This window comes from Coprococcus sp. HCN-4056, from assembly GCF_037892645.1.
GTDB lineage: Bacteria > Bacillota > Clostridia > Lachnospirales > Lachnospiraceae > Coprococcus > Coprococcus ammoniilyticus.
The window spans coordinates 519042-576712 of record NZ_JBBKBL010000001.1 but is presented as its reverse complement, the minus strand read 5'-3'; the positions used below and the strand labels follow the sequence as shown (position 1 = coordinate 576712).

The window sequence follows — 57671 nt, the reverse complement described above, 5'->3', positions numbered from 1 at the left end:
ATCGCGAAGTTGTTGCTTTCGATCTTCTTCTGGGCCTTCTCTACGAAGTTCGAGATTGTCTTATGCTGGATCTCTTCGCCCTCCGGTATCTTCAATGTATCATAAAGGCTCATAACTCTCTCAGAACCAAACAATCTCATCAGATCATCTTCCAGAGACAGGTAGAACTTGGATTCACCCGGATCTCCCTGACGACCGGAACGTCCACGGAGCTGATTATCGATTCGTCTGGACTCATGACGTTCTGTACCAATGATACGAAGTCCGCCAAGTTCAGCAACGCCCTCGCCAAGCTTAATATCCGTACCACGACCAGCCATGTTCGTTGCGATCGTAACTGCATTCTTCTGACCTGCTTCTGCAACGATCTCTGCCTCAAGCTCATGGAACTTTGCATTTAATACCTTATGTGGAATTTTTTTCTTGCTGAGCATGTGGCTGAGTTCCTCAGATGCATCAATATTGATCGTACCAACCAGAACAGGCTGTCCTTTTCTGTAACTCTCATTGATCTGCTCAACAATAGCGTTTAATTTCTCTTTCTTTGTCTTGAAGATAGAATCCGGATGGTCAATTCTCTGTACCGGAAGGTTGGTTGGGATCTCTACAACATCCATGCCATAGATCTCTCTGAATTCTTCTTCCTCTGTACTTGCTGTACCTGTCATACCTGCTTTCTTCTCAAACATATTAAAGAAGTTCTGGAATGTGATCGTAGCAAGTGTCTTGGACTCTCTCTTAACCTTTACATTTTCCTTTGCTTCGATCGCCTGATGCAGTCCGTCTGAGAAACGACGGCCCGGCATGATACGTCCTGTAAATTCATCAACGATCAAAACCTCGTCATCCTTTACAACATAATCACGGTCACGGAACATCAGGTTATGTGCACGAAGTGCAAGAATTATGTTATGCTGGATCTCGATATTCTCAGGATCGGACAGGTTCTCGATATGGAAGAACTGCTCTACTTCCTTCACACCGTTTGCTGTCAGCATAACATATTTGTCTTTTTCATTTACAAGAAAATCTCCGTCTTCCTCAATTGCTGTATTCATCAGCATATCCATCTTGGAGATCTCACCATCACCTTCACCACGCTTCATACGTCTTGCAAGGTAATCGCACATCTTATAAAGCTCTGTCGATTTGCCGCTCTGTCCTGAAATGATCAGAGGTGTTCTCGCCTCATCGATCAATACAGAGTCGACCTCGTCGATTACACAATAATGAAGTCCTCTTAACACAAGTTTTTCTTTATAGATAACCATGTTATCTCTTAAGTAATCGAAACCGAGTTCATTATTTGTTACATAAGTAATGTCACATGCATATGCGTCACGTCTTTCATCATTTGTAGATGAATTCAAAATAATACCAACTGTAAGTCCAAGGAACTCATGAACCTTACCCATCCATTCAGCATCACGCTTTGCCAGATAATCGTTGACTGTTACGACCTGAACACCTTTGCCTTCCAGTGCGTTTAAGTATACAGGAAGTGTAGACACAAGGGTCTTACCTTCACCGGTTCTCATCTCGGCGATACGTCCCTGATGTAATACAACACCACCGATCAACTGTACTCTATAATGCTTGATGCCAAGCACTCTGTATGCAGCCTCTCTTACAACTGCAAATGCTTCTACCAGCAGATCATCAAGCGTTTCCCCATTTGCAAGTCTCTCTTTGAATTCTGCTGTCTTTGCTCTTAATTCCTCATCGGACAATGCCTGCATGTCAGAATCAAGTGCTTCTATCTTGTCCACAATAGGAGCGATCTTCTTCAGTTCTTTCTCACTATGTGTGCCAAATACTTTTTCAAATAATCCCATTCTATTATTCTCCTAACTGTTTTCTTGGTTTCATATCCAAATCTTATTACTCAGGGTACATAATACCATCATATGAAATTTATATCAAGAATGAATCTGAAAAGCTTTGGTAAAGCATTTATGAAATACTGATGAATAATCAACATTCATTCTTTAAATCTGACCACAAAAAAAGAGCCGCCAGCGTTAATTGTCTGGCGACCCTTCTTTTTATCCGAAAATCTCAGGCAGACATTCTTCAGACTATAGCTTCTGAAAATATCTGTCCCTGCGCAGCAGGTACGAGATTAAAATTCTGGTTCGATCAATCCGTATGTATTACCCTTTCTCTTGTAGACAACATTTACTTCTTCTGTCTCTGCATTTCTAAATACATAGAAGTTATGTCCAAGCAGATCCATCTGGATGCATGCATCTTCCGGATACATAGGCTTTACTGCAAATCTCTTGCTTCTAACGATCTTAATCTCGTCATCTTCATCTGTTTCTTCTTCTACAAATGAATTCTGGAGATATGCTGCATTCTGCTCCTTGTCGATCAATTTCTTCTTATGCTTGTTCACCTGTCTCTCGATTACTTCTAGCACAAGATCGATCGATACATACATATCATCACTTACCTGTTCTGCACGAATGATATGTCCTTTCATAGGGATCGTAACTTCTATCTTCTGTCTGTCTTTCTCTACACTAAATGTAACCTGTGCAACAGCATCTTCTGCGAAATATTTCTCAAGCTTGGACAGCTTGTCATATACTGCATTCTTTAAACCTTCAGTAACATCGATGTTTTTTCCACTAATTATGTAATTCATGTTGCCCAACTCCTTCTTTTTCGGGTGTCCCCGAATTGATAGTCTTATTATAACATAAACCGCCATTTTTTCAAGTCATTTTAAACAAAAGGAAACCGTTTGCTTTTCATTTTTTAGTCAAATTAACAATTAATTTATATAATTTATGAAAACTACACAAATGCATATGTATCTTTTTTCTATCTCCCATATTTTCTTAATTTACAGTCTTGTATTCATCGAATGCAAAAAGAAAGCCGGTACATACCGTGAGAAACAAGAACCTGTTCACTCACCATGTACCGGCTTTTCTTCTATTCTGTTTATCCTTTATTGTCCAAGTAGTCTGACTGCCTTGATCGGAGTTCTGTAATTATATACAGATGTCTTGATTCCTGTTGCTTCTGTACTTGCATGTACGATCATGCCGCCACCTGTATAGATTCCAACATGTCCGATATCTCCGTCTGTTCCGTAGAATAACAGATCACCCGGTTCCAGCTCTGAAAGACTTACTTCTGTTCCGTAATAAGACTGAGCAGTTGCGGAATGTGGAAGTGAAATTCCAAAGTGTGCATATACGGATAATGTAAATCCTGAACAGTCAGCACCATTTGTAAGGCTTGTACCGCCATATACATAAGGATTACCAACAAACTGTAATGCATAATTTGCAAGATCTACACCAGTTGAACCACTGGATGGTACCGGATCCTCAGAAGGTGCTTCTGTAGGAGCTTCCGTCGGTGCCTCAGTTGGTGCTTCCGTAGGGGCTTCTGTTGGTGTCTCAGTTGGTGCTTCTGTAGGAGTCTCAGTCGAAGCTTCCGTAGGGGTTTCTGTTGCCTGCTGCTCTTCCTCCTGCTGCTTCTGCTGTTCTTCCTGCTGTCTTCTCAATTCTTCCTCTTCTGCTGCTCTTGCAGCTTCAGCCTCTTCTACCGAGATAGCCTTTACTGTATTATATGAAATTTCAACATAATCCGAACTTACATAACCGGCAGTCTCATCATCAACCTTTACTTCTGTCCAGCCATCTGCCTGACCGATTACTGAATATGATTCTCCACCAGGGATCATTGTAAGACATTCACTGTCTGCATCTGCCTCGGCACGTACATTCAAGGTTTCTGTTGTAACAGTTGCCAACTTGCTGCAATGTTCTTCTGCATAAGCACCTGCATCATCACCATATACAAGGAAATCGTTCTTTATGTATCCTTCACAGCTACCAGATGCAACCTTTGTCCATGTATCACCTTTTTCCTTTACAAGGGCAATACCATTTGCTCCAAGTGTTCCGACCAGTTCACCGTCTGCACTTGCTGTAGCACGGATATTAACCTCATCCGTTACAGTTGTAAGACACTTTCCTTCAAACTGTGGATACTTACAGGTTTTCTCTGCCGCTCCCGTTTCTGTTTCCTCTGTCGCAGCTTCTGTTGTTTTTTCTTCTTTCTTGGTACTCTTTTTTGATGTCTTCTTTGTCTCAGTCTTTGCTGTTTCTGTCTTAACTGTTTCAGAAGAAGCATCCGTCGGTGTACTTCCATCTCCGGCTGAAGCCGTTTCAAGCTGAACAGATTCTACATATCTGTCAAGCGCTGATGAGAGTCCGATCGTTGAATCATCATATATGTTATTTGCTTTGATCACGCCAAATGCCGTTGTAGCTGCCAGACTGACTGTTACTACCGCAACGGATATCTTTCTGGTTCCTTTGGACATCTTATTACCTCCCTGACATGGAAATGCCATGTCATCAAACATTTGTTACGAAATTGTTACATTTCTGGTTCATTATAACAACAATTCAAATGCTTGTCAACATGGCATTCCCGTGTTTTTGCTTGTTTTTCAGTGTTTTTTAAAAATTAAGATTTATTACATTTGTTACAAACTTAAGAAACAACTACTCCATCTTTGGCTTTTACTGTAACGATGGCACCTGTTTTTAATATCTGGGTCGCATTCTTTGCTCCGATGATAACCGGAACATCACGACTGAGGCCTACAATCGCAGCATGTGAATTTTTCCCATCCTTTTCACACACGATCGCAGATGCAGTCTTTAACTGTTCCATGATATTATTGCTGGTCTCTTTCATTACAATAATATCTCCCGGATTGTAATTTTTCTGAAGATCTTCTTCTGTTTCCGCTACACATAAAGGAGCACATACCGACTTCTCGTTTACAGAAGTACCTTTTACAAGGATATGTCCAACAACATGTACCTTGATCAGGTTGGTTGTTCCGGCAACACCAAGTGGAACGCCGGCAGTGATAACAACGATCTCTCCATCCTTGATGTAATGATTTCTCTTCGCAGCTTCTACAGAATGCTCAAACAGATCATCCGTATTATTCTCCTCTGCGATCAGAAGCGGCTGAACACCCCATGACAGATTTAACTGACGACATACCTTTTCAACCGGTGAACATCCGATGATCGGACATTTCGGTCTGTATTTAGAAATCATGCGGGCTGTTTTTCCTGATTTTGTTACGGTTACGATCGCTGCTGCGCCAAGACCGATTGCTGTTGTACAGGTTGCATGGGAGATTGCACTGGTGATATCCGGATTCTGGATATTTCCTCTCTCATAAAAACGTTTTGTATAATCAATATCTTCTTCTGCACGTTCTGCGATCTTAATCATGGTATGGAGTGCTTCTACCGGATACTTGCCTGCGGCTGTCTCACCGGAAAGCATGATCGCGCTGGTTCCATCATAGATTGCATTTGCAACGTCTGTTGCCTCTGCTCTTGTCGGTCTTGGGTTCTTGATCATGGAATCAAGCATCTGGGTTGCTGTTACAACCTGCTTGTCTGCATTGTAAACCTTCTTGATGATCATTTTCTGGATTACAGGAACATCCTCTAACGGAATCTCTACACCCATATCGCCACGTGCTACCATGATACCATCTGATACACGAATGATCTCGTCGATATTTTCCACGCCCTGCATATTCTCGATCTTGGAAATAATATTTATATTATCACAGCCATGCTCATCTAAAATCTTACGGATCTCCAATACATCATCTGCCGTTCTTACAAAGGACGCTGCAATAAAATCAAAGTCATTCTCAATACCAAATATGATATCTGCACGATCCTGCTCACTGATGTATGGCATGGACAGATTTACGCGTGGTACATTTACGCCCTTGTGATTGGATACCGGACCGCCATTTACTACACGACAGACGATCTTATTCTCGGATACCTGCTCTACCGTCATCTCGATCAGACCGTCATCGATCAGTATCGTATTTCCCGGTTTTACATCATTTACAAGATTCTTATATGTGATTGAAACCATCTTCTCATCACCTTCAACCTCATCGGTTGTAAGTGTAAATGTCTGCCCCGGCTTCAGTTCAATCTTTCCATTTTTGAAATCTTTTACACGGATCTCCGGTCCCTTTGTATCCAGCAGTGTTGCAACCGGAAGGTTCAGCTCTGTTCTGAACTTCATGATACGTTCCATGTTCCGTTTATGCTGTGCATGATCTCCATGTGAAAAGTTGAATCGGGCAACATTCATTCCCTCGATCATAAGCTTTCTCAAAATATCATCATCATCTGTTGATGGTCCTAATGTACATATAATTTTAGTTTTACGCATAATGCCTCCTAATTTGTTGTTTTTATACTAAGAAACTATTATCAGTCTCCATAATACTCTTCATCCGGCACATGATCTTCCTGTTCTCCCGCTTTTGTTTCCGGTTTCTCCGGTATCCGTAGGATCTCATCTGCATATAATTTGACTGCTGCGATCAGATAGACAAATGTTATGATCACACACAGAATATACAAAAATACAAATTGTCCCTTTAATACAAATCCTGCGATCAGGATCGCCGCTATAAACCACGGGGTTCTGATAAGTGTGGACGCCTTTACGATATCCGAAAAACCGATCTCATCACTGATACCAAATACATGCTTGAGTGCATTTATGATAAATCCCCATATCAGGGTTCCAACATAATAGACAAATATCAGCAATACCGCCAGCACAAGTGTAATCCCGATCAATAACGGAGTATCATATTTTCTTGTCAGATTTAATAATGTATCCTTATCATATACATCCCGCTTCTCGATCGAACGCAGGTGCGAATAAACACTGCTCCAACTGATCCTGGTCGGTGAATCATCGCTGTACAGCAGAATCTCCTGATTGCTGACCACTACCATCGTCTTATAATGTCCAACCTCAAGAAGTTCATCGATCTCATCTGATTCCGTATCGTAATCCGTAGAATCGATTCTGATATATGCTTCTCCCGGACGTTTTAATTCATACTGCTTCTTACAATAAAATCCGTCTTCACTTACACTGAAATATGCAATTCTGTCATCGATCGCATCTGCCAGGCGGTTATATCCGATCCTCTTGCTGACCGGCATATAAAATACTAACGTCGGAAGAATCACGCATACAAGGATCACCAACAAATGGATGGAAAACCATGTTGCACTTTTTCCTGTCTTAATATATTCTGCCGGGCGGGCCAGTCCTTTAAACATACCGCCTAATGCCCCAAAAAATCTTGTTTTTTTCTCCATATGATGTTCCTTTCATTTTTATTACCGTGTTGATTATAACACGTCATCAACTGACTTGGCACTACAAAAATGCTTTTTTTGTGCAAATTTCTGGTAAAGATTTTATCTGATCTTTTACCTGGTTTTTTCATAGTTCTTAAATTTCCCCAGATTATTGACATTTATATGTAAAAAAAATATTATAAATTAGTTAAGGATAAATAAAAATTGGAGGTTGCTTATCGTGAAAAAACTTATTACCACGGTATTGTGCAGTGCTGTCGCCGGTCTCACGATCTTCAGCGCACCTAAGATCGCCGGTCAGACCTATGCACAGTCACAATATGCGTACACAACAGTTTCTACCCAGTCATCCAACATTTCATATGCTGACGAGATTGATGAAATGGTAGAAACGGGAACATTTGACAGTTCTTCATTAACAAAGGAACAGATTGCCCTTATCAATAAAAAATACGGAGAAGATCCACAGGCAATTCAGGAGCTTCAGAAAAAATCTGACAGCATCAAGAATCCTTCTCTGGCTTCCATTGATACCAGCATCTATGCCCATGATGCACAGTTCAAGGGCTATGACATTATAAATGGTATTGATATCTCCCGCTGGCAGGGCAATATCGACTGGAAGAAGGTCAAGGCAGACGGAATTAATTTTGCTCTGATCCGTGTCGCACTCCGTACCACAGAATCCGGTGTGCTGGAAGCAGACGCATTATATAAGGAAAACATCGAAGGTGCTCTCGCCGCAGGACTGGATGTCGGCGTATATGTCTATTCCCAGGCGATCACAACGGCCGAAGCAAGAGCAGAGGCCAACTACACCATGAAGCTGATCAAAGGCTATAACATAAAGCTTCCGGTTGTTATGGACTACGAATACTACATCAATCATTCCGGCAGACTTGCACGGGCAAACTTAAGCCCTGCTGCCGCAACTACGATCTGTACTGCTTTCTGTGAAGAGGTAGAGAAAAATAATTACACCGCTATGGTCTATGCAAATAAATCTTTACTCACAGATGATGTATATGCAGATGTACTGGCAAAACGGTTCCCGATCTGGCTCGCCCAATATCCGGGATGGGATTCTGCAACCAACAGTGTGCATGCATCTTACGAAGGTAAATATTCCTACTGGCAGTACACATCTTCCGGCTCTGTAGCCGGCATCAGCGGTAATGTTGATATGAATTTCCGATACATCAAAAAACCGGAAGCCGTTAAGAATCTGCATATCACTTCAACTTCCATGCAGAAGGCATCCTTGAAATGGAATAAAGTACCGTATGTATATGGTTATAAGATCTATCGTCTTGACAAGAGCACAAATACATATAAGCATGTCGGAACGACAGTCGGTGCAAGCAATACTTCATTTACAGACAAGGGTCTGGAGGTAGAAACCTTATACAGTTACAAGGTACTTGCGTTCTACGGAACAAATTCCGGTGCTTACAACGGCGGAGAGTCCAATATCGTTCATGCCGCTACACAGGAAAAGAATATTGATAAGGTATCAATCGCCAAACGGGCAAAGGATTCTCTTACTTTAGAATGGACTCCGCAGACCGAAGTTTCCGGCTACCACATCGTACGTTTCAATCCGGCAACCGGTAAATACAAAACCGTTGCTTATGTAAAAGGAGCCAAAAACAATACTTACACAGATACCAAGCTGGCAAGCGGAACAACTTACACTTATAAAGTGCGTGCTTACTTTGAAGAAGGCAGCCGCCGCGCATTTTTCAAATACTCCTCTTCCATAAACGGAAACACCCGTCCCGGCCAGGCCACAGGTATAACTGCTTCCTCTACAAAGAATACCGTAACCGTTAAATGGAATGGTCAGATAAATGTTGCCGGCTATATCGTTTACCGTTTAAATGACAATGGTAAATGGGTACGCGTTAAAACGATCACAAATAAAAGCACAACCTCATATACAGATAAAAAATTAAGTGGCAATACCATTTACAAATACTGTGTTGTTGCTTACTACAAGAAATCCGGCAACAATGTCCGTACAGATCGTTCCAAAACAGTATCTATTATGACAAAACCGGCAAATGCCAGAAGCGTGTCCGTTATCCCATCCAAGAATAACTCTGTAAGTATTTCCTGGAAATCTTCTAAGAATATTTCAGGTTATCTTGTTTATATGAAAAACGGAACCACAGGTTCTTCCTGGAAACGGATTGCGAAATTATCTTCCGATAAGACTTCCTGGACACAGAAGGGACTGTCCGCAAACGGAACCTATAAATTCAAGGTTAAAACCTATTACCGCGGAAACGGTGCTACTTCGATCAGTGATGCAGCTACGATAACCGTTAAGATCCCACCGAAAAAGGTAACAGGAGTAGCTGTAAACAGCTACGGTTCCAAGCAGTTAATGACATGGAAGGCTCAGACAGATGCAGATGGGTATTATATCTATCGTTATACAAATAAAACAAAGAAGTATACAAAGCTAAAAACGATCACCAACTCCGCCGCTTCTTCTTATATTATCAATGAAGCCGGATCATCCAAATACAGCTATTGCATCGTTGCCTACAACAAGTCAAATGGAAAGGCTTACAAGGGAACCAGATCTGCACTTACCGCTAGTAAGAAAGGCAGCCAGAAGATGCAGGTTATATGCAGTGTCTTAAATGTAAGAAAAGGTCCCGGAACCGGATATGATATTATTCAGACAGTTTCTTATGGAACAGAGCTTACACTCAAAGGCTTATATCAGGACTGGTATCAGATTTCCTTCACAAAGGACGGTAGAACCTACAACGGCTATGTTTCAGCCGCTTATGTAAAATTGAAATAAGCAATAACCATATATAAAACGGCAGGAATGCATTCCAAGCACTCCTGCCGTTTATTTCTATTACTGTTTTTACTTATTTGCTGAGTCCGGAACAAACATATAACCAATCCCCCGGACAGTACGGATATATACCGAATCCTCTTCCAGCTTATCTCTCAATCGTTTGATATATACCGACAAGGTATTATCATCCACAAATGACTCATCGACATCCCACAACCGTTCGATCAACTGTCTCCGTGTCATAACCTGATTCTCATGAAGCGTCAGTTCCCGAAGCAAACGAAATTCACTTGGTGTACTGTCGATATTCCGTTCATTCCGGTAGATCTTATACTGTTTATTATCTAGTCTGGTGTGTCCGAAAATGAAATCTTCTCCTGCTTCATTTTCCAAATCTGTTTTTTTGATATTGTTATACCGTTGTCTTCTCAGGATCACAGAGATCCGTGTCAGCAGTTCCTTTACCCGATATGGTTTTGCTATATAATCATCTGCACCAAGCTCCAGTCCCTGCACCAGATTCACTTCATCTGATACTGCTGTAAGAAATATGACCGGAACATAATTATCTGCCTCACGGATCTCTCTGCAGAAATCATAACCATTTCCATCCGGTAGCATAACATCAAGCAGCACCAGATCGATATCCGGCTGCAGACACTTTCTCGCAGTCTTAAGATCCGAAGCATGCACCACTTCATAATGCTCTGTCTTTAATGTATATTCCGTCCCCATTGCCAAAGCAAAATCATCCTCAACTAACAGGATCTTCTCATTTGCCATTTCTCATACCCCTGTTCTATTTTATTCACGATCCAGTGCAAAGAAACACACCGCACTGACCAGACTGATAATGATACCTGCCAGAAACAGATAGAAGCCCAGCCGGTATCCTGCAAAGCCTTTATAGCCATTTTCCTGCATACTGCGTGTTGTTTCTTCCATAATCCCATGAATCGCCCGAATCGTCTTACTGTGTGTCAGCAGGAATAATTCAATACCGGAAAGAACAGCCGGTATAAAAAACATCAGATTGAAGATGTCCCAGGTATCCCGGTCTCCACGCAGATAGATCACAACCAGTACAATTCCGGCTATCCCGGTAAGGATTGCCAGATAAGGCAATATCCGGATAAACAGATTGATATCTCCCATCGCCTGATAACGGTCTGCAAGCTTTTTCAGATTTAAAAGCGGAAACCATTCCTTTACATCCTGATAATCCTTCATGGTAAACCGGTATCCTAGGAATGGGAAACATCCGGATATCAGGATCATAACCATCCCAGCCAGATACGTCAGGCTGAATTTATTTACCTTCATACACCCTCCATGCCAGCAATTATTTGATACGGAACGTCGCTTTTACATAACCATCTGCGAACAGCACATGATCTCTTCCGTCAAATGCCCACTTTAACTCTTCTTCTGCATAAGATGGCTCTACAAATTTAACATCAATTCTGGATACGTCCTCTGATTTTACAGCCGCTGTACGAAGAAGCAACATACCCTGAACAACCGGATGATCGGTCAGATGAATCTTATTCTGATCACCTGTCTCCTTGCTGAAGCTGTAAACCTCTTCTTTTGAAAATGTGTGGAACTCCTCTGCATTATCATATGATGCAGCCTCTACGCGCTTCAATTCCTTCTCTTTATCGGATGGCTTTACAAGTGTCACGGTAAATTTCTCTACCGGTATCTCTACGCCATCCACATAACCGAGGATCGGAAGGATGTACATAAATGCATTCTCCTTTACAGCCCCGAATTCATAGCGGATACTGTCTGCCTGCCCAGCCTGTTTCTTCTCTGCCATATATGAGATCTTGCCGATAAATGCTCCCTGATATGTCGATGCATCCATCTCTGTCATCTTTGTTCCTATCGCCATCATTCTGTCATAAATATTCATATTGTACCTCTTTCTTTCTATAATTATTAAAATCGCCTGATTTTCAATTAAATATATCTAAATAATTTTCCTGATCACATTTAAACCTGATTCTATGTTCCAATCATATTCATAATATATGTTTCTCTCAGAAAATTCAACAACCGGTAGTTTCATTTTAAAAGTCCATGCGGGTGCCGGACTCTGGTGCTCCAATCTCGTATCCCTGTTCACGGATCATCTGCAGGTCAGTTTCAAATGTGATTCCGGTCGTTGTCAGAAAGTCACCGCTGATCACGGCATTTGCCCCGGCACGAAGAGCTGCCTTGCCATTATCCGGCAAATAGGCTCTGCCTGCCGCCAGACGGATAAAGGTATCCGGAAGGATAAAACGAAAAACAGCCACCGTCCGGAGGAACTCCTCCTGCTTCATCGGCTCCTGATGTTCAAAATACGTTCCCGGAATCGGATTCAGCATATTGATCGGAACCGAGTCCACATCCAGCTCTCTTAACGAAAATGCCAGATCGATCCGATCCAAAAGCGTCTCTCCCAGTCCGATCAGTCCACCACTGCACACTTTCATACCAGCCGCCTTGGCTGCACGGATACTCTTTCTCTTATCATCTGACGTATGCGTCGTGCACAAGGTCTTAAAGAACGCATCCGATGCTTCCATGTTATTATGAACCATTGTCATACCAGCTTCATGAAGCTTTATGAAATCCTCCTCATCCAGCATACCAAGAGATGCGCAGACATGGATATCTGCTGTCTTCCTGATATCCTCCACATTCTGAACTGCCAGTGCTACCTCCCGTTTCGACAGCCGCCGTCCAACAGATACAAGCCCGTACCGGTAAGAACCACGGCTCTTATCCTGAACCGCTATATCGGTCAGGATCTGCTCACCCAGTACACATTCCGCCGGGACCTTCTCCTTTGCTCTGGTTGACTGTGCGCAGTACAGACAGTCCTCACCACACTGTCCAACCTTAACAGCCGCCACAGAACAGACATCGCAGACATTTCCACAGAAATGCAGTCGGATCCGGTCTGCCGCCTCAGAAAGCTCTGACAGATCTACATCGATAAGCAGCTCTGCTTCCTCCCTGCTGATACGATATCCATCCATTATCTTATGTTCCAATCTCTGAAGTTCATCCTTTGTCATAATTCATCATTGTCCTTTATTAAGAAATATTGCCCTTTTTAACCACACAGTGTATCCATTTTCATCCAATCTTTATTAATATACCATCTAAACAACATCTTGTGAACTACCCAATGTTCCGCATTGTCACGCCCGGCTTGTCCTCGCACCTGCCCACTTCCGGCTGTATATTACCCCGCTTCATGTCTGCCCTTCCCGGCTGGATCCTTTGCATATAAACTCGCATATTTTCTATGAATTGTACCTGCCTTATTTGCTCATGCTCCTGTGCAAACTCGCCTTTGGCTCAAACATGCACCCGCATTCGCTGGCAAGGTACAAGTTCATAACGAAAATATTGCTTTATGTTTATATGCAAAGGATCCAGCCGGGAAGGGCAGACATGAAGCGGGGCAATACACAACCGGGAGGAGCCGGGCGAAACCTTAAATCTCTTTTTTTCGGCATTATTCTCTTTTAAGTTTTTGTAAAATATAGTAGAATTATGGAGTATGGGGCCATTGGAAGGCGGACCCCTTTGGAGGTTATATCTATGATTAATATACTAGTAGTTGAAGACGAAAAACCTATTGCAAACCTGATCAAAATGAGTCTGACAAAGGCAGGCTATTCCTGTACCTGTATTTATGACGGACTTGCTGCCGCAGACATACTGGAAGAAACCCCTTTTGATCTGGTTCTGCTCGACATCATGCTTCCGGGTGCATCCGGCTATGATGTTCTTGAATATATCAAACCATTAAAAATACCGGTTATCTTTATTACCGCCAAAAACTCCCTGAACGACCGCGTCATGGGGCTGAAGATGGGAGCCGAGGATTATATTGTAAAACCATTTGAGATCGTTGAGCTTCTTGCAAGGATTGAAGTTGTTCTCCGGAGATATAATAAGCTGAATACAACGATCACCGTCCGCGATCTTGTTATTGATACAATTGCGATGAGCGTCACGAAAAATGGAAAAGAGATACCACTGACAAATAAGGAATATGAGCTGTTATTGTTATTTGCACAAAATCCGGGAGTTGCCCTCTATCGTGAAACGATATATGAACGCATCTGGGGTGGTGACTATCCTTGTGACAGCCGAACGGTTGCTCTTCATGTCCAGCGTATGCGAAAAAAGCTTGGACTGGAAGACTGCTTAAAGACCATCAACAAGATCGGATACCGTCTGGAGATCTAAAAAGGAGTTTCTATGAAATTTAAGCATAAACTTGTATTATGTATGGTTGCACTTCTGGGACTGTCCTTCGGTCTCGGAGGAACCATGCTGATCCACCGATCATTCAAATCTTCGTTATCCTCCACGATCGACAGTGACCTGCAAAATTATGAGAGTATTCAGAGCACTCTGCTGATCGCTGTTGATACAAATTCTGTGTCATCTTATATCGACATGTCTAATATCATCAACCAGTTTTCCGCTCAAGGCAACTCCAACCGTAAGAATATCATTCTTCGAAATTCGGATATGGAAGTCGTAAGCATCATGAATTCATCCTCTACATATAAAGAAATGAAACCGTCAGATGAAAATATCTGTAATTCGATCATTTGGAGAGAAAAGGATAACTACTATCTGCAATTATGCAGCTCCATGGATATCAATACAGAAAATCTGGACATCTCACAGATGGACATTGTCTATGACATCACTTCCGTATATGCCGCCCGCGCACAGGAACAGAATACATTTCGTCTGCTGTTGATCGCGATCTTTGTTGTCGGAAGTATCACATCCATGATTGCAGCCAGCCTGCTGACAAAACCGCTGGAAAAATTATCATCACTTGCACAACATATCTCCCACGGAGATTACTCTGCCCGTCTGCACATCCACTCCGGTGATGAGATCGAGGAACTGGCAAATGATTTCAACAATATGGCAGATACCATCGAAGATAATATCTCAGAGCTTCATTTCTCTATGGAAAAACAGGAACAATTTATGGGAAGCTTTGCTCACGAATTAAAAACTCCTATGACCTCGATCATCGGTTACGCCGATCTTCTGCGAAGCCAGAACATGAGTGAGGATGAAACAAACGAAGCTGCTAACTATATCTTCTCAGAAGGAAAACGTCTGGAAAGTTTATCTTTAAAATTACTGGATCTTCTGGTTGTAAAAAATCAGGAAACCATATTATCACCAACCGATCCTTCCCTTGCGATCCGGAATGTGATCAACATCATGAAGCCGGAGCTTGCAAAAGAACATATCACTTTGAAATCAAGCTGCCGTAAGGGCTGCTGTATGATGGACATCGACCTGTTCCAGTCTCTGATCATCAATATTATTGACAATGCCAGAAAAGCAATCGATGACAACGGTATCATCCATGTAGCGGGAACCGTGCGGGATGACAACTATGTGATCATTATCAAGGATAACGGACGTGGAATGCCGCCGGAAGAGATCACTCGAATCAGTGAGGCCTTCTACCGCATCGATAAATCAAGGTCCCGTGCACAGGGTGGAGCCGGTCTTGGTCTTGCAATCTGCAGTAAGATAGCAGAGATCCATCAGGCAAAGATCAAATACAAGAGCGCTGTTGGGCGTGGTACCGTGGTCACAATATCATTACCAAATGTAAAGGAGGCATCTGAATGAGCAACGAAGAAAAGAAAGAACCCGTCATTGCATCCTATGAACTGACTGCAGCCCATAAAGAAGAGGATGATATCTCCGAATCTGAAGTAAATGATATGATAAACGAAAGCGAAGAAGGTACTGTTTCCTCTACTGAACATACAGGAAAAGCACACGGCATTCTTCATTTCCTGTACAAGAATCTTCTCTGGTTTATAATATGCATTGCAATTTTTATGATCTGCATCATTGCCTCGAATCTGTATTTTCGTATTCAGGACAGGAAAACATTGAATTCCATATCCAGCCATGAGATCAGTCCGAACAATCTTGATGTAACAAATAAACTGACACTACTCGAGAAAATCAATATCATAAACGAAGAATGTTACTACACTGATCTGAACTTTGATTATACGGACAAACATTCCTACAGTGAGATCCATGATATAACCGTAAATGAACTGACGTCGTATTTCTCCGATTATTTCTCCTGTGATTTTACTGTAAATGGTATCTATGAAATGTATATATCCAAATATCTTGCAACGTCAGATGAAAATTCTTACCGCAGTTTTACAATATGGGTGGTTAATATCTACTATTTTGGATTTGAAATGAATTGCTTTCTGGATTATGACACAAACAAACTGATTACATTTACAATGAATCTGGACCCTAATTCTAACACTTTCTATAACGAAGAAAGTCTGGTAGAATTGGAATATTACAATGATTATATACTTCCACTGTATAACTTTTTAGGAAGCCATGTCGGTAACTCAACTACGTTCAGTGACACTTGTTTCGATACTCTATACGATATATTAGTCTCTTATTATGAGCTCAACTTGGAGAAAGGATCTGGAAGCGGTGCAGGTATGACTCCAACAGAGATACCGGATTCTGATCTGCAGCTATTTGAAAAGCTGACAGGAACACCTATGACTGCTCATACCTATTATACTTACACTACTGAGATTAGTATGGAATCAGAAGTCGATACAACAGAAGAATACAACTTTTATATGAAAAACGGATTGTTCTTCTACCAGATGAATCGATATTTTTATAATTAACAGATGCTTAATACTTCTTTAGAAGAAATATGCAGAATTGATGCATTTTTTTGCAGGTTATGATGCATCCATCCTTTATAGTAACATCATCAAGACAAGGGATGGTGCTTATGAAGTATTCAAGCAGAGAACAGAACAGGATTGAGTGCAGCACATTTTTTAAGACAGAGAGGTCTTTTACACGCTGCAATTATCTCAAAGTTAAGTTTGGTATCTTTGCCATATGTTGTTTTATTTTGTTTGTTGCCATTTTGCTCAAAGGTACCATCCTATAATCTCTTGAGCCCCCTCATATTTCAGACTAGCTCCAGATGCGTTTCCCGGCATCTGGAGTTTTTCATTGTTTCTTATCATCTGCCTGCTCTTTTAATCTGCCCTGACGTTCCAGCTTATACTGTGTCTGCCGCTTTTTCGCAGCGATCCGTTTCTGCAGCTTTGCTGCCTCCCGTTCCACTGAACGATCCGGCAGTATCCCACACGCTTCCAGTGCTCTTGGCCAGGGGCCAAAATAGGATTTGACCGCAGCAACCTCTTCCACCGTGAAGTCTGATTTTTTCGGATACCGTTCCAGTTGTTTATATGCATCACGCAGCATTTCCATACAGTTTTCTTTTGTCAGATCGTTTTCTGCCATAATCAGCTTTCCTCTTTCCTGTATTTCCCTACAGCTATATGCTATATCTGTCTTCATAGATTATCTTCTATACCATACAATGTTTCCCGGTATATTGCAAATACCGGCTGCCACCCGTTCGTTTTAAAACGCTTCCGGATAGTAGCCGGTATTCCTTTTACTGACAGATCAATGTTTGTCCGTAATACATATCACCTTACGGCTTCATGTATCTTTTTTATTATTTTGTCTTTACAGACGTCTTACCACTGTAAACACTGTAGAACTTCTTTCCATTGATCTTCTTATATGCTCTTACCTTGACATAATATTTCTTACCCTTTTTCAGGTTCTTGATCACAGCACTTGACTTCTTGCTGCTTACATATGTACTCTTTGCATTCTTGAATGCTTTATTTGTTGCATATGTGATCTGGTAACCACTTGCACCTGATACCTTCTTGTAAGAAACCTTGATTGCCTTGGTCTTATATGCAGCAGCCTTCTTTACAGTCGGTGTTGCAGGTACAACAATCAAGGTGATCGTTCCTGTACTCTTCTTGTAATTTGCTGTTGCTGCGGCTGTTACTTTGATCTGTACCTTACCTGGCTTCTTTGCGGTAACAAAGCCGGTCTTCTTATTTACAGTTGCGATCTTCTTATTAGAAGATGTATAAGTAACCTTGCCCTTTGCAGAAGCCTTCATCTTCACATACTTACTGTATGCATATACTGTCTGCTTCTGGATCGTCTGTGATGCTTTCTTGATCACAAATGTGCTTTCTACTTTACCGGTATAGTTGCCCTTACCGGTAATAACTACCTTTGCGATTCCTGCATTCTTGTTATTTGAATATGCTACAGAATAATCATCGGTTGATAATGCCTTGCCGGATACTGTAACCTTTACAGCCGGTTTCTGTGCCTTACCTGTATATGTAACACTTGGAACTGTTACAACAGTGTTTTTGGCAGTCAGTGTAACCTTCTGATCCGGAATCTCTGTAGTTGGCTCTTCTGTACTTGGTTTCTCTGTTGTCGGTTCTTCTGTAGTTGAATCAGAAGAATCTTCTGTTGTCTTATCAGGATCTTCTGTATCCGCCTTTTTCTTAACAGTCAGACGAACTACTGTTTCTGCAGCTTCGTAATTTGCTGTTCCGGCAGTCTTGATCGTAATATCTGTAAATCCTGCTGCCTTTACTGTTACAAGACCTGTATCATCGATCTCTGCAACTGCAGGTGCCGATGAAACGAATGTCAATGTACCATGACCATCGGCTGCAAGAACAAACGGATCTGTACCTTCTGTTACCTCTATGCTCTTAGATGCAACCTGGATTTCCTGTTTTGCCTTCACAATTTCAAATGTAACTGTCTGTGAACCTGCATATCTTCCATCGATTCCACGAATCGTTGCTGTAGCCTTTCCGACAGATACACGCTGTCCTGAAACCGTATAATCAACATCCTTTACAAGCTGATATGTGCCATCTGTGATTGTAAGTTCCGGTACGATCACCTTTCCGGTATATTCTACAGAAGCAACCGGAGCAATTGTTGCCTTGCTCAGATCTCCCATAACTGTAACCTTAAAGGAAGCTGTAGCTGCCAGATAATTGTCACTCTCCGGTGCTGTAATTGTAATAACTGCTGTTCCGATACCATTGATCTGAAGCTTGCCATCTTCTGTTACTGATACAACAGCTTCTTTATCAGATGATAATACAGGAGTTGTCTTTGCTCCTGCTGCAACTTCGATATCTGCCTTCTGTCCGTATACGACCTTCCGGTCTTCCGGTACATTTGTGATCTGCTGTTCTGCTTTCTTGATCTCGAAGGTTGTCTGAACCTGTCCGGAGAATTCGCCCTTACCTGTTACCGTACAGGTAGCTGTTCCGGCATTCTGCGCATTTTCAAATACGACATCATAGTTTTCTTCTGTTATCAGATTACCGTTTACATATACCTTTACTTCCGGTTTTAATTCTTCTCCGGTATAAACTGCATCTGCAACTACTACCTTTGTATTTGCATCTGTCAATGCCTTTTCTGTCTCTGCTGCCGCAGTGATCTTGTACCATGCAGTTCTGCCTGCTCCGGATGTTACATGACACAGCACTCCATCTGTCAGATCCATAACATCGGAAAGTCCATCAACTGTTACATAATGTGAATCTGCCTCTGTCTTGTAGCTGACTGGCAGAGCTGTAAGGTCTGTGTCCTTGAATAAATCTACGTTTACAATAAATGGATCATTCTCTGTACCGGTTCCGGCAAGTTCTTCTCCATTCATCCTATAAGTAATGATCTGATTCCACTGAGCATCGTATGTAGATGATACCTCAAAGTTCATCTGACTACTTCCAATTATAAGCTCTTTCAATGTTGGAAGGCCTGAATATGCAGATGCAACATCGCCACCTGTAAGCTGATAGTGGAATTCTAATACATCTCCATCCTGGATCGTTGTAGCTGATAAGCCCATATTGGAGAAATCATCTTTGTTGTATGAGAACATCCATCCTGACATCGTATATTCAGCCTGAACTGTCAGTCCATTGATGGATTCCATATATGGTCCATATCCTGTATCTGCCAGAACATATGGAATGTTGTTCTCCTTTAACGCCTTCTCAACAGCATCCACTGCAGTCGCTGCATCAACTTCTACGTCATCAAGGATCACACCATTTTCAGATGCACCCTTAATTCCCGCTGCTGTTGCTGTATAGTCATATACACCGACTTTAACATGCTTCTGATCAGCAACCGCTGCCTGTAATTCTTTATAAAGATCTACAAATGTCTGATCTTCTGCTGATAACGGAACATTTGCAAGCACATTGATAACTGGAGCTATACGATCCAGCGTATCCTTATCAGCTTTCTTTGAAACTGTTTCTGCTGTCAGCTTCTTTACTGCTGCTATATCTGCAGGAGATACATATACTGCCTGATCCTCTGTAAATGTGCTGCTTGCTTCATCTGCACATGAATAAACAGAATCAGATAATGTCATATATGCTGACTGTCCTGCAAATATTGTCTGTTCCTTTGTCTGGCTGGTACTCAGAATTTCTCCGCCACTATAACAACCTGACATCTCTACGCCTGCGTTGTTTGCTGCCTTGCCTTTAAAGCATCCGGCAATTCCACCTACATTTGTCTGACCAGATACCGAACCGGCATTATAGCAGTCAATGATCTTACCGGCAGGTGCTTTTGAACTGGCTTCATTATGAATACCAAGAATACCACCTACGTTATTCTTTGCTATAACCGTTCCATAATTTGAGGAATTCTTGATTGTAACATTTCTATTTGTCATTGCACCAAGAATACCACCTGCACAACTGCCATTTTTAGCAGTGATCGTGCCGTAATAGCTACAGTTGTCAATCACATTTGTACTGGTATCTGAATTTGCTCCGCAATATCCAACGATACCACCTGCATAAACATAATTTGAAGTTCCTGTAAATGTGATATTAACCTTTGAAACACAATTTGAGATCAATACATTTTTTCCTGCATTTTCCTTAAGCATACCTGCAATTCCGCCGGCATGTGTTGCTGTGCTTGCAGAAATATTTCCTTCTACTGTCAGATTCTTGATCTGACCTGTTACTGATCCAAATAAGCCGGCATCCTGAACATTGTCCACATACAGATTCTTGACTGTATGCCCCTGTCCATCAAATGTTCCTGCATAACCATAACTTGAGCTGTTCGGTTTGACAGGGGTCCACTTATATCCTGCAAGATCGATATCTGCAGTCAGAACCGCATTGATCGTGTATTTTGTCTTTACTTCATTTGCAAACCAGTAAAGTTCTGCTCCGGTTCCAATCTGGTATACACCATCTGACTGTTTCGGTTCAGTCATAGTCTGTCCATCCCACGCCTGAGCATCGGCAGGTGTCAGACGGATCGTCTTTGTAATACTTTCTGTATCCGCCGGAATCTCAATCGTTCCTGTCTTATATATATAACCTGATGCACAAATGATATATGAATATGTTTTTCCTACAAATCCCTTGAAAACTCCATCCGTTACTTTTGTTTCTTTCTTATCTTCATCTAAGATCTGAATTGTATAATCTGTAACCGGTTTTTTCGTCTGACTGTCTGTTATATTCAATGTTACCGGTACGAAATCAGAAGCTACAAGCTTGAATTCTACATCCGGAAGATTACACATATAAGCGGTATGACGGCTGGCTGCCATCTGTACCGGTACACCTGTGTCATGCCGAACTGCCCGATGAGAACCGTACGGTGAACCATAAGCACTCCATCCACCTATTCCGTTTTTCAGACATCCTGTCAGATGGAATGTATCACCTGCAAAATAAGTCGGGATCGTAACCGTAATCGTCTGTGAAGCTGGTGTTGATGCAAACATATACTGGTTTAGTTTTCCAACATATTCTGTTCCTGTTGTGTCAAAAAAGCAGATTGCTGCATCCATATTATACACACCTGCTAATTTACTGGCAGGATTGTATAAGCCATTATAAGAACGCTTACCGTCTTCACTTCTTTCTCCATAGCTGATCTCAATGGAATCACCTGCTGTCAATTCATCTGCGGTTATTTCATTTCCATCTGCATCTTTATATTTGTATGATACTGCAACTTCTTTTGCACGTATCACCTGATAAGTACTGACACCATTCTTTGTAACTTTAACAATATTTGGTCCTTCTGTAAGCCCTGCGACTGTATAACTGCCATCTGAATTTCTTGTGATGTTCTTTGCAGAAAATCCGCCGTATGTCAGCTTATTGTCTATAATCTCCGGACGAAGGACAGATACGGATACTCCACTCTCCGGTGTAAATGTATACTCAGCTCCATCTGTTCCTGCCTCATAATAAAGAACATCCAGCTGTGCATCCAGTCTGTCGCCAGTTACTTTTTCCTCTTTTTTATTTTTACCTTCATTTATGGTCATGTTGGTCTGAATAGCTGTGCCATCCTTATCAACAGTAACCACTACAACACCGGTGTTTTCAGGCCATATTGCACTAAACTTGGTATACTTCGTATATCCCTGCATATTAATCTGTGCATCGTAGGTCACAAGCAGAATTGCTGTTCCTTCGGATTTCGCCTGAATCTCCGCTATTTCTGAATGTGCTCCCGGTGTAACTGTGATCACATCATTTGATGGATTTCCATTCTCATCAATAACCGTGTAATGATAATCCGGTTCTGCACTCTTAGCATTCGAAGTACCTTCGATCGCCTGCCAATTACGGAAACATTCCAGACTGTATGTCTCACCCTTCTTCATAGAAAGGTATCCATGTTCATCTGATGTAAGATAAATATCTGCTACATCATACTTATTCTGAGACATATCATGATATATAGTATCCGGATTAAAAGAATCATCCCCGATATACATATCCGCCTTACTAACCATATAATCTGCATCTTTATTGGTAGAGAACCAATCCCAGTAGGTAACACCACCGGCACCTGTCACACGATAGTAATATGTAATACCAGCTCCGACAGTAAATTCATATGTCTCATATCCCGGCTCTTTGGCTTCTATCTTTGTTCCCGGTTCATCTTTATAAATATAATATGTAGACAATGTTCCAAGTCTAAGTTCTGCTCCTTCCGGGAATGTCACACTTACTTTTCTGGCTTCCGGTGCACTGATCGAATACCCATATGAACTGTTTGCTGTAAGTGTTTTTGAAACTGTCTTTTCTATATAATTCTGTGCATGGTCTCCCTTAGGTGTTACAGTTACAGATACCATATCCGCATAATAAAAAGGCACTGCATACTGAGCTGCTTTCTGACTTGTTTCCGCCTGCATCAAACCAAGTGTAGCATGACGATCAACATTATCAGGAGATACTACCTTTACATTAAAAGTAAAATCTTCTCCTTCTTGCCAAAATTTTCCACTGCTGGCATCCTTATTTGTACATGCAATACCTGACAGACTATATACTGCATATGACTGCTCTGCTTCATCGGTTACGATCAGGTCAATTGAACCCATATCAACTTTATTAGTACCACTCATTTTATATGTTGATAAGCGATAAGTACCTTCTGCAAGCTTCACTGTGTATACATAATTACTATCCGGATCTCCAGCCGCCACTGTATTTCCATCTGCATCTGTAAGTGTCATATATGGAACACTGCTGTTCATCTTGATCGATACCTGTTTTTCTCCTAATGCTTTGATCTTCTTTACAGCAGCTGCTACATCATCTGCTGATGCATCCAGATCTGCCATAACTGCCTGAAGTTCTGCATTTAATGAGGCATCCTTTGCGATCTCTTCTTCATTCTCTGCATAAAGTGTATATAACTCTGTCTTGTCTTGGGTTACATAATATGCTTCATAGCCTTCAAATCCACATCCAATATCTGCTCCATAACCGGCAAGTGTAAACTGCCAACGGAGAACATTGGTATCTGCCCCGGTTCCCTGATCTACAAGATATGCGCCTGCGCTTGTATTGCAAGGCACATTATCAACTGTGATCATCCAGCCGGACCATGATGTGTAATCATGTTCTGCAAGGTCTGTACCTGTCTTCTCCTCCAGTTCCAGATCATTTCCATTGTTACGTGTCTTATATGCATCCAAGAGTGCTGTTGGAACTTTTACAGTTCCTTTATCAATGCCTTTGATATTTGCCAGATAAAAGTTGCTGTCATTATAGGCACTTGATCCTGCAGGCTTTGTCTGAAGTCCTGCTTTCTTGAAAAATGCATAAGTTGCCTGTGAAACGGTCAATTTAGACAGATCAATGTCTATCCCTTCCTGTTTCCAGACATTTCCAATCTCTTCATAAGACATACGGGTCGGTGTGATATAAAATCCCTGTCCGATCGTAAAGCCCTCAAGAGACAGCACAACATATTTTGTGCTATAATCGGTCGTACTTTCATCTTCTTCCGCTGCCGCAACATTCTGAATACCATAACCTGCATTTACTGCAAATGGCACGAATAAAACTGCGCACGCAAATAAAAACGAAAGCACCAGTGTCCTGATTCGTTTCATTCGTTTCGATTCCTTTCTTCTATTGTATATTTTTTTATAAGCTGGGAATTAAATCTTGCTTTTCCCTCGCCCAAAAGCTGTATGTAGAATAAATCTGCGGGTATTCTGACTGAAAGACCATCTTATGATCTTAACACAGTAATGGCGGTTGCACCGGATTCTCACCGAATTTCCCCCTGATCGGACATTTAAAGACACGTCCGAGCAGATCCAATATAGAACATACATAGTTTATCTTATAGCCTTGTATGCGGAATGTCAACAAAATCCACAGGCATTGACCGGAATGTTTCTGCATATTTATAGAAAGAAGAATTCTGACAGGTGATCCTTTTATGAAACCTGAACTCCGGTCTCTTATTCCAAAACTAAATCGTTATCTTCTTCTACTCCTTGTATTTATCTGCTCTCTTTCTGTATTTTTGCTATTGTATCCAATATCGTCAAAATCACCTCAGTCCGATCTGGATAATAAAGCCACGCTGCCGGGTGTCAGAGATTCAGAGTCTGATCCAAATGACGAAACACAAAGTGACACCACAAGAACTGCATTTTCCGGCTATATTATCACACTCGATGCCGGACATGGCGGATACGATCCTGGGAAAATAGGAATTAACGATTCAAAGGAGAAGGACATCAATCTTCAGATTGCTTCTTATCTGCAAGAGCTTCTGGATTCTCTCGGTTTTGAAGTCTATATGACCAGAACGGATGACTCCTCACTGAATACAGAAACTGCCGAAAGCTTAAAGACATCCGATCTGAATCATCGGATTGAGATTGTGGCATCCCATAACTCCGACTTTTTTATCAGCATCCATCAGAACAGCTTTTCTGATTCTTCCGTACATGGAGCTCAGGTTTTTTACTATGCGAATTCTTCAGACGGTGAACAGCTTGCAAAATCAATCCAGGCCTCGATCCATGCGATCCTCGATTCTGATAATGAGCGTCCGGTCAAAGGTAATCTGGACTATCTTATTCTGAAAAAAAGTCCCTGTCCTGCTGTTATCGTTGAATGTGGCTTTTTAAGTAATCCGGATGAATGCAGCAGTTTAAATACTCCAGACTATCAAAAACAGGTTGCCGCTGCGATCGCAGATGGGCTTGTTAATCATATCCAGGCGGGCACAGAATAGGCAGGGGGCTGTAACCCCTGCCACTGTTATTTTGTGCATGAATGTAACGGTTCTTTTTTATCGATACATTTTTTCATTTTATTCCCATTTGCTTTTTTACATATTCATGCTGTGATGTGTCAATATTAACCTTATATACAAACCAATGGCACAAATACACCATTGTTTTCGTGTTTCATTTCATATCTATATGTAATAAGCAATATCTGTCTGCCAGAAACGGAATTATGCAGACCGGAATCTGTCTGCAGCGAACCGATGAAGGGTTCATAAGATGTCTGCTCTTATATTACATTATATTTGTACGCCTGCCAATCACTTTATGAAAAATTAATCTTTTCTGATATTTCCTGTCCTATTCTGCTCATTTGCACATTCTAATCCATATATACATAATTTATACTGTGGAATTATTTTTTATTCATATTCGACAGGATTTTATAAATTATTTTTGAATTTTTCACATTATATCCTATTTACTTGTCAGTTAAATATGGTAAACTATAGGTGCGTTTTAATACACAATTGTATGACTTATTTTCTACCCTTCATGGGTATTCTATCAGAAATGGGGTGATTCTATTGAAGATTGAACGCTTAAGTGAAAATCAGATCAGATGTACTTTGAATAAAGCAGATTTAGCAGACAAACAATTAAAGATTTCCGAGCTGGCTTATGGATCTCCAAAAGCAAAAGAACTGTTTCGTGAGATGATGCAGCAGGCATCAAACGAACTCGGATTTGAGGTTGATGATATACCACTGATGATCGAAGCTATACCGATTTCATCAGATTGTCTTATTTTAATTGTCACAAAGGTAGAAGATCCGGAAGAATTGGATACACGTTTTTCCAGATTTACCAGAAATAATGACGATGACGACACCGATTATGACGATGATATGGATGATGAATACGAAGATGAGGACTATCCCCCATCTGATGATAATGTAATATCCGGTCATATCGATATCGGTATAAATGGCGATGAATCCCAGATTCCGGAGGCAATTTTTAATGCTCTGGAAGGTTTTGTAAATAATCTGACAGGTCTTGCAGGTAAGAATATCGAGATTTCAACCGATATTCCATCCAGTGCAAAAGCACCTGTAAAACAGACACAACAGGAAGAGGATGCTCCACAGACTTTAACGAGACTGCTTGTATTTGACTCGTTAAATACCGTTATCAACGCATCCAAACAGGTTGCAAGTTTTTACTTCAGCAGCAACACACTCTATAAGAATCCGGTTAATAAACGTTTTTATCTGTTATTTACAAATGATAAGAATACTATTCCCGAATTCAACCGGGTATGTTACATTCTTGGAGAATACGGCACAGCACAGAAAATAACAGATGCCATGCCATATCATTTCAAAGAGCATTTTAAAACGATCATTGAAGAGGAAGCAGTTCAGACTCTGTCTGCTCTGTAATTTTTAAGAAAACTGATTTGACAAAACAAATACGGCGGATCCTTTTTTTCATTGGATTCCGCCGTATTTTTCGTCTGTCCAGATACATATTCTATATGAATTATGCCTGTGCCTGCTCTTCTTTCTTTGCAAGGTAGTCATTGATCTCAAGTTCAAGCTCTACCGGATCCAGACCATGAACGGCTGCTGCTTCCTCAAGAGTTTCACCTGCTGCTGCAAGACATCCGATACAATGCATACCTGCTGCCATAAGAATTGCTGCATTTCCTGCATCTACTGCTAAAATATCATTTATAAGCATATCTTTACTGATCTTTGCCATGTGTATATTTCCTCCTGTTTCCTATAATCTTTCTTAATCTGATATGACATTTTTCGATTTTAAAAATATCTTCACCATTATAGTATACACATTTTTAAATGTCTATCCCTTTATAGGAAAAAGATAGGCAGACTCAAGTTAGCAGGAACTAATTTTTTACAAATCATCTCAATTCACTTGATATAAGAAACTTTTTGATTTAAAATAGGTAACGAGATGTGATTATTATTACTAAAAGGAGGACAATCATATGGCATTCGTAATTGGTGATTCATGTATCGGTTGTGGTTCATGTGCAGGTTCATGCCCTGTTGGAGCTATTAGCGATAACGGTGGTGTTTTCGTTATTGATGGTTCACAGTGTATTTCATGTGGTGCATGTGCAGGTTCATGTCCTGTTGGAACAATTTCAGAGGAGTAATCCACACAGAACGTTGTTATCATAATATAGAAAAGCTGCCGGAATCGGCAGCTTTTCTTTTTGTCTTATACAGGAAAACAATGATGTCCTCAAACGGATCTGTTTTCCTGTATATCTTTTTATTTCTACTCCTGAACATAGGAATACAGTTCATTATTTCCCTGACTCATGGCAGCTTCATATTCTTTTCTTGATACCCGGACTTCCGTATCCAGTACCGGATCATAATAACGAACCGCTTCACTGTTATAGCTTACGACCATTACATATCTTCCATCATTGATACGACTGATAACCGGAATACCATTACTGATATATCCAAATACCAGATCCAGCGAAATTCCTGAAATATCTGCTCCCGGATATTTTCCAAGCTCTGTCAGCACCTGTACCGGATCTGTACCGGATGCTTTCATATCTTCATATGTGAGATCTGTCACACCCTCATAGATCAGTGTCATATATACACAATCCCACAAGGATGCATCCACACTGCCGGAGCTTTGGTGATAGATTGACGATGCGATCGTATTATATGCCTGCATCTCCGACTGCCTGTATACGATTTCTCCATCCTTGGAAACGACAATACCTGCAATCTGCGTTGCCCGGTTGATTGCATCTCCTGCCTTATCATAGATTCCGGTCAGTCCCAGATTATCATATACCATATAGCCTGCATATTCATCTTCTACCGTGATCAGCATATCCGATGAACGGTCTCCCACCGTGTTCTTTGTGATATTCAGATACGGAATATAGGTCAGATATATATTTGACGGTACTGTAAAATACAGCTTCGCAATTCCTGATGTTGTTTTTGTCGTGATATCAACTCGTTTTACATCGTCGCTTTCTTTATAGGTGATAAAGTCATCCTCTGCCAACCGAAATCTGTCTGTTTTCTTGGATCCTTTGGTCATATAGATCAGATCATCCTCTACGCTGATATCTATGATATAATTGTCGTCCTTCTGATATTCTTTGATCTGGTTTCCATTTTCATCCACGATAAATAATTTGTATGATGGGATCCGGCTGTATACCTTTTCACTCAGATTCTTTTTTGCAAAGGAATCTTTATCTATAGAAATATCACTGTCAGCCGTATTACAGATCCCATATATCAGATCCCGGTTCTTAAATCCATAGCAGACCAGACTCTTTCCTGCTCCCGCATCCAGCGTATAGGTCTGTCCGGTTGCAAAATTAACCAGCGTTAATGTCGCATTATCGGCTGCCTGATCCGATGAATCATATGCCATTACCTGCATATCATCGGATACATATACATGATCAAGCGATACATGATCTACATAATAGGATAACTGTTTTGCTTCCACGTTAATGCAGTTCACCTTGTTGCCAAGCATAAAATAAAAGTTTGTTCCATCATAATAGGTCAGTCTGGACACTTCATCTTTCATGGCTGCATATGGTTCATTACATTCTGCAAATACCAGCTCCGTAACCTCCTGCTCTGCTGCATCGTAAGAACACAGACTGATTCCCAGCTTTCCTTCATGAGCACCACGGTTCATATAGCCATATACTGCAAATATCATATTGCCATCGTCGTCCATGGAGATCATATTGATACCATAATTGTTATATGTGTTTCTGACATTTTCCACGTCATCCATCCAGAATCCAAATACCATGGAAATCTGGTTTTCTGAGTAATTATACAGCCAGAGCTGTCCGTTTCTGACAAAACCGATCTTCTTATTATCCGAGCTATAACGGTAATCCAGCTTTTTATCAAGAACAACCCCGATCTCATACACATTATTTTTATTATCGACACCTGTCCGGTTGAAATACTCATCGATATAACGATCAAAGTTCATAACGGATATTGTGCCTGCGTTATCTGCTTCCCCGGTATCCTCTGATGCTTCAGCATCCTCTGCTCCGGTGGCTGTTTCTGTATCGTCTTCTGTCTCCGGTTCTTTATAACTGACACGATAATATTCCCTGACCGAATAATAATCCGACTCACCATCGGTGTTTTCTGCCGTGGTCACATAATCCAGTTCAATTACTGCATAATTGACATCAATTTCCTTGATCTGTGGAATGATCGAAGTTATCCGGACCGGATTCACTCCACTCCAGACAAGCTCTTTGTAGCTGCTTGTCAGATTCAGATGTCCCATAGAAAGGCTGTCATCATCCTGTCCTTTGTATGCCTGCATGTATGGATAGATAAAGGATCCTTCTTCATTTGCCTCGTAGTCAAATGTCGAAGCATTAAACTGTTCCACAAAGTCCAGAAGCTCGGACGCATGATAATTGTCATTTACAACGATACGGGTATAGTAGCGTACGGTCTGTCCATCCGCTCCATCTAATTTGAATATCAGCATGTATTCCGTATCCGGCTTGATATCCATACGGATATCAATATCAAATATCCGGTATCCATTCTCCTCTGTATCGGATGTCAGATCTCCGTTCTCGATCAGAGAATCGCTTGAGATCGACCGCAGCTCATAGCTGTAGGTCTTTGCATAACCATTTTTGTCATCTACTGCAAACGTTACTTTTTTGTCATCTGTCGCCGGAGTAATACAGTCACGAAGCATAGTTGTATCGACTACGGTTGTATAGCCATGAAGGCAGTTGATATATCTGCCCTCATAGTCTACATATACTAAAGGCAAGGTGGCATTTTCCATCTCCATTGCCAGATTCTTATACTGTCTATTCTGAAATTTATCAACTAAAAAAATAGTAATCACAAAGAAAACTGCCATTACTATTATTCTTATAACAAGTGTTCCTATTTTCTTCACAGGTAAAATCGTCTCCTACATCTTCTGTAGCGTTCCCGTCTACAGTAAAATTCATTACAGATCAATGTTTCTATCAGATTCCGCATCATGCAGTTACCACAGCCTTTTCCTTTTGGAACATACGGTGGTTCAGATGGCGCAGCCTCCATATCCAGATGAATATCTACATATGGATCCGGAAGCTCTGCATAGACATCCCGTGCGATCTTACGGATCACCTCCGGATCCGGATATTCCGCAAACATCGGGCTTCCTGCATATTCTAATTTATCACATTCTTCTTCCACCATTGCACTGATACGCCGTACCCGTTCCGGATACATTTCCTTCAGATAGGCCCAGTCCTTTTCTGCTCTTGACTGTTCCTCATTTGGATCATCCGGCAACAAAAGTCCCGACATGCTCCGTGTCAGATTATACACATTTCCATTTTTTATCAATCCACGGATATTCGTATCCTTTCTGTCATATGGAATGTATTTAAATTCGTTCTGCATATAAATCTCCCTGCCTGCATTCTTATTCCTATATAGTATATATGCAGACAGAGAGATTATGTTACTGCCATTTCTTATTCGAACTGAAATTAATCACCAAATGAGATACCTAATGTCTTTGCTGCAAGAACGGTATCATCGTCCGGAGATACATATTTGAGTTTTCCTGCTGACTCTGATAACGGAATCGCAGTTACTTTATTATCCTTAAATACAACGAGTTTTCCAAAATCCTTTGCTTTGATCAGCTCGGCTGCCTTTGCCCCGAATCTGGATGAGATCACTCTATCATATGGACATGGGCTTCCGCCTCGCTGTGTATGACCAGGAATCGCAATGCGGATGTCCTGTGTTGTGAACTCCTTGAGCTTGTCCGCCATCTCATATGCAACAGATGGATACGGAGAATTAGCGATTGCTTCTTTTCTCTTCTTCTTTGGAAGCTCTGCAACCTCTTTGGAGATTGCTCCTTCTGCTACTGCAACAATCGTAAATCCTTTATTATTCTTTGTTCTCTTGTCGATTGCCTCGTATACCTTCTTGATATCATACGGAATCTCAGGGATCAGGATAACATCTGCTCCACCTGCAATACCGGCATGTAATGTGATCCAGCCAACCTTATGACCCATAATCTCTACGATAAAGATACGGTTATGGGATGCTGCTGTTGTATGGATACAGTCAATCGTCTGTGTTGCCACATCTACCGCACTCTGGAAACCAAATGTCATATCGGTTCCCCAGAGGTCATTATCGATCGTCTTTGGAAGACCAATTACATTTAAGCCCTCTTCACTTAACAGATTTGCTGTCTTCTGGGAACCATTTCCTCCTAATACACATAAACAGTCCAGTTTGAGTTTTTTATATGTGTCCTTCATGGATTTCACCTTATCAAGACCATCCTCTGTAGGCTCACCCATAAGCTTAAATGGCTGTCTGGAACTTCCAAGAATCGTTCCACCCTTTGTCATAATGCCTGAGAAGTCATCCGGCATCATCTTGATATACTGTGCTCTCATCAAGCCCTTATATCCATTCAGGAAACCATAGATCTCTACTTCATCAAATAACTCGTACAATCCTTTTGCTACACCACGCATGGTTGCATTCAGTGCCTGACAATCGCCACCACTGGTAAGTAATCCAACTCGCAACATCCCTAAACACCTCTTTCTTCTTTTTTATGTAAAATGCTATTTAATTGTCCCTATAAATATACGCGTCCTTCCAATGCCCGGAGCAGTGTCACTTCATCAATACATTCCAGATCTCCGCCAACCGGTACACCGCTTGCGATCCTACTGACCTTGATCCCTGCCGGTTTGACCAGCTTTGATATATACATCGCCGTTGCTTCTCCCTCCGGACCGGAGCCTGTTGCAATAATCAGCTCATCCACATCCCCCTGCAACCGCTTCATCAGTTCTGCGATCTTGATATCCGCAGGTCCGATTCCGAGTGCCGGATTGATCACTCCATGAAGAACATGATATACACCATCGTACTGATTCGTCCGCTCATATGCTGCAAGATCTCTCGGTGTTTCTACCACCATGATCACCTTATGATTCCGATTTGCAGATCTGCAGATCGGACAAAGATCACTGTCTGTGATCGTATAACAGTTATTGCAGTATCGAATCTTCTTCTTTGCATTTACGATTGAATCGGCAAGTGCCTGTGCTCGTTCTTCCGGCATACTGATGATATAAAATGCCAGCCTTTGTGCTGTCTTTGCTCCGATACCGGGAAGTCTGCCAAGCTCTTCGATCAGACGGTTTACTTCTCCACCATATATATCCATTAGAACGGTAAGCCTCCAAGACCCATACCGCCGGAGATCTTATTCATATTCTCCTGATAATCTTCATCCTGCATACGGAATGCTTCATTTACTGCAGAAATGATCAGATCCTCTAATGTCTCGATATCATCCGGATCAACAACCTCCGGATCCAGCTTGATCTCCATCAGTTCTTTCTTACCGGAAACCTTTGCTGTTACAACGCCGCCACCAACGGAAGATTCATAGATCTTATCCTCCAGCTCCTTGGTTGTTGTCTCCATCTGCTTCTGCATTCTCTGTGCCTGCTTCATTAAGTTGTTCATATTGCCAGGCATCATACCCATGTTATAGCCGCCTCTTTTAGCCATCTTATATATCCTCCTTGATTCTTAGCTCTTTTTTATATTTTTATTCATACTGAATAGCAAAATTAATCTTCGACAAGTCATTCGCCTCGATCTCCTGTGCCGCTTCACTATTCTTCGACACGACCTTCAGTTCGATCTTCACCTGTCTGCCGGTCACCTGTTCGATGTGCTCTCGCAATGCCGCCATCCGCTCTTTTCCTTCAAAATAAGCGATTGCCTGCTTGTTCTCTTCATTCTGGACATATGCCAGATACAGACCATCTCTGGCTTCGTTCATATTGATCCTTGCTTTTTCCAGAAACTTCTTCGTAATATTCTGATATCCTTCCATAATGATATCCCATTGTTCTACGAATTCTTTTAATTCATTGTAATTTGCTTCCGGAAGTTCTTTTTTCAGTTGCTCGGACAGCTTCTTCGATGCCGCTTCTATCTCTGCACCTCCCATCGCAGGTACATTTCCTATCTGCATTCCTTCCTGCTTCAGTCTTGCACAGATCTGATCCAGCAGTTCCTGTGATACTGCTCCGGCTCCCTGCACTGCCTCGCCTGCCAATGCTGTAACGCCTGCCGATGCCGAGCTTCCTTCACCGTTATTATTCCCGCTAACCACCGATCCGGCGGCTCCATTCTCTAACTTCTGTTCCAGAACTCTGACCCGGTCAAGAAGCGCGCTGTAATCGGTTTCCATCTCAGGCTTGCATAATTTGATCACTGCAAGTTCTAAAACAATACGCTTCTGTACTGCATATTTGATATTTGCAGAGGTATCCGAAAATATATTGATATACCGGATAAGTGCATCTGTTTCGAGCTGTGCAGCAAGCTGTCTTAACCGTTCCAGATTCTCCGCCGACATATCAAGCTTCTGATCAGCCTCCGGTGAAACCTTCACCAACAATACATTTCGAAGGAACCATGTAAATTCTGATACAAATCTGGACAATTCCCGTCCCTGCCATACTACCTCATCCACCAGATCGATGGCACCGACAACATCCAGCCGAATCACACAATCTAACAATCTGGCAAATACATCGATATCAACTGCTCCGATCGTATCCAGTACATTTTCATAAGTAAGCTCCTTGCCAATGTTGAATGCGATACACTGATCCAGAATACTGAGTGCATCACGCATTGATCCATCTGCAGCCTTGGCAACATAATCAATTGCTTTTTTCTCTGCCGCAATCTGTTCTCTTCCAAGCAGCTCCATCAGACGGTCACTGATTGTTTCCACCGAGATCCGCCGGAACTCGTATTTCTGACACCTGGAAGATATTGTGATCGGAATCTTATGGGATTCTGTTGTTGCAAGTATAAAAATGACATAAGACGGTGGTTCCTCCAATGTCTTTAACAGAGCATTAAACGCTCCCTGTGTCAGCATATGAACCTCATCTATAATGTATACCTTATATTTTCCTTCTGATGGTGAATACTGTACTTCCTCCCGGATCTGACGGATATTATCCACACCATTGTTTGATGCTGCATCAATCTCGATCACATTCATAGATGATCCATCTGCGATCGCACGACATGCCGCACATTCATTGCATGGGCTTCCGTTTACCGGATGCTCACAGTTTACTGCTTTTGCAAACAACTTTGCTATCGATGTCTTTCCGGTTCCTCTTGTTCCGCAGAAGAGAAATGCATGTCCGATCCTGTTATTTATAATCTGATTCTTTAGTGTTGTTACAACATGATCCTGGCCTTTTACTTCTTCAAAAGTATCCGGTCTCCATTTACGATATAATGCCATATAAGACATGACGGTTTCCTCCAAAATACAACTAAAGATATTATATCCGAAATGGTGATTGATAGCAATTATTAGTTTTTGTCCTCTTTTAAATAATATATCCATAATAGCGCACTTATTTACTTTACAGGGCAGCCTTTTCTATATAGTAAAAATGCCGGACGCCTCTGTTTCAGGCATCCGGCATTGGAGATGAACATGAAGTTCATGAACGAACCATATTATATAATTTTAAAAGTACCGTTTTCATTCTGTCAATGTTTCCTGTTTCCCGGTCTATCTTTTCCATGTTTTCCCTGTCGTCTTTTTATGATCACAAGAATTACTGCGCCAAGCATTGCTCCAAACCCGATATATGAAAACAGGATCACTCCTGACGAGTCACCGGTTCTGACCGGGGGAGTCTTCCTGTCTCCGGTGTCCGGTTCGGTCGTCAGCTCTGTTGTAGTTTCTGTTGTGATCTCCGTCGTCTGTTCAGTCGTCAGTTCGGTTGTAGACTCGGTTGTGGTTTCCGTTGTTTCCTCGGTCGTGATCTCAGTCGTCAGTTCGGTTGTAGACTCGGTTGTGGTTTCCGTTGTGTCCCCGGTCGTAGCTTCGGTTGTTGTCTCCGTTGTGTCCCCGGTCGTGGTTTCGGTTGTCGTCTGTTCTGTTGTATCTTCCGAAGACTGATTTTCATATGTACCAAGCTCCCGGATTGTCTCTGCATTATCAATGTCCACGATCTGACGCTGCATTATTACAAATCCCCGGTTACCTTTACAAGGCAGCTCCTCGATCATGTAAGTTCCCGGCAGCAACGCTCCCAGATCCGCTTTTTCTGTTTCTGAAGCTTCTCTTATGGATGTGTTTTCTTCGCTTTTTGTAGCTCCGTCTGCCATAATATCTTCATCGAAAACTTCCCTCTGTGTACTCTCATCTCCACAAAACCAGATCCCGGCTGTCATATCATATTCCTTCCATGCACTTTCTTCCTGCGTCTGGTTGTATTCATAGATAACATCATTGATATTGAATTTACCACTTTCCTTGCGTCCGGCCGAATCAAAACGTCCATTTGCTCCGGTTACCGCAATATGGCTCTCAACAGGATTTCCTGCTTCATCCAGCAACGAAATACGAAATACGATTCCCTGCATGGATTCTCTGGTTCCTGCATTGATCTTGTCAAATGCAATATCCACCCGTTCTGCCTGCTCGTACACCTTTATCAGTTCCGCTTCTATGACATTCCCACTCTCCACAGAAAAAGTCTGCAGCTCTTTATTCGGATTTCCTGCATCCAGATGAAGTACAATTTCATTTCCGGTAATTTGCTGTTTCTCTCCTGTCAGTCCGGTTACTTCGATATACCCCTGTCCATGTCCCGGCAGCATATACCCCTTTGGTGGCTGGTATTCTGTTATGACCACGGTTCCAGCCGGAAGAATTACTGCACCTGTCTTTTTATCCGTAAATAGAGGATCACTCTGTCCGGTAAGATAAGCTGCATCCAGCTTTGCCTCATAACTTCCGGTCTGCTCGTTATATACTGTCTTAATATACCAGGTTCGGTATGCAGCAGATGCTGCCAATTCTGTTTTTTGCAGGAGTCCCTTATAATACCGCACCTGAAAGACTGCATCCGCAAGAGATGCTCCATATTTTACAGTTCCGGTTCCATTCTCTCTGTCATATTTTGTTAGTGACAGTTTTCCCTGATATACCATTTCTTTCTCTGCAAGCTGCATGGTTGCATTAATCTTGTTTTCCACCGTATCCGGGGATATACAAATATAATGCACATCCGCATCCAGTTTGTAATTTTTTGGAGCACGCTTTTCCTTTACTGCATACCAGCCAAATGGCAATCCGGTAAAACAATGCTTACTCTTATCTGCCTGAATGGAAACGACCTCTCCTGATATCATTCGGAATGCATTTCCGGTTCCGCAGGAATTCCTAATCTCCGGTATTCCGATCACGGTATTTGCCGCATTCATTTTTTCTGTCGTAAATATGCCAACCTGATTTTCTTCTTTATATGGAGCATTCTTTCCTGACACCATATAAACACTATATTCTGCATGTAATAACGAATATGCTGTATTTTCATCCGTCCATTCTTCACCGGCGCTCTTCTTTTCCAGATACAGTTCTCCGGTATTTGGCTGATCTGTAACTTCGATCACATGCTCGATCTCTTTTTTTCCTGTTTCTCTTCCGCCACTGGACAGACATTCTTTTTTTACCGGATCTGTATTCAGCCTGTAATAGCGGTTTGTTTTTGTTTCCTTTGCATAATAGCTTCCACATGGTAGTCCGGAGATCGTATCTGTCCCTTTTTTCTTAAGCGAAACGATCGTTTTATTTCCTCCGGTCGGAATAAATTTCGTGTTTATATCTGTAACAATTCCCGTTCCATCCTTTTGCACTGTAAATGTACCTACATAGAGATTTCCGGTTCCCGGCCTTCCATTCTTGTCCGCCATGTATACCTGATACTGAATATCGGCAAATGTATATCCACCCATATCGGAAATTTCTTTCATCGCACTGCTTTTATGAAGCTGAATTCCGATCGTAATCGGCGATTCCAGTACATCGATCTGCTGCTTGGGATATTTCTCCAAATTTTCTGAAACTCCGATTCCACCATCCTCCTTATCCAGATAGATCCACTTCTGATAGTAGGAAGCCGCTTTTTTATCCTCTTTATTTACAATATAACCTCCGGCATAGGAATATTCATTTCCATTCCACCCTTTCTTTTTCCCTGTTTCCGCAATGTAATACCAGCAACCAACCGGAACTCCGCGCACTTCATATATCCGGTTATCAGAACCATATACCGGATAATATCCTGCATCCGAATTATATTTTGTAACAATTCCTTTTCCGGATGCATCGGTTGTAAAGGTGCAGACATAAGCATCGGTTGATGTATCATTCTTTTTCCCAACCTTATACACATTATATCTGGCTCCCTGCAGACTATATGCATCCGTTTTGCCATCTGCTCCTGTAAGTTCCGGAGAGTCACTGGTTTTTTGAAGACTGAGCCCGCCCCGGACATTCTGAATGACAAACTCATATTCCAGCTGGTTATCTGTAATTTCATAATAATGGTCTATCGCGGGCAGATATCCTCTTGCCAGTGCCAGTTCAGCATCCTCATGCAGCATATAATAGCCCGGTGGCAGATTGTAGATATTCCGGCATGTGGATCCATCTATATCCTCTCCGGCATAATTACTTTTTGCTCCATAAAATCTGCCTTTTTCCGTAATATAAGTTGGCACACCTTTTCCTTTGGAATTAACCGTATATGTTCCGATCTTTACCGCTTTCCCCTCTGACAGATCTGCAAATGGCTCGTCCAGTTTATAAAGGTAAAATTTTATTCCTTTCAGATTACTCAAGGAACCATCACCAAGCTTTGTCAGATGCAGTTTTCCGGTTTTTAATTCACTTCCCCAGTTAATCACCATCTCCATTGCATATTCATAAAGCACACCTGCAAAGCAGGTCTGAATCTCTTTGTTGTCCGGGCAGACAGCATAAGCTGTAAACCCATCCCGTTCGGCAAAGGTCTTTGACAGTCTGCTCACACCCTTCTTATCCGTACCGGCAGTAAAGAAATATCTGCTTCCTGCCTTTAATACAGCTTCTTCTCCTGACCGGTATGCTTTCCAGTCCGTATCTGCAATCGAACCTTTCCAGTCCGTACATACCCACAGTTTAATATCTGTATCCGGCACTATGATACGAAACGCATTCTGACCTCCTGTGACCGTACGCATCTTCGTTCTTTTTGCATATACTCCATCCGGAGACACAGTGCTTAACAAACTCTCTTCTTCCATGTGTATGGTATACCGGTATTTCCATCGCGTCTCCGGCTGCCCCGGTGATATATCAATCTGCTCTGTCTTTGGAGTTTCTGTTCCGATCCGGATCTCTGCCTGTGCTCTCGTATATGGAACTTCTCCGCTCATGCTTTTTCCATGATGCCGGATAGCATTCAGATTATCCTGTAATGCGCTTTGAGACTGCCTGTTCTTATATCCCTGATACAATGCTTTCCGGATATCGGCTGTTAACAGTCCGCTGCCTGCATGTATATAACCATCTGTCGTATCATCACTGTATACAGTTGCTGCTGTTCCCTGCAAATGCTTTCCATCCGAAACATATTCTCCATACCACGGAACATCCAGCTCCTTGTCTCCACAATATACGGAAAACAGTTTCTCATAATCCGTAATGCCATGATATTGAAAGATCCGGAAATCTCTGCAGGTATCTCCCGCTTCTGTTCTTCCCAGTCTGTATCCAACGACAAATTCTGAATATAACATCGGAAAGGACATTACCGTCGCCAATGCATCTATATTAAATATATACGACTTTTTCTCTTTCTTTATTTCTACTTTCATATCCGGAGTATATACATCTCTCGATATAGCATCTGAGATCGTAGCGATCTGTTTTGCCTGATCTTCATATGATAATGCTATATCCTGCGTGGTCATCGCATCTACATCTTCCGAGGTTGCTCTGTCGGTATCTTCTGCAGCCTCCCCATCTACAACTTTCGCAGCCACCCCATCTGCATCTTCCACAGTTGCTCTGTCTGCATCCTCCGGAGTTGCCCTGTCTGCATCCGTATCCGTTGCTGTCGCATTCTTTTCAAACAACTGCGTTACCGCCTGCTCCGCATCTCCTCCCATGGATGCTGTCTGAAGGATCGCATGGAATGGCAGATTTATCAGCAGAAGAATTCCCACCAGTACGATCAGTAAAATTTTATTTCTGTATTGTTTCATATATTTCTGTCAGCTTCCCAGAAAAAGCTGTTTCCTCCTTCCTATATTTGAGCCCGCAGCTCATATTCTATATTCCCAAATGAAATAATATCTCCGGGCAATACCACTGCCGGATAGTCCACTCGCAGTGGATAACCATTTACATATGTCCCATTTGTCGAACCCATATCCTCCAGTACATATTTATGATCGACATATCGGATCCTGCTATGAACCCGACTCACAGACTTATCGGAAATACAAAAATCTGCCATATCCCCACGTCCGATCAATCTTGGAAGTGTATCCAGACAGATCACCGGATTCGATGTGGCTTCCGCTTGCCCTCCAACCGGAACTAACATGCATACCGGATCGGTTGCCGGAAGTATGGCTGTCTCCTGTTGTGTATCACCGGCTGCGGGTTGTCCATTTCCATCCGCTGCTGCCGGAAATATAGTTATATCCTGTTCCTGTATACAAGGTTCAACAACCTCCTCTTCTTTTTCAGTCTGATCTGTTAAGAACAGCTCCATCCAGACAAATAATTCCACTGCCAGTAAGATGCATACACCGAATAAAGGTTTCATATGTTGGATCCGTCCATTTGCCCGGTACTGCATCCATCCATAGCTGATCCCAAACAACGCCGTTGCAAGCATACAGGCAATAACGACCGTCTTATACACGATCGTCCGAACCGATGTCTTATCATCGTCAATGTCGCTCTGTACTATCGTCCTGTTCCGGTTCGATTTCTTCCATTTCTTCCGGTTTGGTTCTTTTCTCAAAAATGCAGCCAGTTCTGCTGCCTCTTCCTCTTCCTCAGTCTTGCCCGTTTCTTCCGTTCTATATATATCTGTATTTCCCGTACCATCTGTATCGCCGCTTTCTTCCGTGCGGAATTCTGTAAAAAAATCTACCAGCTTTTCAAGATCACAATTTGCATCCATGATCTTCTGATACAGATCATATACCCGGTCACTGCCCGCCCGGTCTGCATGATCCATCCTGCATATCACCTGATCTAACAGCCTCCGCATCTGCTCCCGGACTCCACTCTGATATCCCGGAAGATAGATAAAACCAAAGCATTTCTGCGCTATATCATAAAAGATACAATCTTCCACCAGGATCAGATTATTAACGGACAGCAAATATCTGCCAAGCTGGTGAAATACCATAACCAGTTCCTGAAACAGTTGTAATATAAGCACCGGAGTTATCGTGATCGTCTGCTCTATCACTGCAAATTCTGTCAGTCCGTTAACCTCATAACAAGGAATCGCATCTCCATCTATGAACATCACGTTAAATGGAAGAACATATGGGATGCAGTTGTTCTGAAGCATTTTGGTTTCATAGGAGACCTGATAATCGGTGTCGGTAAGCATCAGATATACATTTATCCCATCAGTGTCATAATGTTTTTCCATACAACTGCCACCTCCTGAGATTATTGCTGATATCCCGGATCTCTTTCTCAATCTTTACTTTTCTCTGTGTTGCCTTTTTATCTGTCAGCAGTCCAATTCCCGGGTGCAGCTCTTCATATTTGATAACTGCATCTATGGTTCCTGTTATACCGGAAAGTAACGCATTTCCAGAAGGACGAAAGCGCACGCTTGTTTCCAGTTCATCCAGATGCTGCATAGATGGCCTGACCATCTGATCTAACGCCTGATTCAATGTATCCTCTGCGCTGTTTCCACTTCCAGACATATATCGTTCCCGATTACAGACCACATGATATGCCTCGCCGGTTGCAATTCCGTTATTCAACTGCACAATCATCATATTGATAACAACAAATATAACAGTGATCACGATTGGCATAATAATGCACATTTCGATCACGATCGTTCCACGATCATCCTTTTTCCCAGAATTCATATCTTTCACCTTTCCTGTTCCTGCACCCTTACAAAATGCACCCTTACAAGAATTTCATCCGTTACCACAGTTGCTGCATGGTGGTATGCTTCCAACATTCTTTTGTTTGACACGCATAACCGTTCGTTTTAATCCAGAACAGGAAACAGAGAGATGGTAGCGGTCTCCCGCCTCCGTTATATATACCGTTCCATCCGTCGTCCTGCCCTCCGCACACCGCTCACAAGGAGACAGATTCTGATACCTATCAGAAAGCTCTCCATCCGGAATCTGCCGGATCGTAAGTTTTATATGATAACAGGTTCTGCTGGTATGATAGACCTCTCCGGTCTCCGTGATATAAACGTATCTATTTTCTTCTGTCTCATTATTTTCCAATTGCATACCGATAAATGCACGCTGCCGGATCTGTTCCTGAACCTTCCAGGTCAGTTCTCCAAAAAATGGGACATTGATCTGCAGTTTATATCGCAGCTTAAGATCAATGCAGCCATCTGCTTCACTGTAAGCTGATCTTGTAACCAGAATCCCTCCGGTTCCACCCACAATACAGGAAGCATCCACCGGGGATATATCCAGATAATGCTGCAGTCTTTCTTTTGCTGTCAGAACATTGACACCGTTTCCCGGTAAATCCACTGTTTTTTCATCCTGTACATATGAATACGCATATTGATATTCTGCCAGGCACTGCGCAGTGTCCTGCATGGCATCATAGACAATCAACCGTGTCTGCAACAGATTTCCCATCCAGAAAAACACAACTGCTGCCATGATAAAAAGCGGCAGGATCAGGGCTGCCTCCACCGTGGCACTACCCTCCTGCCTGTTCCATATACAAAATATCCTCTGAAAGAAAGGAATGGTCTTATACACTCTCTTACCATACTGTCTGCTCAAATGTTTTCTGTTCAGGTCTTGGAGAGACGGAGAAATACTTTTGATTTTATTATTTTTGGAAATGGAATATGCCACCGCATGGATAATAGACTGCAGCCAAAATATATAATAAGAGAGCATATAACACCATCCTTTCCATCTGATATTTCTATGTTTCATATTTAATAAACTGCACTGACCGAAGTTGCGTACGACCGTTTCCCTTTTGTAATATCAATATCGATCGTAAATGCATCCACACAGTTTGTGATAAGAAATCCATCCTGGACAAGTGCAGTATTTAATTGGATCAGATCACACATACGATAGTACATTCTGTTATTCTTCTCTGCTAATAACAGCATCAGAAACGCTTCATAATCCAGTCCTTTTTCTGTCTGACCAGATGTCGGCTCTACACTGGTGAGATTCCCTATATGCGCAAGATCCAGCTTCCAGTCTGCTGCCTTCTTGAGCAGAGGAATCTTTCCTCCCGCTAACAATGTCCGTATCTCAAGTATCGTTTCTCCATAGGAAAAACAGGCTGCAAGCAGATATTTTGCTGCTCCATATGTAATGCCCGGTACAAGTGCAAGTGTCGCTGCCATACTGCTTATCTCCGCCATTTTCTCTGCATCCGATAACAGTACCGCCATATTAACCGGAAGTCTGTGAAGTATGATCTGGTTTACAACACAGGTCAGATTATCATAGTCATTGTCCTTCCCTGCGATCAGATATTCCACTTCACACTGGAATACGCAATTATCCTGCTCCGCATCCATAACATTTTTAAAGCACTCCATCGCGTAAAGAATCCCATTGATATCCGTGCCTAATTCCGATTTTCCTGTCCCACGAACCTTTCCAAGCTCTGCTTCCAACCGGTCAATATCCGAAAAAGAAGTGTCCATGCTCTCCTGAACATTTTCCTTTCCACATGCAGTCGATGGTACATCCTGCATGGATACTTTCGTTTGTGATACAGATTTTCCGGATGGAAGAACGAGCTGTAGCAATCCGATCCCAAGCTCCTGTTCCAACAATTTTCTGGGATCCTCGCCCTGCCAGTTACTTTCCTGTTCTGTTTCCTCGCTCTTTCCATTCCGTATCTCCTCTGCTACCTCTTCGGCATCCGCATTGTCATATGCCAGATCTTCGCTTATCGTTTCCAGTGCCTTTGTTTCCAAATACAGCGTCATATATTCCTCTATCTGTTTTTTTAAGTCATAGCAATCATCAGCAACCACCGTTCTCACATCTGTCAGGCAGGCATCCTCTACAGCAAATCCATAGCCGGAGAGTGTATAGTCCATATAATCAGATACCCGTTCCTCCAGCATTCCTTCACCATAACCCATATAGCTTTTATCCAGTAATAACAGGTGATACCGATCAAATATCTGGGACTGGTACTCTGCCTGTATATGGAGGGATGCACCACGGGCAGCTTCTGCCACCCGTGCCCTGTTCATGTAGATTCCTGTAATCTCAACTGCTGCCAGAAATAATCCCAGCAGGCTGATCAGCACCAGACTTAAAAATACTGTAATCTGTCCGTTATTTTTCAAATCTGCAGAGTCTCCTTACTAATAAATCTTCTTCGCACTCTTACCGATCGAGGTCCAGATCTTGTTCACAAGACTTGTAATCTTCTCCTGAAAGATAAGTACCATGGCGATCAATACAACTGTGATCAAAAGGATCTCTACAACTCCCATTCCACTTTCATCTAATAAAAAATTCTTCACATTTCTCATACTCTTTATTGTCAGCAATGACTATTCCACTGCCGTTTCCTCCTTCTTTTTGTTCTTTTAAAATCCCAGCAATGCCGGGGCTATCACTATGATCATTACAATTCCTAACTGAAGAATCATCGGAAATAAAAGCTTTGTTCCCGCCTCTTCTCCTTTTCGTTTTGCCAGCTCCTTTTTTAACTGCAATGCAGCAGCCTCTTCTTCTGCCAACAGATTCAGGATATCCCTTGTCCCTTTTTTGATATTCTGTGACAAAAGAGTAAATATCTTCTGATAAACCGGAAGGGCCAGTCGGTTGCTCAGCCGGTAATAGCCTTCTGTTTCCGGAATTCCCGACTGTATCTCATTCAATGTATAATTCAGCTCCTCTGCCAGAACCGGACTGTCACTTTGCACCACAGCTCTGCTCAGAGACCCCTTCACCGTTAATCCGGCTCCCATATAAAGGCTCATCAGATCCACAAAAGATGGGTACGCCATAAGCAGCTCCTCATTTCTCTTTTTCTCCTTCGTCCGTATATCCGAATATTCTTTATAGACGAGCAAAATACTGAATATCCCTCCAAGAACAAATACCAGTATCGGAAGCCGCATCGTACCGGTATGCTGCAGATGATATCCCGCAACTGTCTCCGGAAGAACCAATGATGAAGTATCTGACTTACGCTGTAGCATATCTAACGCCTCCTGAATCGTCTCTATTGCCTTTTCCGTCTCATTCTTTTCCCTGCCTGCAACCTTTACAGGATAGTTTCTGGATGCCGAAAAATCTTCATAAGACAGAGTTGCCACCAGATTTACAAGAACCGGTTCATCCAGCCGATGATCAATGATCTCGCCTCGGTAATCAACAATATCGCTTTCATCTTCAATCTCCCATGAAACCCGGAGTCCCAGTTCATCAACAGAATCGATCAGCTCCAGATCCTCCGTAATATGATCTGCATTCTCGTTTGTTCCCAGATATACGGAATCAATGTAAGCAAATCCTTTATCAAAAGCCTCTTCTATGCTCTCCGCATCATAGGTCAACGGAAGCACATCCACAGATATCATCTGCTTTTCACCATTGATCTCTGTTTCCAACTGCGTGACTGTTTCATCTCCACCGTAGGATTCCCTGTTCAATACAATCGAAGCCTTTGTCCGATTCGTATATACTGCCAGACCAACGGATAAGACCAATGTTCCAAAAAATACCAGCAGACTGTTCGACAGGATTCGGATACAATATTCCTCACATAACCGAGTGAGTTCATCCTCCGGTACAACATGGATCTTTCGCATCCGTTCCCGGATCGTTCTCATATTCAAAAACCTATGTATCTTCCGGTACAGAAAGCTGCCAACCGGTCTTTTTAATTCTCTCTTCATCCATCACACTCCAATATTGATCAGTTTTCTGCTCCAGAAATATGAAATGATTCCTGCCAGCAGACATAATGTCATCACGATCCGACCTGCCACTCCTTCATATAAAATACAGATATAACTCTGGTTCACCATACGAAGATATCCAATGATCAGAAAAGGAATGACCAGCATGATCCGCTGTTCATACCGTTTTGCTGCGATCATAGTCGCAATCTCCATTTCCACTTCTACCTTTCGGGCAATTCCAGCCGCAGTCGTTTTCATGATCTGTACCATATTGCCGCCTGTCCTTTTTGCCACAGCAACCAGTTGAGAAAAATTATGGATCTCGCGAATACCGGAGCGTTCTCCAAAATCCGCAAGAACATCTTCTATGTTCTTATGTAAGCGGATCTCATGCATGATCACTACAAGCTCCCGGACGATCAGCGCATCTTTTCCGTATGTCCGTGTCAGCTCCTCATGTGCTGCTATAAAAGCATTCTCAAATGAATATCCGACACTGAGACTGGCGGCAAGTGCCTGCACCATATCCTTAAACTGAAAATATAATTCCTGCTGCCTCCTCTTCCTTTTGTATTCTTCAAACAGCCTTCGCACATATACACCCGCGGGCAGCATCAGAATCAGCGGAAGAAATGAATCATAAAATATAATGCATACCACTGCTGCCGCAACCAGATATCCCATTCCAAAAACAATGTTTTCCATCAAAGATAACTGGTATCGTGTATAATCTGTTTTCACATCCTGGCCCCTCCTTTCCTATTCCAGCCCTGCCCGTTTCAATTTCTCCTTGTTCTGCAAAGCTGCCTTCTTTTTCAAATGTCCCTGAACGGTTTTCCTGCCTTTCTCTGCCTGTTCTTCAAATTCATAAAGTGACATCAACTGAACCTGTCCATTCTCTATTCCTGTTACTTCACAAATCTCTGTTACCTTTCTGGATCCATCCCGGAGTCTTCCCAGATGAATGATAATATCCACAGCCGAAGCAATCTGCCGCCTAACAGCTTCCATCGGAAGTTCTATTCCCATCAGCACCATAGATTCCAGCCTTGTGATCATGTCATATGCTGAGTTTGCATGGCCGGTCGAAAGACTTCCATCATGCCCGGTATTCATTGCTGTCAGCATATCGATCGCTGCCGAATCCCGGACTTCACCTACGATCACCCGGTCCGGCCGCATACGAAGACTTGCCTTGATCAAATCCCGTATCGTGATCGCATTTTCGCCTTCCACATTGGAATTTCTGGTTTCCATCCGTACCAGATTCTCCACATCACGCAGCTGCAGTTCTGCCGAATCCTCGATCGTGATGATCCGTTCGGTCTTTGGTATATAATCCGACAGCGCATTCAAGAATGTCGTCTTTCCTGCTCCCGTTCCTCCTGATACAAATATGTTGTATCTTGCCTTTACCAGCAGCTTCAGGAATCCGGCAGCTTCCTCATCTAAAGCCCCAAGTTCAATCAGCCTTTCCATCGTCATTTTCTCTTTTGGGAACTTACGGATCGTCATGGTCGGTCCATCAAGGGCGACCGGTGGCAGCACTACATTCACTCTGGAACCATCCGGCAGTCTGGCATCTACGATCGGGACTGCTTCGTTCACTAAGCGGTTACATCCGGCTACGATCTGCTGAATAATCGATGCCAGACGATCTTCGCTCTCAAAGCTCTGGGAAAAGGACTGAATACGTCCATCTTTCTCTACAAAGATCTGATCGTACCCATTGATCATGATCTCCGTTATGCTGTCATCCTCTAACAAATCTGATAGCACATCCATCCGTCTGACCGCATTGAACAATTCCCTTCTCAACCGAATCCGTCCTTCCAGACTGACATATCCGATATCCGGATGTTCCAGAAGCGATCGGTCGATCAGTTCCAGAACCTTCTCATCTATGATCTCCTGAGACATATCCAGTTCTTCCAGAACGTGCTCTTTTAATTTCTTTCTGTCCTCTGGGCTTATATCCCCACCAGCCTTCCCGCCAATTGCATCATCTCCGCACTGTCATATGCATGATCCGGTACAACGACCTGCTGCATCCGCATGACTACCTTCTGTAATTCCTGTTTCTCCAACAATCTTTGAAATGCCGCAACCTTTTCTTCTGCATACCCGCCATCCAGAACCGGAACAAATACATGATCGAACTCACCAAGTATCGTAATATCTCCAAGCACGCTGCCATCAATATCAAATACGATCGTTGTGTATCGTCCATATGCAATCAGCTTCTTTATGAACCAACTCACATCCGACCGGTTCAGTTCTCTGATATCCAGATATACTTCCGGTGACGCGATCATGCTAATCCCTCCTTCCACAACCACACTTTTATCCAGATATTCAAAAATCTGCCCTGATTGTATTCGGATCAAATATGCAAGCTCAGACATACCACAAGTCTTATCCGTTACTGTCTCCGAAGTTTCCTGCTTCCTTTCTCCATATGCTTCCATCCCGATATACAGCCCACCACGTACCTCGTCCATCAGGCAGATGCTTTTTGCCAGTCTGGTCTTACCCGACCTGCCGATTGGGGAAATAACTGCATAAGTCGCAAATAACTCCCATTTTCCTTCTGCCTCCTCCGCTTTTATGATCCGCAACACCCGCTTCAGTATTTCTTCCACACTCAGATACCGGTAAATTGCTTCTTTCTCCATCTTATCCGGTGCCTGCTCCGCCAGCTTGATCGTACAAATATTTTTTCCTTCTGGAAGTCCTACGATCACAGGCATCATGCTTTCTTCATACAACAGCGCATCTAATGTGTGCTCCTTCAGATAATTTTCCAATCGTTCTTCTGTCGAAAATGCCATTGCGAAGAATGGATTTCTTTTATCTGCATTAATGTAATTCATCAACCCGATCACATAGTTTGATTCCATTCCAACTATGCCAAGTTTTAACTGCCGCACTTTTTCCTCCTTTCCCAGCTTCTTTCTTCAAATATCAACCCCATTGGCAATACAACAGACATCCCAGTAATATTGCCATGGAAAAATGGATCTTATTCCTTCGGTGCCGTCTTCGTCTTCGATGCTTCAGCCATGGGATCCATACATTCTTTACCATATACAGCAAAGACAAAACCCCACCAAACAGAAACGAATACAGAACGATCCGCCAGACCTCCATTCCGATAAATGCACCAAGGGCTGCAAACAGCTTGATATCTCCGGCTCCCAGGAATCCAAATTGATACAGAAGGAACAGCAATGCAATCGGAAGGACAATACCAAGTACCACCTGTATGCCTCCCATTCTCCAGCCCTCTCTCTGGATCGTCACGAATATCCCGGTTTCCATCCCGATCAATACCAGCCAGTTCGGAATCCTCCATGTCTTGAAATCCAGAACTACTGCTGCACTTACCAACAGGATCATTAATGTCTTCTCAAAAACAAACGCTGTATCACTCTCCTTTTTTTCATTTTTCTGATGTCCTGCCATCAGCGTATCCATACGTTACCATCCCGAAAAAACATTGTAAATACGCAGAAAATAAACTAATTTTTACCATTCTTAACTTGACACAATCATTTAATATCTGTCAGTTTTGCACACATTTATCTATCCCTTTTCAGGCAACAAAAAAAGACCTGCCGTAACAGATCTTTTTCTGATTCTTATGTAATTTCTGAAGTTTGTGCTTCTTTTTGTCATATACGCATTTTGCAGATATTTATCTGGATTTTTGCATTTCTCTGACCTTATGCACTCACTACTGGGATACTTCTTCATTCTGCGGAACCGCTTCCGGCTGGGATGTCGGTGCAACTGCAGGTACGGATTCCTGTACAGGCCTTGCCTGTGGAGCAGGTGCAGGATTCTGCTGTGGTGGCATCTCATTCATCTGTGGTGCCATACCCTGTGGTGGCATTCCGTTCATCTGTGGTGCCATACCCTGTGGCGGCATTCCGTTCATCTGTGGATTATACATGCCCTGCTGTGGCATTCCATTCATCTGTGGTACCATACCCTGTGGTGGCATTCCGTTCATCTGTGGTGCCATGCCCTGTGGCGGCATTCCGTTCATCTGTGGATTGTAGCCTTGTGGTGGCATTCCATTCATCTGTGGATTGTACATACCCTGTGGTGGCATTCCGTTCATCTGCGGATTATACATACCCTGTGGTGGTGTCTGCTGATACTGATTGCCACTGTTCATGATACGGTGTTCCTGTTCTTCTACTTCTCTGTATTCCTTCTCCAGAGCTGCAATATTCTCTAATCCCTTTGCAGCACTGTCAAACAGATGCTTGATCTCCTCCGGTGCCTCTTCCTTGTTCAGGTTGTAATAATATCTTCCGATCTCTGTATAGATTCTGTCAAGATTGGAATTCTCAGATGAGATCTTGCCTTTTATCTTTGTCTTCTGTGCAGCACACTTTGTGCTGTCAACTGCCTGATTAGCTAATGACTTTGTCTTTTCAAATGCATTCTGAAAAAAATTACCTGCCATTGTCAAATGACCTCCTTATGTTAATCATCAATATATTTGTTCAATGTCTCAACAACATCGTTCAGATTATATGGTTTTGCTATGTAATCATCCAGTTTATTCTCAAGAATACGTTCCTTATCACCAAACATGGCTCTTGCTGTTACTGCGATAATTGGAAGTCTCTTTCTCTTCTCTTTCTGCTCGATCTCACGGATCTCCTGTGTAGCTGCGATACCATCCATAACAGGCATCTGTACATCAAATAACGCTGCATCGTAAATCTTCTGCTTGAAGAGTTCAACTGCTTTCTGACCATTCTCTGCAATATCGTAAGAGAAGCCTGCCATACCAAGTAACTTACCGATTACCTGCTGATTAACCGGTTCATCCTCAGCTACAAGGATTCTTGCCTTGCTGTGTGCATTGATTGAGAATACAGCCGGTTCTTCTTCCTGCTCAATCTCTACTGATGCATCATCCGATGCCTTTACAACCTTCATAGGTACTTCTACGATGAACGTAGAACCAATGTCTTCCTTACTCTGAACCTGAATGTTGCCACCCATCAGTTCAACGATCTGCTTTGTGATTACAAGGCCAAGGCCGGATCCACCATATCTTCTTGTATCAGAAGAATCAACCTGGCTGAAACGGATAAACAGCTTGCTCATGTTAGCCTCTGAAATACCAATACCGGTATCTGCAACTGCCATACGGATCTTAACCTTATTTTCCCCTTCCATATCCATGGATGCGATCTTAACACGTACACTTCCCTCTGACGTAAACTTGATCGCGTTTGATAACAGGCAGTTTAATACCTGCTGAATTCTCTGTCCATCGCCCTTTACCAGCTTTGGAATATTGTTTCCAAATGAACAGTCGAGCTGTAACCCCTTATTATTTGCAAGTGGTACCTGAGCAGCAACCGTCTCCTCGATCGCCTGTTTGATATCAAATGTTTCTTCTTTGATCTTGTACTTTCCTGCTTCCAGCTTACTGATATCAAGGATATCATTGATCAGTCGGAGCAATGTATCCGCACAGTTCTTTGCAGTTACAAGGTTATCTCTGTAATCTGCCTGAAGATCATCAGCCATCAGTGTAAGCTGGAGCATACCCAGAATACCATTGATAGGTGTACGGATCTCATGGCTCATATTTGCAAGGAACTCAGCCTGTGTCTTATAGGCTGCATTCGCATCAACAATTGCCTTGGACAATTTGTTCTCTGTATCTTTCTGATCTGTGATATCAATAACCACCATGTTAATGTAATCTGCTTCTGACTTATACATTACGGTGTTAAATACCTTCTGAAGAGATTCCATTGTGATCTCAACATCCATCAGATCTCCTTCTTTTGTTCCGGAGTTATTATATGCCGTAAACCAGGCGTTGATATCCTGAAGAACCTCGATCTTGCTTTCTTTCAGGTTCTTGCCGGTGTAATCACTGACATCCAGCTTGAAATACTCACCAAAGATCTCGTTTGCATCTACGATCTGATAACTGACACCATTTACAGGATCATCTATGATCTTTGCCTGTGCAAAACCGATCGGCAGGTTCATAAATAACTTTTTATATTTATCTCCCTTTCCGCCACTTCCACTCGTACCGTCACCACAGACGATGAATACTCCTCCAAATGTTACAACTGCAGCAAGTATTCCAACGATCAGAGCACCCACTCCTACACCTGCAACACCTAAGATACCTGCCAGAAGACCAAGTACCGCACCGGCTGCTGCGACCGGTTTCCAACCCAACTCCTTAATTTTCTCCATTGATGCACCTCTATTTCTACTTTTTTGAATCTAATACTTTGACTCCACATGTTATTATATTATAAATGAATGTTAAGGTCAACGAGATGATAAAAAAACCTATAGATTTTTCATAAAATCTATAGGCCTTTTTTGATATTTTTTACTAGATATAACTAATGATCTGCTTACACTATCTCCAGGAATCTGGCAGATATAAACAAATTTCAAGGTTCCATATGCCATGTTTTTTATATATGTTATACATCTGTCAATTCCCAGTTCATAAAAGTGTACGCATTATGGTTGTACTGCCTGTTCTTTATTTTGGATCATCATCAAATACATCCTTCAGGATCTCATCTACATGCTTATAATAATCATCATCTAAAGCCTCCGGTTCTGTCTGCTCCACCGCTTCATCTACTGACAGGCTCCGGTCGTCCGGTTCTGGCAGATCACTTGTTGCATCCGACTCCGTTTCATTTATGCCGGCACTCTGTGTTCTGCGTTTTCTCCTGCCTGATGCGTTCTCCACCTTCCGGTTCTGAAACTGTCTTCTTCCACACAGGAAGCCAAACAGCAGCCAGCATGCAAAGGTAAAGATCAGTCCGAGTTTCAGACCCGGTGGAAAATATTTGAATTCGATCACATGGTCACCCGCGGCAAGCTTCAATGCAATAAATGCATTTCCAACCTTGTCAATCTCATATTTTTCGCCATCGACATATGCTGTCCATCCGGCATCATATGGGATCGATGTGAACAGCAGTCCCGGATATGAGATCGTAATATAACCCTTCACATATCCATCTTCCATCTTTCCGATAAGAAGCTGCTGGCTCTGCAGGATATCATATGCCTGAAGGAAGGATTCCCAGTTCATATCTGCAACGATCAGCCGGGCAGTTCCTGTATTTGCCTGGGTATCGCGGAAACAATACTCAACCGTTACCTTCTGTCCCTTTACCAGATGTCCGACATGATAGGTCTGATTCTGAAGTCTTTCATAATTCTTCTCTTCATTGTCAATATAGATACGAACCTTGTTGATACCGGAGCAATTCGCCATGATATAAATATCATTCGTCTCATCCGTAATATCAAAGCTCAACTGGAAGTTACAGGTGCTGCTATCAGTACGCTTGTATGAATAATACTCACTCAGATCTCCCTGACGCGTTACTTCACAGTTATCACTGTATGTGGATACCTCCGGATATAATTCAGAGAATACTCCCGGCACACCGGTAGACAGCTTCACAAACTGGTTCAGCGTCTCAAACATATTTCCGATATCGCCATCATAATCCAACAGATCATTATTGACCATATAACCAAGGCTCAATGCATACGGATTCTCGTATAACCGTATACCATCCACCTCATTTACATAATTCACATCAAAATAATTATACTCGCCATCCCTCTGAAGCAGATATTTTATACCAAGCAGGGAATTGGATACTGTATTTCCACCATCAAACAGAAACTCATTTGCCCCTGTGTAATATCCCAAATCATGCATCATATCAACCAGATCTGCAGATACTGTCGATCCAAACAGACAGACGCTTTTCAGATTATAAAAGGTCGGTTCGTCTACGATCTTTGTATTCATCATCTCTACCCGGTATGGCTTATCCTTGCAGTCCAGATAATCAATTGCATTCCGGATCTCCGATTCCAGACCAAAATACTGACTGATATCTACATAACCATTGCTGTCATATCCCTTAATTCCATTGATCGTTGTCTCAACCAGACAGACAATCAGAAGCACATAGGATATGATCCGTTTCCACATACCCTTCGTCAATGTGAAGCCGACCATGCATACTGCGTATGCTGTTATAAAGATCTCTGTCCATAACAAGGTTTCCTTTTCCAGTGTACACTTCTTTGTCGCCAGGATCAGGAATGCATATCCACAGGCAATCCCAAGCATAACTGACAGGATATCCTTCTTCTGAAGCTTCATCAGCACTTCACAACACATGGCAAGTAGCAGGAAAATGAACAGAAATGAAAAACGATTCGGGATTCCATACTGATCATGGAAGCCATGCCAGATATAATTCAAAAGCTGGTTGTTAAAGCTTGCAAATATAACTACAAGTATGATCACATTTTTAACCTTATCCCACAGCTTGATCCTACGGTTCAGCAGATATACAAACAGCAGAACAAAACAGATCGTTCCACAGTATATATTCAGCCCGCCGTCAAATTGCTGGTTCTTGATCGGCTTTGTCAGATAAAAAAGCTGTTTGATCTGATCCCAGATGCTTCCATACCATTCTGCTTTCGGAAATACACGGTTTGCCGAAGCGGTTGTATTCAGTCCAAGGTACGCCGGGATCAGAAGAAATGCTGCCATTCCGGCCGCCAATAAGGAACAGCCCGCTAAACGGAAACCATCCGTAAAGAATTTCTTTATGCTCTTATGATTGGTCAACAGGAATTCCATAACGAGGAAAATACAGATCATGAAACAAATATAATAATTACACATCAATCCATAGAACAGGGACAGCACATATAACTTATAATTCCCGGTTTCTGTCATCCGTTCAAAGCCCGCCATAATAAGCGGAAGGATCAGGATGCAATCCATCCACATTAAGTTCCAGGAATAACCAATAATATAATTGCTTAATGCATATGCCGTTGAAAAGATCAGAATCACTGCCTGATATTTCCCCTGTTCCTCACATTTTTCCCGCATATAATAAGCAAATGACATACCGGATAAAATGATCTTGATTCCGATAAACAAGCTCATCGCAATATAGATATGCTCCTGCTTGAACAATACCACAAGGAAATTGATCGGGCAGGCAATATAATAGGCAATGATCGACAACATATTGCTTCCAAGACCGATATCCCAGGTATAAAACAGACTTCCTTCATTTTGAAGCTTATCATAATAATCAGAAAAAAACGGAAGGTACTGATGCAGGCTGTCCACCATGGTCAGACTGTTCCCGCCAAATGGTCCGATCTTTTCTGCTATCCATACTCCCAGCAGGAAACAAGCCGGAAGCAGTCCGGCAAGAAGAATAATATAGTTTTTCTTCATAAACAACCGTATAGACAGCTTTTTTTTCTTAAAGACGAAACATTTGCCAAATACATAATTGATCACAACTACAAAGAACTGAATAATGATCTTGGATAAGAATTCATTACAGCGGAAGGAATCACATAACAGATTCGTTCCAACTACTTCGACCAGCATGGCAAGAAGCCTGGTTCCGACAAAGGATATAAATTCCCGGCTTAAAGTCACGGCATCCTTCTTACTACTCTCCGTAAATACAAAAAACTTATTTGCAAAAAATGCAAACAGGATCGCCAGCGATATCGCTATGACATTCGCTCCGCTTCTGGATAAGCCGGTGAACATCCGCAGAAGATAAAATGAAACGATATTTACAACTGTCGTGGCTCCACCCGCTATTACATATCTTACAATCTCTTTTTTTAATAACTTCTTTATTGTGTCCATAACTATAACTCTCTTATATCAGTGCAGCCGAACAGATACCCCTGCCGGCTGCATGTTCATGTGTGTGCATTCTTTTTTTATTTTGTATTACCCAGACCTGACAGCAGATAGATCAATGGAGAATTCCAGTAGATTGTTATCTCATTACAGGAAAATGACTGTGCATTGTCTGCATAGCGGCTCTCCGGTGCTTTGCCCAGAAGAACAGCCTTCGCATATGGATCTTCCAGATTACTGTCTGCTCCGCCAACTAACATACCCGGCATTGCTACATCTAATACCTGAGATGGTCTGTGGTGTGGATGAAGCGGAGTTCTTGTACCAAAGCCTGTTACATAACAATAGCCGACTGCATTTCTTCCAAGCAGGTAATCTCTCTGATAGGAAGCATATTTTACATAGTCTGCATCTGGCTTCAGCTTGTTTGCCATCAGAAGTAACATTCCCTTATTTGCAATGTTCATATTACTTCCCCATGCAAATGTCTTAGTTGGTGATACCCATACGCCAAAACCATTGTCTTTGATCTGTTCTACCGTCTTATCTACTTCATTGAAGAACAGTTCGTTTGCCTTAGCTGAACCGCCGTCATACTTAATATAATCGTACAGGGCATAATATCCGACATCTGCCCATCCAAGTCCGTAGTTTACAATATCGTCGCCCTCAATGATCGCATCGACTGCTTTCTTATAGGAATCATCTCCGGTTGCTGCATACAATTCTACTGCTGCCCAGATTGCTTCATCACGGAAAATGGTATCCGGATATTCACCTGTTACAATATCATCCGGATTGGAGAATCCGTGCGCATCCATGTTGCCACTCAGATATTCGTATGCTTTCTTTGATGCTTCCAGACATTTTGCTGCAAAATCTGCATCGTATTCTTTATACAGAACAGACGCCTTTGCCATAACAGCTGTAAAATCTCCGGTGGCTGTATTTGAGATCGGACATGCGATCAACTGTGCCGTTTCTTTCTCCGGCATAACTGTCTCAGGAAATACATCACAGGTTACCTTGTGATATACACCACCATTGTCATCCTGCATTTTAAGCATCCAGTCCAGTTCATATCTTGCTTCATCTAAGATATCCGGAACACCGTTTCCGCTTTCCGGAATACCAATATCATCTGCCTTGTATTCATTATCCTCGTATGTCATAAACAGATCCTGTACCGTCTTGGCACCGGATACAACATAACGGCCATAATCTCCGGCATCATGCCAGCCGCCTGTCACATCAATCTTCTTATCAGTTCCGTATACAACCGCTTCTCCTGTATGGCAGGCAGGATGTGCAAATTCGCCTGCAATGCTGCTGTCAAGTTCTACTCCACAACGCTGGTTATACAGCATCAGTACAACATCCTTATACAGGTCACCATAGATATCATCACCAATCTTGAACTCTGCGGATTCTTCTCCATCATCTGTCTTGATCTTATAGGTTCCTGCATCCTTTACGGATGAGAAATCTGCCTGCTTGCAGAACATCTCTGATGGTGGATCGTAGGTAGCTTCTTCCGGCAGATCTGCTGAATATACGGACTTGTTTGATGTTACATCTATTACTTCAAATGACTTTGCATTTTTTCCGATCACAGTAGCAACCTTGGAATCGCCGGTCAGATAACCAACCTGGTTCACATTGATAGCCATAGGATCCGGTGTTGCTTCTACCTGCTGTGCGCCGGAAGCATCAACTGCCTCTAATAAGATATTATCAAAATAAATATTATGCTCTGCTTCGTCTCCGGTCATACCTTCCTGCTTTCCCATATTAAAGCAAAGACGAGGTGCAGGATCGGAATCCTCTTCCATCGTAAACTGTGCTGTAATGTGCTGCGTCTCCGGTCCGATCGTGATCACATCACTGGTATATGCATGATAATCTCCGCCATTGATCTGTAATCTCCATTCGATCGTACGCTCAATATCGCATCTTACATCAAAGGAATATTCATAAACGCATCCCTGATACAGACGAAAGCCATCGTAATAGATCTGGTTTGCATAATCCGCACTTCCTGTCTTTTTGATGTTGATGTGAAGCTCTCCATCCTCATTGGTCATTTCTTCATTTCCACCATTCGTATAGGTGTGGAAACCATCCGTATCCTTATCATCAAAATTGATATTGATGACTTTATCACCATCTGAAACACCCAGTGCCTCTGTTGTTGGCTCCTCTGTTTCCTCTTCGGTTGCCTTCTCCGTTGTCGTTTCTTCTTCCTCAGT

General features: G+C 42.3%; 40 protein-coding genes and 1 riboswitch (2 of these 41 cut by a window edge). Of the genes, 7 read left to right on the top strand and 33 right to left on the bottom strand.

Annotated elements, in window-relative coordinates:
• The 5 genes from secA to WKT03_RS02360 all read right to left on the bottom strand — a co-directional run.
• Nucleotides 1–1835, bottom strand: partial view of a preprotein translocase subunit SecA gene (gene secA / locus WKT03_RS02380; protein WP_117784715.1) — the 5' portion only. It extends 739 nt beyond the left edge of the window; only the first 1835 of its 2574 coding nucleotides appear in the window; the start codon lies at nucleotides 1833–1835; its stop codon lies off the left edge, out of view.
• A 287-nt stretch (nucleotides 1836–2122) separates the two neighbouring features.
• Nucleotides 2123–2650, bottom strand: a complete 528-nt coding sequence (hpf, locus tag WKT03_RS02375) for a ribosome hibernation-promoting factor, HPF/YfiA family (RefSeq protein WP_340390866.1) — start codon at nucleotides 2648–2650, stop codon at nucleotides 2123–2125.
• A gap of 309 nt (nucleotides 2651–2959) precedes the next feature.
• A complete protein-coding gene (locus tag WKT03_RS02370) occupies nucleotides 2960–4348 on the bottom strand; it encodes a C40 family peptidase (protein ID WP_340390865.1) in 1389 nt (462 codons plus the stop codon).
• Between the two features lie 173 nt (nucleotides 4349–4521).
• The gene (gene pyk, locus WKT03_RS02365; RefSeq protein WP_340390864.1) at nucleotides 4522–6258 is read right to left on the bottom strand and encodes a pyruvate kinase; all 1737 of its coding nucleotides are present in this window, start codon (nucleotides 6256–6258) and stop codon (nucleotides 4522–4524) included.
• Nucleotides 6259–6299: 41 nt separating this feature from the next.
• Nucleotides 6300–7208: a hypothetical protein gene (locus tag WKT03_RS02360; RefSeq protein WP_340390863.1), complete on the bottom strand. Its 909-nt coding sequence runs from the start codon at nucleotides 7206–7208 to the stop codon at nucleotides 6300–6302.
• A 223-nt stretch (nucleotides 7209–7431) separates the two neighbouring features.
• Between WKT03_RS02360 and WKT03_RS02355 the strand changes: the two genes are divergently transcribed.
• Complete coding sequence (locus WKT03_RS02355; protein WP_340390862.1) at nucleotides 7432–10029, top strand: GH25 family lysozyme; 2598 nt, start codon at nucleotides 7432–7434, stop codon at nucleotides 10027–10029.
• A 69-nt stretch (nucleotides 10030–10098) separates the two neighbouring features.
• Here the strand turns inward: WKT03_RS02355 and WKT03_RS02350 are convergent, their stop codons facing one another.
• From WKT03_RS02350 to bioB, 4 genes are all read right to left on the bottom strand, one after another.
• The gene (locus tag WKT03_RS02350) at nucleotides 10099–10815 is read right to left on the bottom strand and encodes a response regulator transcription factor (RefSeq protein WP_021943115.1); all 717 of its coding nucleotides are present in this window, start codon (nucleotides 10813–10815) and stop codon (nucleotides 10099–10101) included.
• Nucleotides 10816–10836: 21 nt separating this feature from the next.
• Nucleotides 10837–11355 (bottom strand): hypothetical protein, encoded by a 519-nt coding sequence (locus tag WKT03_RS02345; protein ID WP_340390861.1) that lies wholly within the window; start codon nucleotides 11353–11355, stop codon nucleotides 10837–10839.
• 19 nt (nucleotides 11356–11374) lie between these two features.
• Complete coding sequence (locus tag WKT03_RS02340; protein ID WP_340390860.1) at nucleotides 11375–11950, bottom strand: hypothetical protein; 576 nt, start codon at nucleotides 11948–11950, stop codon at nucleotides 11375–11377.
• Nucleotides 11951–12107: 157 nt separating this feature from the next.
• Nucleotides 12108–13103, bottom strand: coding sequence for a biotin synthase BioB (bioB, locus tag WKT03_RS02335; RefSeq protein WP_340390859.1), 996 nt, complete (start codon nucleotides 13101–13103; stop codon nucleotides 12108–12110).
• A gap of 532 nt (nucleotides 13104–13635) precedes the next feature.
• On the opposite strand from bioB, the gene WKT03_RS02330 reads away from it, so the two are divergent.
• From WKT03_RS02330 to WKT03_RS02320, 3 genes are read left to right on the top strand one after another with little or no spacing between them, the layout of a single operon-like run.
• A complete protein-coding gene (locus WKT03_RS02330) occupies nucleotides 13636–14289 on the top strand; it encodes a response regulator transcription factor (RefSeq protein ID WP_262528817.1) in 654 nt (217 codons plus the stop codon).
• A gap of 12 nt (nucleotides 14290–14301) precedes the next feature.
• A complete protein-coding gene (locus WKT03_RS02325; protein ID WP_117784707.1) occupies nucleotides 14302–15717 on the top strand; it encodes a sensor histidine kinase in 1416 nt (471 codons plus the stop codon).
• Nucleotides 15714–16775, top strand: a complete 1062-nt coding sequence (locus WKT03_RS02320) for a hypothetical protein (RefSeq protein ID WP_173789221.1) — start codon at nucleotides 15714–15716, stop codon at nucleotides 16773–16775. The genes WKT03_RS02325 and WKT03_RS02320 overlap by 4 nt, the downstream gene beginning before the upstream one ends.
• 337 nt (nucleotides 16776–17112) lie before the next feature.
• Here the strand turns inward: WKT03_RS02320 and WKT03_RS02315 are convergent, their stop codons facing one another.
• The gene (locus tag WKT03_RS02315; protein WP_262528824.1) at nucleotides 17113–17409 is read right to left on the bottom strand and encodes a homing endonuclease associated repeat-containing protein; all 297 of its coding nucleotides are present in this window, start codon (nucleotides 17407–17409) and stop codon (nucleotides 17113–17115) included.
• Between the two features lie 220 nt (nucleotides 17410–17629).
• Nucleotides 17630–24436 (bottom strand): DUF4430 domain-containing protein, encoded by a 6807-nt coding sequence (locus tag WKT03_RS02310; protein ID WP_340390858.1) that lies wholly within the window; start codon nucleotides 24434–24436, stop codon nucleotides 17630–17632.
• 78 nt (nucleotides 24437–24514) lie between these two features.
• Nucleotides 24515–24661, bottom strand: a riboswitch (cobalamin riboswitch).
• Between the two features lie 110 nt (nucleotides 24662–24771).
• Here WKT03_RS02310 and WKT03_RS02305 point away from each other — a divergent pair.
• Together WKT03_RS02305 and WKT03_RS02300 are read left to right on the top strand one after the other, a co-directional pair.
• Nucleotides 24772–25578, top strand: a complete 807-nt coding sequence (locus WKT03_RS02305) for an N-acetylmuramoyl-L-alanine amidase (protein ID WP_340390857.1) — start codon at nucleotides 24772–24774, stop codon at nucleotides 25576–25578.
• Between the two features lie 582 nt (nucleotides 25579–26160).
• Nucleotides 26161–27018, top strand: coding sequence for an adaptor protein MecA (locus WKT03_RS02300; RefSeq protein ID WP_117784703.1), 858 nt, complete (start codon nucleotides 26161–26163; stop codon nucleotides 27016–27018).
• 100 nt (nucleotides 27019–27118) lie between these two features.
• Here the strand turns inward: WKT03_RS02300 and WKT03_RS02295 are convergent, their stop codons facing one another.
• Nucleotides 27119–27340: a DUF1858 domain-containing protein gene (locus WKT03_RS02295; RefSeq protein WP_021944218.1), complete on the bottom strand. Its 222-nt coding sequence runs from the start codon at nucleotides 27338–27340 to the stop codon at nucleotides 27119–27121.
• A gap of 250 nt (nucleotides 27341–27590) precedes the next feature.
• On the opposite strand from WKT03_RS02295, the gene WKT03_RS02290 reads away from it, so the two are divergent.
• Nucleotides 27591–27761, top strand: coding sequence for a DUF362 domain-containing protein (locus WKT03_RS02290; protein WP_004852414.1), 171 nt, complete (start codon nucleotides 27591–27593; stop codon nucleotides 27759–27761).
• A gap of 125 nt (nucleotides 27762–27886) precedes the next feature.
• Here WKT03_RS02290 and WKT03_RS02285 read toward each other — a convergent pair whose 3' ends face one another.
• The 21 genes from WKT03_RS02285 to WKT03_RS02185 all read right to left on the bottom strand — a co-directional run.
• Nucleotides 27887–30559, bottom strand: coding sequence for a hypothetical protein (locus WKT03_RS02285; RefSeq protein ID WP_340390856.1), 2673 nt, complete (start codon nucleotides 30557–30559; stop codon nucleotides 27887–27889).
• Nucleotides 30556–31056, bottom strand: coding sequence for a hypothetical protein (locus WKT03_RS02280; protein WP_021944220.1), 501 nt, complete (start codon nucleotides 31054–31056; stop codon nucleotides 30556–30558). Before WKT03_RS02280 ends, WKT03_RS02285 begins: the two co-directional genes overlap by 4 nt.
• A gap of 89 nt (nucleotides 31057–31145) precedes the next feature.
• Complete coding sequence (locus WKT03_RS02275) at nucleotides 31146–32219, bottom strand: 6-phosphofructokinase (RefSeq protein WP_021944221.1); 1074 nt, start codon at nucleotides 32217–32219, stop codon at nucleotides 31146–31148.
• 50 nt (nucleotides 32220–32269) lie between these two features.
• Nucleotides 32270–32866, bottom strand: coding sequence for a recombination mediator RecR (gene recR, locus WKT03_RS02270; protein WP_021944222.1), 597 nt, complete (start codon nucleotides 32864–32866; stop codon nucleotides 32270–32272).
• Nucleotides 32866–33216: a YbaB/EbfC family nucleoid-associated protein gene (locus tag WKT03_RS02265; protein ID WP_008400312.1), complete on the bottom strand. Its 351-nt coding sequence runs from the start codon at nucleotides 33214–33216 to the stop codon at nucleotides 32866–32868. The genes recR and WKT03_RS02265 overlap by 1 nt, the downstream gene beginning before the upstream one ends.
• A 40-nt stretch (nucleotides 33217–33256) precedes the next feature.
• On the bottom strand, nucleotides 33257–34996 hold the full coding sequence (dnaX, locus tag WKT03_RS02260) for a DNA polymerase III subunit gamma/tau (RefSeq protein ID WP_117808576.1): 1740 nt from the start codon (nucleotides 34994–34996) through the stop codon (nucleotides 33257–33259).
• A gap of 245 nt (nucleotides 34997–35241) precedes the next feature.
• Nucleotides 35242–39792 (bottom strand): MSCRAMM family protein, encoded by a 4551-nt coding sequence (locus WKT03_RS02255; RefSeq protein ID WP_340390855.1) that lies wholly within the window; start codon nucleotides 39790–39792, stop codon nucleotides 35242–35244.
• A 41-nt stretch (nucleotides 39793–39833) separates the two neighbouring features.
• A complete protein-coding gene (locus tag WKT03_RS02250; protein ID WP_340390854.1) occupies nucleotides 39834–41207 on the bottom strand; it encodes a DUF6382 domain-containing protein in 1374 nt (457 codons plus the stop codon).
• Nucleotides 41191–41664, bottom strand: coding sequence for a hypothetical protein (locus tag WKT03_RS02245; protein WP_117808574.1), 474 nt, complete (start codon nucleotides 41662–41664; stop codon nucleotides 41191–41193). The genes WKT03_RS02250 and WKT03_RS02245 overlap by 17 nt, the downstream gene beginning before the upstream one ends.
• 54 nt (nucleotides 41665–41718) lie before the next feature.
• Complete coding sequence (locus WKT03_RS02240) at nucleotides 41719–42471, bottom strand: TadE family protein (protein WP_173789213.1); 753 nt, start codon at nucleotides 42469–42471, stop codon at nucleotides 41719–41721.
• A 254-nt stretch (nucleotides 42472–42725) separates the two neighbouring features.
• Nucleotides 42726–44114, bottom strand: coding sequence for a DUF5702 domain-containing protein (locus tag WKT03_RS02235; RefSeq protein WP_340390853.1), 1389 nt, complete (start codon nucleotides 44112–44114; stop codon nucleotides 42726–42728).
• An 18-nt stretch (nucleotides 44115–44132) separates the two neighbouring features.
• Nucleotides 44133–44303 (bottom strand): Flp1 family type IVb pilin, encoded by a 171-nt coding sequence (locus WKT03_RS02230; RefSeq protein WP_117784748.1) that lies wholly within the window; start codon nucleotides 44301–44303, stop codon nucleotides 44133–44135.
• A 57-nt stretch (nucleotides 44304–44360) separates the two neighbouring features.
• Nucleotides 44361–45677, bottom strand: a complete 1317-nt coding sequence (locus WKT03_RS02225; RefSeq protein WP_340390852.1) for a type II secretion system F family protein — start codon at nucleotides 45675–45677, stop codon at nucleotides 44361–44363.
• A gap of 3 nt (nucleotides 45678–45680) precedes the next feature.
• A complete protein-coding gene (locus WKT03_RS02220) occupies nucleotides 45681–46424 on the bottom strand; it encodes a type II secretion system F family protein (RefSeq protein WP_340390851.1) in 744 nt (247 codons plus the stop codon).
• 18 nt (nucleotides 46425–46442) lie between these two features.
• Nucleotides 46443–47603, bottom strand: a complete 1161-nt coding sequence (locus tag WKT03_RS02215; RefSeq protein WP_117784695.1) for a CpaF family protein — start codon at nucleotides 47601–47603, stop codon at nucleotides 46443–46445.
• A 50-nt stretch (nucleotides 47604–47653) separates the two neighbouring features.
• Complete coding sequence (locus WKT03_RS02210; protein WP_021943392.1) at nucleotides 47654–48613, bottom strand: hypothetical protein; 960 nt, start codon at nucleotides 48611–48613, stop codon at nucleotides 47654–47656.
• Between the two features lie 34 nt (nucleotides 48614–48647).
• Nucleotides 48648–49160 (bottom strand): A24 family peptidase, encoded by a 513-nt coding sequence (locus WKT03_RS02205; protein WP_021943391.1) that lies wholly within the window; start codon nucleotides 49158–49160, stop codon nucleotides 48648–48650.
• Between the two features lie 259 nt (nucleotides 49161–49419).
• Nucleotides 49420–50160, bottom strand: coding sequence for a hypothetical protein (locus tag WKT03_RS02200; RefSeq protein WP_021943390.1), 741 nt, complete (start codon nucleotides 50158–50160; stop codon nucleotides 49420–49422).
• A 20-nt stretch (nucleotides 50161–50180) separates the two neighbouring features.
• Complete coding sequence (locus tag WKT03_RS02195; protein ID WP_117784693.1) at nucleotides 50181–51932, bottom strand: ATP-binding protein; 1752 nt, start codon at nucleotides 51930–51932, stop codon at nucleotides 50181–50183.
• Nucleotides 51933–52233: 301 nt separating this feature from the next.
• Entirely contained in the window at nucleotides 52234–55425 is a 3192-nt protein-coding gene (locus tag WKT03_RS02190) for a GtrA family protein (protein ID WP_117784692.1), read from the bottom strand.
• Between the two features lie 77 nt (nucleotides 55426–55502).
• Nucleotides 55503–57671: the 3' portion of a glycoside hydrolase family 9 protein gene (locus WKT03_RS02185; protein ID WP_021944006.1), read on the bottom strand. Its footprint extends 132 nt past the window's final position; only the last 2169 of its 2301 coding nucleotides appear in the window; its start codon lies beyond the right edge, outside the window; the stop codon is at nucleotides 55503–55505.

Excerpts from the sequence above, each read along its gene's own strand:
- WKT03_RS02340 (WP_340390860.1), bottom strand. The coding sequence starts at position 11,950 with ATGAATATTTATGACAGAATGATGGCGATAGGAACAAAGATGACAGAG.
- recR (WP_021944222.1), bottom strand. The coding sequence starts at position 32,866 with ATGGATATATATGGTGGAGAAGTAAACCGTCTGATCGAAGAGCTTGGC.
- dnaX (WP_117808576.1), bottom strand. The coding sequence starts at position 34,996 with ATGTCTTATATGGCATTATATCGTAAATGGAGACCGGATACTTTTGAA.
- WKT03_RS02250 (WP_340390854.1), bottom strand. The coding sequence starts at position 41,207 with ATGGAAAAACATTATGACACTGATGGGATAAATGTATATCTGATGCTT.
- WKT03_RS02245 (WP_117808574.1), bottom strand. The coding sequence starts at position 41,664 with ATGAATTCTGGGAAAAAGGATGATCGTGGAACGATCGTGATCGAAATG.
- WKT03_RS02315 (WP_262528824.1), bottom strand. The coding sequence starts at position 17,409 with ATGGCAGAAAACGATCTGACAAAAGAAAACTGTATGGAAATGCTGCGT.
- WKT03_RS02345 (WP_340390861.1), bottom strand. The coding sequence starts at position 11,355 with ATGAAGGTAAATAAATTCAGCCTGACGTATCTGGCTGGGATGGTTATG.
- WKT03_RS02215 (WP_117784695.1), bottom strand. The coding sequence starts at position 47,603 with ATGTCTCAGGAGATCATAGATGAGAAGGTTCTGGAACTGATCGACCGA.
- WKT03_RS02325 (WP_117784707.1), top strand. The coding sequence starts at position 14,302 with ATGAAATTTAAGCATAAACTTGTATTATGTATGGTTGCACTTCTGGGA.
- WKT03_RS02255 (WP_340390855.1), bottom strand. The coding sequence starts at position 39,792 with ATGAAACAATACAGAAATAAAATTTTACTGATCGTACTGGTGGGAATT.
- WKT03_RS02310 (WP_340390858.1), bottom strand. The coding sequence starts at position 24,436 with ATGAAACGAATCAGGACACTGGTGCTTTCGTTTTTATTTGCGTGCGCA.
- WKT03_RS02280 (WP_021944220.1), bottom strand. The coding sequence starts at position 31,056 with ATGCAGAACGAATTTAAATACATTCCATATGACAGAAAGGATACGAAT.
- WKT03_RS02320 (WP_173789221.1), top strand. The coding sequence starts at position 15,714 with ATGAGCAACGAAGAAAAGAAAGAACCCGTCATTGCATCCTATGAACTG.
- WKT03_RS02290 (WP_004852414.1), top strand. The coding sequence starts at position 27,591 with ATGGCATTCGTAATTGGTGATTCATGTATCGGTTGTGGTTCATGTGCA.
- WKT03_RS02200 (WP_021943390.1), bottom strand. The coding sequence starts at position 50,160 with ATGGCAGGTAATTTTTTTCAGAATGCATTTGAAAAGACAAAGTCATTA.
- WKT03_RS02195 (WP_117784693.1), bottom strand. The coding sequence starts at position 51,932 with ATGGAGAAAATTAAGGAGTTGGGTTGGAAACCGGTCGCAGCAGCCGGT.
- WKT03_RS02275 (WP_021944221.1), bottom strand. The coding sequence starts at position 32,219 with ATGTTGCGAGTTGGATTACTTACCAGTGGTGGCGATTGTCAGGCACTG.
- hpf (WP_340390866.1), bottom strand. The coding sequence starts at position 2,650 with ATGAATTACATAATTAGTGGAAAAAACATCGATGTTACTGAAGGTTTA.
- WKT03_RS02350 (WP_021943115.1), bottom strand. The coding sequence starts at position 10,815 with ATGGCAAATGAGAAGATCCTGTTAGTTGAGGATGATTTTGCTTTGGCA.
- WKT03_RS02330 (WP_262528817.1), top strand. The coding sequence starts at position 13,636 with ATGATTAATATACTAGTAGTTGAAGACGAAAAACCTATTGCAAACCTG.
- WKT03_RS02295 (WP_021944218.1), bottom strand. The coding sequence starts at position 27,340 with ATGGCAAAGATCAGTAAAGATATGCTTATAAATGATATTTTAGCAGTA.
- WKT03_RS02360 (WP_340390863.1), bottom strand. The coding sequence starts at position 7,208 with ATGGAGAAAAAAACAAGATTTTTTGGGGCATTAGGCGGTATGTTTAAA.
- WKT03_RS02205 (WP_021943391.1), bottom strand. The coding sequence starts at position 49,160 with ATGGATACGCTGATGGCAGGACATCAGAAAAATGAAAAAAAGGAGAGT.
- WKT03_RS02305 (WP_340390857.1), top strand. The coding sequence starts at position 24,772 with ATGAAACCTGAACTCCGGTCTCTTATTCCAAAACTAAATCGTTATCTT.
- WKT03_RS02230 (WP_117784748.1), bottom strand. The coding sequence starts at position 44,303 with ATGAGAAATGTGAAGAATTTTTTATTAGATGAAAGTGGAATGGGAGTT.
- WKT03_RS02265 (WP_008400312.1), bottom strand. The coding sequence starts at position 33,216 with ATGGCTAAAAGAGGCGGCTATAACATGGGTATGATGCCTGGCAATATG.
- WKT03_RS02225 (WP_340390852.1), bottom strand. The coding sequence starts at position 45,677 with ATGAAGAGAGAATTAAAAAGACCGGTTGGCAGCTTTCTGTACCGGAAG.
- pyk (WP_340390864.1), bottom strand. The coding sequence starts at position 6,258 with ATGCGTAAAACTAAAATTATATGTACATTAGGACCATCAACAGATGAT.
- bioB (WP_340390859.1), bottom strand. The coding sequence starts at position 13,103 with ATGACAAAGGATGAACTTCAGAGATTGGAACATAAGATAATGGATGGA.
- WKT03_RS02370 (WP_340390865.1), bottom strand. The coding sequence starts at position 4,348 with ATGTCCAAAGGAACCAGAAAGATATCCGTTGCGGTAGTAACAGTCAGT.
- WKT03_RS02190 (WP_117784692.1), bottom strand. The coding sequence starts at position 55,425 with ATGGACACAATAAAGAAGTTATTAAAAAAAGAGATTGTAAGATATGTA.